Raw genomic sequence first — 42,444 nt, 5'->3', positions numbered from 1 at the left:
CTCCCCCTACCCCCTCCGAAGGGGGACGTTCAATGCTGTGAAATATGCTTGCTTAAATTATTGAGTTAAATTAGAACAGCGGTAACTAAGAGGTAATTACAGCAGTCGGTGGAGTGAAGACCTTCTGGAAGATTCTCTTCTTGGATTCCGGTGCTTTAGCATTCCGACGAAGGAGAAAAGAGAGATTAGACCGTCTGAACCCACCGACGGGACCAAGCTGCCGGGAGCAAACTTAGGTTTGTCAAATTAGTTAGCACCAACTCATTGAAAGATGGAATCTTTCAAAAGATAAACACCTATTTATTAAACAAACTTAACCCCAAAAGCTAACTTAACCCGAGCTATTTTCGATATTGCATTTACATCTGTTTACCCAAAACCGCACTTTACAAAACTGATTACCGCGTGTATGAGAGCAAAATCAATTTTATGCTGGTGTTTTTTCCTGAATATTCTTTTTCTTACCTCCCAACTGCAGGCCCAGGGTCCGTTAAATTGGCTTAAAGCCGGCAATGCTTTTGTGCAAGCAGAAGACGGTAATCTGGTAAAAATTACCCTGCCCAGCCGCGAGAAAAAAATAATCTTGCCCAAGGCCAAACTAACCCCGCCCGGTAAACCCCAACCTTTAACTATCCGCAGTTTTGCTTTTTCGCCCAACGAACAACAGGTACTTATTTATACCAACACAAAGAAAGTTTGGCGCGCTGATACCCGTGGCGATTACTGGGTATACAATATGGCAACGCAAACCTTGCAGCAAATAGGCACTAACCGACCGGCCTCCTCCCTCATGTTTGCCCAATTTTCGCCGGACGGTAATAAAGTAGCTTACGTAAGCCAGAACAATATTTACGTAGAAGATTTGGCCGGCAAAACCCAGAAACAACTCACCACCGACGGCACCCGTTCGCGCATTAATGGCACTTTTGATTGGGCTTACGAAGAAGAGTTTTTCTGCCGCAATGGTTTCCGGTGGAGCCCCGACAGCAAGAAAATAGCTTACTGGCAAATAGATGCGACTGGCGTAAAAGAATATTTACTCATCAACCATACCGATTCTATTTACCCCATAGTGCAGCCTCTGGAGTACCCGGTGGCCGGTGAAGCGCCATCACCGTACAAAATTGGCGTGGTCGATGTTACTTCTGCTCAAACCCAATGGATGAATTTACCCGGCGACCCGCGCCAACATTACGTGCCCCGTTTGGAATGGGCAGCTAACGCGAACGAAATAATTTTGCAGCAGCTTAACCGCAAGCAAAACGAAAGCCGCTTATTTATTTGCCAGGTCGCTACCGGTAAGGCCGAACAAATTTACCAGGAAAAAGATGCCGCCTGGATTGATATTCAACCCAGTTGGGACCAGAAGTACACCAATGGCGGTTGGGATTGGCTGCAAAACGGAAAAGAATTTTTGTGGGCCAGCGAAAAAGATGGCTGGCGGCATTTATACCGGGTAAGCCGGAATGGCAAAAAAGAAACCTTGGTTACGCGCGGCAATTACGATGTAATGGAAATAATTAAAATACATGAACCAAGCGGTTTTGTTTATTTTATGGCCTCGCCCGAAAATGCTACCCAAAAATATTTGTACCGCACCCGTCTCGACGGGAAAGGCCAGCCCGAACGTATTTCGCCGGTAACCCAACCCGGAACACACCATTACGAGTTCTCGCCGGATGCCAAATTTGCGTTTCATAGGTTCTCTAACTACTACACCCGCCCAACTTCCGAGTGGCTTTCGGTGCCCGAACACAAAGCTTTAGACGGAAAAAGTGCCGTGGAACAAGCCTTGGCTGGTAATGATAAAGCTAAATCGCCGGCGGTAGAATTTATTAAGATTAAAACCAGCGAAGGGGTAGAAATGGATGCCTGGATGGTAAAACCCACCAACTTTGACCCCGCCAAAAAATACCCGGTAGTTTTTTATGTGTATACCGAGCCCTGGGGGCAAACAGTAGCTGATTCGTACGGCACGGCCAATAATCATTTGTACCAGGGAAGTATGGCCAACGATGGGTATATTTATGTGTCGGTAGATAACCGGGGTACGCCGGTACCCAAAGGACGTGCCTGGCGCAAAAGTGTATACCGCCAGATTGGCCGCGTTAACATAAAAGACCAGGCGCTGGCAGCCCGCGAAATATTAAAACGACCTTATGTAGACCCCAGCCGGGTGGCCGTATGGGGCTGGAGTGGCGGCGGCTCGGCAACGCTAAACCTGTTGTTCCAGTACCCCGATATTTATAAGACGGGTATTGCCATTGCGGCGGTAGGTAACCAGCTTACTTACGATAATATTTACCAGGAACGCTACATGGGGCTGCCGCAGGAAAACCGCGAAGATTTTGTGCAGGGTTCTCCAATTACCCATGCCAAAAAACTGCAGGGTAACCTGCTTTACATCCACGGCACCGGCGACGACAACGTGCACTACAACAACGCTGAGCAACTGATAAATGAACTGGTAAAGCACCATAAACAATTTCAGGTAATGCCGTACCCTAACCGTAGTCACAGCATTTCTGAAGGTGAAGGCACCGGTCAGCATCTGCGTACCCTGTACACCAATTACCTGAAACAATATTGTCCGCCGGGCGGAAGGTAAAAGTGGGATTTCCTTGGCGTAAAGTAAAGCTACTCCGGAATGGAGCTTTCAGTAGCGTATTGCTGGTAAAGTTTTCTTCCGGCTGCTGGCCAAAATAGGAAGCCAGGAGATACTAATTAGGGCCTGTTTTTTTCTCACTTTCCCAAAAAAGCCGTTTAAAAGTTGATTATTCGGGTAGTTTAACTTAGTTTGGTTAAGGTATAAGTTCGTTGCTTATAAGCAAACAGATAGCAGGTGGTAATATCTTCTTGAGCCCTGAAAGGGCGTAATCTCCTATCCCAGGCTGTAGGCCTCGGTTTAGTACAAGACAGCGTGTCAAGAATTATTTTAGTCCTGAAAGGGCGAAATATATCAAACACATGCGTGGCAACTTCCCGGGTAAATATTACGTCCTTTCAGGCCGCTCCCCACGGGGAGGCTTAACGATGGGCTGCGGATAGATTACGCCCCTTCGGGACTGCTGTGAAAGCAATATCGCTAAGTAGTTTATGGTGTCTGAGATAGGGATAAACCAAGCCGTATATTACTTATTGCCTTGTAATTTTACCAACCCATTCCCTAAAACAGGAGAAGAGCTTTTTAACGGTTTTCATAAAGCTAATGGAAGATTTATGATGGTCCAGTTACTTAAATCAGTGTGCCGTAAGCTTAACTTTCTTGTTTGGCATCAGCGGGTGGGGGCACCAAAGCCCGATGCGCATCATTCGTTGTTGTAGTAGATTCGGTGCGTTCTTCTTTCATTTCCAGGCTTAAAAAGTAGTTAAGCGCCGTCCGGATTACAGCAATGGCGCCTAGTTTACCAATCTGGTCCCAGGAAGGGGCAATGGCCGTCGATAAAATATCGGCACCCAACTGAAATTCTAAAGCCAAAGCCAAATAACGGGCTAAAACCAGCCGGATTTTATTATAACTTTCTACGCGGGGCGGAATAAGTGCTTTAACAAAATAGACCAAGGCAATGAGTACGCCAATGCCAATAATAAGCGCTCCAATGGTTTCGATGGTTAGTTTCAGAAACTGAACCCCGGTATTTATCGCTTCTTCCAAACGGCCAAAAGTTGGCTCCCGGTTTAGTTTGCCGGTATGCTCCTGAATTAAGTAAAGTACATGCATGCAAATTCTTTTGCCCTTTTAAACGGCTTGGACCAGAAAAAGTGCGGCCTTAATTTGCGACAGGATAATTTTTACTATTGGTGTGCAGTATGTCCGGCGTGTATGTCGGTGCCATTTTTAAGTACGTACTCGCTGTAAAGTAAGTAGGCACCGCTTACAACTACGGTATCGGTAGGAGATAAGCCGCTGGTTATAGCCGTATTTTCGGCACCAGCCTCACCTGTTTCTACTGGTCGGGCACTAAAGGTACTGTTACCGGTTTTTACCCATACGTGCGCGCCTTGGGCTTCGCGAATAATAGCCTCGTTGGGTAAAGTAATGCCAGATGGTGAAGTACCAGGTAACGTAATAGTTGCCGGCATACCCGGCAACAACTGGCCGCCGACATTCGAGACTTCTGCCCGAACAATAATTACCTGGCTTTGTTGCCGGAACTCCGGATTGATAAAGGCTATTTTACTCGCCATGGAGGGCAGGCCGGGAATATTTACCTGAATCGCTTGACCGGTTTTTACCCCTGGGGCTTCGGCGGGGTAAAGTTCTGCTTCTACCCAAATTTTACCTAGTCGGCTTACCCGGTACAGCAGCCCGCCTTCCGGTACGTAAGTACCCTCAGCTGCCACAACTTCGGTTATAACACCGGTAGCCGGCGACAAAAAAGTAAGCCGGCCGGCGGGGCGCTGTGTGCGGCCTAATTTTTGAATTTGGCCGGCGGTTAAACCCGATAATAATAATTTTTTCCGGGCAGCTTCTACCAGGTTGGCCAAGCGGGTATCCTGCGCACCGTAGCTTTGTTGCTGCTCCAGCGAAAGTAAATATTCACGCTCCAGCGTAAGCAGCTCTTCGCTATAAATAGCATACAAAGGTTGCCCTTTTCGGATAGTGACGCCGGCTTCTTTTACGTATAATTGTTCGAGGCGCCCGGCCGCCCGGCTGCTCACCAGGTCGGTTTGAGTTTCGTTGGTTACCAGGCGCCCGGTTAGTAAGGTGTTGTTATTAATGGTACCGGTTTGTACCGCCTGCGTGGTAATATTGCCTAACTTAATCTGGCTATCGCTAAGCATAACACTAGCCTGGGTAGTCTGGTTCTGGGTTTTGGTAACCGGTACTAAGGCCATGCCGCACACCGGGCAATCGCCGGGTTTACTCTGAATAATTTGCGGGTGCATGGGACAGGTGTAAGTAGTACCGGGTTCGCCGGTATCGTGGGCGTGGCGGTCGCCGCAGGCTGCCGCGCCCACCGCCAGCAAAAGCCAGAAGTATATTTTTATTACTTGTTTCATTTTATAAATATTTTTCGGCCGGATTTTATCTTTCTGAAGAATTAAGTTAAAACAGATGCCTTTTTTGTTGATAGGATAATTGGCTGAGTAGAAATAAACAATTATAAGCCGCGCGTAGGTACCCGCACAAAGCTTTCGCTATCAACTAAAAACTGGGCATTGGTGGCAATCTGGCTTTGGGCATCCAATCCTTGTTTTATTTGTACCAACTCGCCGGCTCTGTCGCCTACCATAACGGGTACCGGTCTAAAAACGCCCTCTCTTTTTACAAAAGTTACGGCCGTGGTGCCTAAATCCAGTACGGCGGCCTGGGGTACCCACAGCGCTATACCCGTTGCATAAGTTGTTTTGCCGCTAACCAGTTGCCCAACCCGAACTGGGGCTGCGTGTGCCGGTAACTGCGCCCTGACTTTGGCAAAGCTGGCTTCGGCTTCATAATACGGTTGGATTAAATCTATCTGGGTCTGAATATTTTGGCCGGGCAATTGGTTAAAAGAAATGGTCAGGGGCGTACCTTTTTTTAGTTGCAGCGCATCCTGGTTGGTTACGTTAAATTCGGCCCAAACCTGTTCGGCGTTAATAACTTTAAAAAGCGTTTGGCCCGGCGTTACGTACATGCCTTCGCGCACCGAAAAACCTTGGCTTGGGGTTGCAACGGTAGAGCTGCCGCCCGGATTGTTATTGCTGCTGTTGCCCATGCCGCCGCTGCCCATACCCATATTACCACTGGTGGCCGAAGTAGTATTACCGGAACTGTAGGTAGGAGCAGTGGTTATTTCCGGATCTACTACATACCCGTTGTAAGGACTGTAAACCGGAAAAGTATAGGTTTCGCGGCGGGTGCGGGCCAGTTGATGTAGTTGACTTTCGGTTGCGCCTAAATACCGTAGCCGCTGTTTGGCTCCTTGTATTAATTCGGTGTTGGCGGCATCGTTTTGCAGCAGGTAAATAAATTCTTTCTGAGCCGTTACCAGTTCGGGGCTGTAAATGTCAAAAAGCCGTTGCCCTTTTTGGATGGGCTGGAAATTAAACTGCACGTACAATTTTTCGATGCGGCCACCTATGCGGGCGGGTATGGTAAACTGCCGGCGGGTATCGTAGGTAACTACCCCGTTCATTTGTATTTCTTTCTCCAGGGCTTTTTCAACTGGCTGGGTAGTGGCTATAGTGGCTACTACGGCCTGGTCGGTGGGTTGCAGCAGGTAATTTAAATCGCTGGTTGTTGTTTGGTTATTAGAATCCGGAACGGTAGCCGGGGTTTGTTTGGGTACTAAAAACATGCCGCATACCGGGCAGTCGCCGGGCGTATCCCGTACAATTTGGGGGTGCATGGGGCACGTATATTCTACTCCCGCGACATGCGCCACATGTTTTTCCTGGCAAGCCGTAAAACCCAGGGGTAAGAGTAACGCCAGCAGTAAGATTAATTTATTTCTCCAGTTCTTTTTCATAATTCGCGCCTAATAAATATAGCTGCTCCAGGTTGTTCAGGTATTCCATCCGGGCCATGTTCTGCGCTTCCCATGCATCCATTACCTGGGGTAAATCGGCGGTGTTTTGCTCGTAGCTTAACAGGGTTGTTTCGTAGTTTTTGCGCAGGGCCGGCAATATTTTATTTTCGTAGTTTTTAACCTGGGCTTGTTTGGTGCGGAGTTCCAGTTCCATACTGCTAATCATGCTTTGGGCTTCGTTTAGCAGGTTGGTCCGGCCGCGTTGCATGGCTTGTATTTCCAGGTGCATGGCTTTGGCATTGGCGCGGTACATTTTGGCCGACCAGGGTGCAATGGGAATTGAAACCATACCCATCGCCGAAAACTGCTGAGGCATCATGCCGGCACGCGGAGCCATGTGGTCGAAACGAAAACTAAAATCGGGCTTGCGCGACAGGTTTTCGAGTTCTACATTTAATTGCATCGATTCTATGGTGCGGTCTATTTGCCGGACGTCGCTGCGTAAGGAGCTGAGGGCGGCTGTATCGGGTAGGGGTGTGGGCACCGGTACCTGCACCAGGGTATCAATGGCAAAGCGTGTATCGGGCGGCAAACTCATCAGCATGTTTAACTGAATATTTTTCATCTGGATATCGCTGTTGGTCATGAGCAACATGTTATCTACTTCGGCCAGCCGTGCTTCGGCTTTGTAAATATTGCCCAAGGAGCCTTGCCCCAGCGGGTAACGTACTTTGGCCAGTTTCAGCATAAACTGCATCAGGCGGTTACTTTCCTGGAGTACGGCTTTCTTTTTTTCCAGTACCACCCAACTGTAATAAAGCGCTTTAGCCTGAGCCCGGTACTGGTTGTACATTACTTCGTGCGATTCGTCTTCGATGGCTACTTTCGATTGTAAATATTTTTCTTTGGTGCGCAGTTTGGCCGGGTTGAGGATATCTTGCTGCGCCGATACCATAAAAGAACCTTTGTCGCGGCCATCCATTACAGCCTGGCCGGGGTAAGGATACATAAAAACGCCGCCGCCTACCATGGGGGCCATTTGGCTTTTGGCACCGGTGGCATACGTTTTAGTAGCCAGGGTTTGCAAATCGTGCTCCTGCAGCATTAAGTTGTAATGATGGATGTATAACAACACGCTGTCGAGGGGCAAAACGCGTTGCTGGGCCTGGGAGCCTAAACCCCAGAAAAGCAGCCCGGCCAAGAGTAAATACCTGATATTTTTAGTGCTTAACATTATAAATTTCCAGTTTGCCGTATTTTTTCAGTTCGTATTCTTTTGTCATTTCAAAAACCACCGGCGTTACGAGTAAAATATGGATAGAAGAAGAAAATACACCGCCAATCATAGGCAGTACAATGGGCAGCATTACATCGGTGCCCACGCCGGTAGCCCACAACACCGGAATCAGGCCAAACAACGACACCGATACGGTCATGATCTTGGGCCGCAGTCGTTTTACCGCTCCCTGAAATACATATTCCCGGATATCTTTTTTGGTGATGGTCTGGCTGGAGTTTCCTTTGGCCGCGACTAAGTTATTCATGGCTTCATTTAGGTAAACCACCATAACCATAGCCGTTTCTACGGCCAGTCCAAACAGGGCAATAAACCCTACGGCCACCGCCACCGATAAATTAATGCCGTAGAAGTACACAATAAATACGCCGCCCACCAGGGCAAACGGAATAGTAATTAGGTTCAGGAGCGCTTCTTTAAAAGATTTAAAGGAAAAGTACAGGATTAGGAAAATAATAATGATTACCAGCGGAATCACCAGTTTTAACGTTTGGCTGGCCCGCACCTGGTTTTCCCATTGGCCGCTCCACTCCAGGCGGTAGCCATTGGGCAAATTGCCCATTTCGTGGTTTAGCCGCTGAATGGCTTCCTGCACAGTACTGCCCAAGTCGCGGTCGCGCACATTAAATAAAACTGCTCCCCGTAATTGCGCATTTTCGGAAGTAATCATGGGCGGGCCGTCTACAAACCGGATTTCGGCTACCGCCGAAAGCGGAATGGTACTGCCCCCAACCGTAGAAATGGGGATGCGACGGATACGCTCCAAACTGTTGCGGTATTCCTGGGCCAAACGCACGTTGATGGAAAAACGCTGACGGCCTTCAATAGTATTGCCAATGGGCATGCCGCCCAACGCCGATTCTACCACAGCATTTACATCGTTTACCGTAAGCCCGTAGCGGCCCAGTTCATCGCGTTGGGTATTAATTTCTAAATATTTGCCACCCGATACGGGCTCGATGTACAAATCTTTAACGCCCGGAATGGCTTGCAACGCGTTCCGGACCCGTTGCGATACCGCCGCAATGGTATCGAGCTGTTGCCCGTACACCTTTACCCCCACGTCGGTCCGGATGCCGGTAGCCAGCATATTAATGCGATTAATAATGGGTTGAGTCCAGCCGTTAATAACGCCGGGTATTTGCAGTTTGGCATCTAGTTCCTGAATAATCCGGGCTTTGGTCATGCCGTCGCGCCACTCGGCTTCCGGTTTTAACAAAATAATGGTCTCAATCATGCTAATAGGCGAGTTGTCGGTGGCAGTATTGGCCCGACCCGCTTTGCCTAATACCTGATCTACTTCCGGCACCGATTTAATAATTTTATCCTGCACCTGTAAAATGCGTTTGGCTTCGGCGTTGGATATATCGGGTAAGGTTACCGGCATAAACAAAATCGAGCTTTCGTCGAGGGGTGGCATAAATTCGGTGCCCAACCGCAGCAGCATCGGGATACAAACCAGCAAGGCCAGAATATTTAAGCCAATGGTGGTTTTGCGCCACTTTAAACAAGCCTGTAAAAGCGGGCCATATACCCGTTCTAAGCCCCGGTTAATTGGGTTGCTGTGTTCTGGTTTTAGTTTGCCTTTAATAAAAAAAGAAATAAGTACCGGCGTAACCGTAATCGCTACAAAGGCATCTACAATCAAAATAAAAGTTTTGGTCCAGGCCAACGGGCTAAACAAACGGCCTTCCTGGCCGGTAAGCAAAAATACCGGCAAGAAAGAAGTGATTACAATAATGGTACTCCAGAAAACACTAGGACCTACCTGTTGGGCCGCTTTTTCTATGATGGAGAGCCGGGTTTCTTTATTCATGAGTTTGGTTATTTTGCGCATCGGCCAAGTGGCGATAGGCGTTTTCGACCATAACAATGGCATCGTCTACAATTACCCCAATAGACAGGGCAATACCGGTGAGCGACATAATATTTGACGAAATATCAAAAGCATTGAGCAGAATAAACCCAATGGCTACTGAGAGTGGTAATTGGATCATAATAATAAGGGCGCTGCGCCAGTGAAACAGGAAAATAAATACCACTACCGAGGCCACTATCATTTCTTCCATAAGCGTCGTTCGGACGGAGTTTACCGAATCCTGGATAAGGCCGCTGCGGTCGTACACAATATTAAATTTAACCCCTTGCGGCAAGCCTACCGCTACTTCCTGCATTTTGGCTTTTACTTTCTGAATTACTTCGGCGGCATTTTCGCCGTAGCGCATCACCACAATGCCGCCTACGGCTTCGCCGGTACCATTTAAATCAAATATGCCCAGGCGGCTTTCGCCGGTCATTTGCACGGTGGCTACATCTTTTACCCGAATGGGAATGGCGTTTTGGGTAACTACCGGTATATTTTCTATTTCGGCGCGCGATTGTAAATAGCCGGTGGTTTTAATAATATAGCCAATATCGCTGAGTTCAAATTTGCGCCCCCCGCTCTCGTTGTTATTCGCCCGCACTGCGTTAATAATCTGGGGCACCGCCAGGTTGTAGTAAGTTAGTTTATTGGGGTCGAGGGTGATCTGGTATTGTTTCTGGAAACCGCCAAACGATGCTATTTCGCTCACGCCCGGTACATTCTGCAAAGAAAATTTAACGTACCAGTCCTGGATAGCGCGTTGTTCACCTAAGTCCATACCCGGTGCATCTAATGTATACCACAAGATATGGCCTACGCCGGTACCATCGGGCCCCAGGGTAGGTATTGCCCCTTCAGGCAACAGCCGGGTGGCGTAGTTCAGGCGTTCCAGCACGCGCTCACGGGCCCAGTAAATATCGGTGGCGTCCTCAAATATTACGTAAATAAAGCTCATGCCAAACATAGAGGAGCCGCGCACATATTTTACCTGCGGCATGCCCTGCAGGTTGGTTACCAGCGGGTAAGTTACCTGGTCCTCAATTAACTGCGGGCTCCGGCCCATCCACTCAGTAAACACGATTACCTGGTTTTCAGATAAATCCGGAATGGCATCTACTTTATTATTACTTACCGCAAAAACACCCCATCCAAACAAACCAGCCGCTATAAGCAATACAATTACCCGGTTCCGGAGCGAAATAGAAATTATTTTCCCAATCATATCTATGGATTTTTGCCCACCCAGTTATTATTAAACCAGGTGGGCGGGTAAGGATATTTTTGTTTAGTGGGCGTGACCATCTTCGTGGCCGTGGCCGTCTTCGGCAGCGTGCTCCTGGCTCTTAGCTTTTTCCAGGTTCATGCCGCATTCTGGACATTTACCGGGTTCGGCACTGGTTACTTTCGGGTGCATGGGGCACGTGTACAAGGCTGCTACTTCGCTGTTGGTGCCGGTTTGTTCGGTGGTTTGTTTTGGTTCGCCGCCACAAGCAGCAAAAAAGGTTGTACTCAGGGCAAGTAGGGCAATATTTAAAAAGGAGGTTTTCATCTAAATAAATTTTTAGGTTTATGATAAATTAATAAATAATAAATCAGGCTGTAGATATGCCGCTTACACACAAATGATTAACCGCAATAAATCTGGCGGCTACCGGTAAATACATACCAGCATCACCCGCTTATTGCTGTAGGGTTGAGCGTAAAATTGAATTAGGTTTTATTTCCGGCTAATAACAGAACACACCAAAGCCCAATAGACTTTAAGAAGCGCGATAACAGCCAATAAAATAAAAAGGTGTGCTGGTAATACAAGAAAGCATTGCGGAAACAGGTTGCACCTGGTTAGCCCAATACCAGCAAGAAAAGAAAGGAAATAATTTAAATAATAAACGTTTGATGGAGAATACCGATGAACCTACCCGAAGCAGGCGGGGGCAAGGTAAAATGAGGAATCTTGGCTAATAGTGCCGGCCGGATAAATTGGGTAAAAGCAAAAACAGCCGGGTTGGCTTTTAGGGCTTGGGTTTGTTGTTGCGCTAAGTGTTTAGCATTAAAAACAACCGGTACTGGCGCCTGGGTAACGCAAGTAATATCGTTGCAGGCAGGTTTGGGAGTATTGGGTTTTTCGCAGCAACAATTGTTGGTATCGGCAAAACCAATGCTTATGGGTTGTACCCCGTGGCAATCATCCAGTTTTAACCGCATACCCGTAGTGGCTAGTGTAACCACCAGAATTAAGGTAAACTGAATAAATCTCTGAATTGCCTGCATGTGTTTGTTAAACGAAAAATTACGTAAACCCGTCTGCCGAATAAATATTTTTTAATTAACGGATAAAGTCCATCTTTCTGGAAAGCAAAATTACAGCATTCCGGCATAGGTAGGTTATAAAATTTAAACTTTAACTTATAAAATTTAACCTGGTTACGCAGTTGGCACAATTTGCATTAAACCAAAATAATAATTGCAGCCATAAATAGTATAGGCAAAATAGGATGAGTTAATATTGGTAATTGATTTATTTAAAGCCGCTTAAATTTTGTATACTTGTAAATCTCCTCTTATTCTAACCTATTAAATGTGGCCTATGGCGTTAGATATGACGCAAAACCGAAGAAATTTTGTCCGTAAGCTGGGCGGATTGGCTGGTCTGGTAACTTTAGCGCCCAGCCTCGAAGCCTTTGCAGACGAAAAGAAATTGCTGGCTCCTGTTATTTCCCCCGACGAAGATGTGACCACCCAGGAAGATTACTGGGGATTTATTCAGCAAGCTTATTCGGTATCGCCAAATGTTATTAACCTAAACAACGGTGGCGTAAGCCCGCAGCCCATTGTGGTACAAGATGCCCTGGACCGCTACAACCGGTTAAGCAACGAAGCCCCAACGTATTACATGTGGCGCAGCCTCGACGAAGGCCGCGAATCGGTCCGGATTAAATTAGCAGATTTGGCGGGTTGCTCGCCCGAAGAAATTGCCATTAACCGCAACGCCAGCGAAGCCCTGGAAACCATTATTTTTGGCTTAAATCTACAGAAAGGCGATGAGGTGGTGCTTACCAAACAAGACTATCCTAACGTAATAAATGCCTGGAAACAGCGCGAGAAACGCGACGGCCTGGTGCTTAAATTTATTAACCTCGATTTGCCCATTGAAGACAACCAATTAATTGTCCGGAAATTTAAAGAAGCCTTTACCGCCGCTACCAAAGTAGTAATGGTTACGCACCTGGTAAACTGGTCGGGGCAAATAATGCCGGCGGCTTTAATTAGCCGGGCGGCTAAAAAACACAATCCGGCCATTCAGGTGGTTATAGACGGGGCGCATTCGTTTGCCCACTTAACCTATAAAATTCCGGATTTAGAAGGCGATTATTACGGCACCAGCTTGCACAAATGGTTGTGTTCGCCGTTTGGTACCGGCATGCTTTACATAAAGCAAAACCGTATCAAAGACATTTGGCCCCTGCTGGCCCCCGAAGATCCGCAGAGTACCGATATCCGGAAGTTTGAAAGGTTGGGCACGCGTTCTTTTCCTACCGAAATGGCCATTGGCCACGCCATTAATTTTCATAACACCATTGGCAACCAGCGCAAGCAAAAGCGCCTGCACTACCTTAAAAATTATTGGGTTGAGAAATGCCTGAATATTCCGGGCTTTTCTACCCAAACCTCGCTTAAACCCGAATTTTCGGGTGCTATTGCTACTTTTGCTCTGAAAGGTTTAACGCCTGCCCAGGTAGCCAACGAGTTATTTAAAAAAGCGCGTATTCATACCTCGGCCACAGTTTGGGAAAATATTAGCGGCGTACGCATTACGCCGCACGTATATACCCCACTCAAAGACCTGGACCGGCTGGTAGATACCATTTATGCCATTGCCAAAGAAAACGCATCGGCTGCTACCGGCAGTAGCCTTAAATAATCTGGCGTGGTGTATAAAATTATTGGGGGGCTGAGTTGCCTCTGGGCTGTAGTAGCCAGCTGGCCTAGTTATGCGCAAGCACCGGCCGACGCGGCTTTGCGGGCAAAAGCGCAACATATTCACGAGCAAGCCTTAACCCTCGATACCCACGGCGATGTACCCACGTATATGGCTGCACACCCCAAATTTGATATTGCACAGGAACACGACGCCCGTAAAACTAACTCCCGCATTGATTTTCCCAGGATGAAAAAAGGCGGGCTCGATGCCATGTTTTTTGCGGTGTACCTGAAACAAGGCGCGAGCACCGCCCAGGGTAATGCCCAGGCCAAAGTCAAAGCCCTGCAATTATTCCGGCTTATTCACCAGGCGGTAAATAATAATCAGGCCCTGGCCGAACTGGCAACCACCCCCGAAGATGCTTACCGGATTGTAAAAAGGGATAAGCGGGCTATATTTATTGGCATTGAAAACGGCTGGGCCATTGGCAAAGATATTTCGCTGCTAAAAACATATTACGACCTGGGTGCCCGCTACATGACTTTGGCGCACGCCACCAACAACGATATTGCTGATTCGGCCACGGACCCGCAAGGGCCGGAGCATAATGGTATCAGTAAGTTTGGGGAAAAAGTAGTGGCTGAAATGAACCGCTTGGGCATGATTATCGATATTTCGCACGGGTCGGATGCTACTTTTTACGATGCCATTCGGCTTTCCAAGGCGCCTATCATTGCTTCGCATTCTTCGGCCCGTGCCCTGGGCAACCACCCCCGTAACCTAACCGACGACATGATAAAACTACTTGCCCAAAAAGGCGGCGTGGTGCAAATGAATATGCTAAGCAATTATTTAATAAAGCCTAAACCCAATCCGGCCCGCGTAGCCGCCCTGAAAGCCTTGGGGCAGAAATACGGCAGCCGCGCCAACTTATCTAAAGCAAAACAAAACGAGCGGCAGGCCGAGTTACGCCAGATTAATTTAAAATACCCACCGGAAATGGCGTCATTGGCCTTGGTAGCAGACCACATCGACCATATTGTAAAACTGGTGGGCGTAGATTACGTGGGCATTGGTGCTGATTTAGATGGTGGTGGCGGGGTTAAGGGTTATTACGATGTAAGCGAGGCCGGCAATATTACGCTGGAGTTGGTAAAACGGGGGTACTCGGCCACTGACATTGAGAAAATCTGGAGCGGCAATTTATTTCGGGTAATGAAAGAAGTAGAAAAAGTAGCCGGCCAAATAAACAAATCGGTTTCCGGGACAAAAACCAGCAATGCCGGCCAGAATTAAAAAATAATTAAATTAACGCTGGTCAATTGGTTGTCTCCCGAAATAAAATAATCAACCCCCAGCCATTATTTATTAAAAGAGTCCGGTTGCAAGACCAGCCCTATTAAGTTTATTTGTTTCGTATTTGGGAATGGCATGAACGTTTGCCTTGGCCGCATGTATTCACTGGCAAGTAGTCGGGCAAAAGCTAACAGATGGGCAGTGATAACACCACCAATGGCAATGGTTCCCTACTATGTTATAAAACACGAAACAAGTTCTATTCTACCACTGCAATAACCGAAATCTCGACGTTGGCATTCCCTGGCAAATTGACTACCTGCACCGTTTCGCGGGCCGGTGGTTCGGCGGTAAAATATTTGCCGTAAATAGCATTAACAGCGGCAAACTGGTTTATATCTTTTAAAAAAATGGTGGTTTTTACAACGTGTTTAAAATCCAGATTAGCGGCCTTTAAAATTGCCCGTAAATTTTCCATTACCTGGATCGTTTCGGCATCAAAACTTTCGGTAACCAGTTGGCGGGTTTGGGGGTTAGCGCCAATTTGCCCGGCCACAAAAAAAAAGCCGTTGGCCAGCACCCCCTGGCTGTAAGGCCCAATCGGCAACGGTGCCTGCTCGGTTTTAACAATTGTTTTTAGAGGCTTTTTAGCCGTACCAGATTTTTGGCCCCAAGCTGGGTTTAAAATAAAAAAGCTCAAGAGAAAAAGTAAAGCAATAAGGCGCATACGTTAACATTTAGGTTTTGAAAGTATCTCAGATTTATTCTGATGAGCCCAATATAGAGAGTTCTGGCCTTTGTACCCTAAAAATATTGGTAAACAGCGGGGCAAATAGAATAATGTAATGAGAATCGGGGCTTAATCTTTTTTGCCGGAATGGCTTTGGATTAAAGTAAAAAGGGCGCATAATTGTTGCCGGCGATTTCACCTATGCCAACTTGCGGCACGATGTTCAGGTTTAAAACGCAGTACTGGTAAACGTATCTCCTGCGGCGCCTTTATTTAAAAGCGTAATATTCCCACTCTAAGGCTTATTTTCAAATTTCCCAGGTTATCCTGAATAATGGCACCGACTACGCTTTGAGGGGGAGCTTCCTTGTAAATGTATGCTGAATACAGAAAAATAAAGATTATTTAATGTAATATTATTTATGTTGAATGTTTTTATGGTTCTTTGATTTATTTTTAATAATGAATTAATATAATGAGCAATAAAAGCTAAATAGGTATATAAAATTTATAATTTGCTAAAAATTTAGAGCCTTAATAAAATATATTGTATGTAATAATGGGTTTTTGGGGTGAAATTTATATCTTTAACCAGGTCGGATTAAATATAATTTAATTTGTAACTGCGTGAAACAGCTATCCCGAAGATCTTTTCTCGAAAAAAGTGCTCTCCTTGCGGGTAGTGCTTATCCGGCTTTTTTGGCCTTAGGTTTATTACCGGCGGCCCCGGCCCACGCCTTTCATTTAACCGGCGATGGCAAAGGAAAACACATTATAATATTAGGCGGAGGACTTGCCGGTATGACGGCTGCTTACGAGCTAAATAAATTAGGTTACCGCACCACCATTCTGGAAGCCCGGAACCGAACCGGCGGCCGTTGCTGGAGTGTGCGCAAAGGGGCCACCAACCGGGAAGATAATGGTTCGGCTACAACGGCTAACTTCGATCCTGGTTTATATTTTAATGCCGGCCCGTCCCGTATTCCGCACCACCATAAACTCACTATGCATTACTGCAAAGAACTGGGAGTGCCGCTGGAAGTATACAATAACGTAAACGAAAGCACTTATTATTACAGCGAAGGCAAAGGTGCTTTATCGAACAAAAAAGTGCGGGCCCGTGAAATTCATAACGATATGCGGGGTTACACGAGCGAATTATTGGCCAAAGCCCTGGACCAGGATAAGCTCGACTTGGCCCTGAACAAAGAAGATGCAGCCAAAGTAATTGAATATTTACGCGCCGAAGGTGGCCTGGATATCGATAAATTATACCGGGCTTCGGCTCGCCGCGGTTACCTGGAGCCACCGGGCGCCGGCGAAAAAGTAGGCAAAATAGCCGACCCGCACAAACTCACCGATATTATTCAGTCCGGGCTACTAGATCCGGACTTTTACAACGTAGCCGAGTATACGTATGAGTTGCAAATGACTATGTTCCAGGCCGTGGGGGGTATGGATAATATCTCTAAAGCCCTGGAAAAAAAAGTAGCCGGTTCATTAAAAATGGGTGCCGAAGTTAAAGCGATTACCAACCTGCCCAATGGCGTAAAAGTAGCGTATAAAGATAAGCAAGGCGAACAGGAAATTACCGGCGATTATTGTATTTGTACTTTGCCGCTGCCCATCCTGAGCAACATAAACCATAATTTCTCTTCTGATATTAGCCGGGCCATCGATTTTGTGCCTTACATCCAAACCGGTAAAATTGGCCTGCAGTTTAAACGCCGTTTCTGGGAAGAAGACGAGCATATCTTTGGCGGCATTACCCATACCAATAACGAACTTACCCAAATATTTTACCCGTCTAACGATTACCTGGGCAAAAAAGGTGTGCTCATTGGCTACTACAATTTCAACGAAAAAGCTAAGATGGTCGGCGACTTATCGATGGCCGAGCGGGAAAAGTTAGCATTAGCCAAGGGCAGTCTTATCCATCCGCAGTACCCCCAGGAATTTGAAAATTCGTTTTCGGTGAGCTGGCACAGAACCCAATACAGCATGGGCGGCTGGGCAGTTTACAGTAGCGATGCCCGCAAAAATTTGTACCCGGCTCTGTTAAAACCCGAAAAGAACGTTTACTTCGCCGGCGAACACACCTCTTACCTAACCGCCTGGATGGCAGGCGCTTTTGAATCGGCGCGCAGTGTGGTAACGGACTTGCATGCCCGCGTTACCGAACAACGGGTGCAATACCCCACCAGTAGTTCCAAAGGTTAAACCCAAAACTCAAAATAAAATAGCAAACCATTACTAAAAAGTAAAAACTATGGCAGCTCCCATGAACAGACGTAATTGGTTAAAGGCTAGTGCCCTTTTAGCCGGCGGACTCACTTTCTTTACGAACTCCCTACCCAAACTAATGGCAGCACCCGCCAATTTAGTCCGGAAAAAAATAACCGATGAAAGCGTAATTCTGGCTGGTCCGCCCGAACTGAAAGCTCGATTAAGCGCCAACGAAAATCCTTTTGGCCCTTCCGAAAAAGCTAAAAAAGCTATTCAGGAAGCCATCCAGAGCAGTTATCAGTACCCGTTTATGTACGTGCGCGAACTGGCCCAGAAAATTGCCGACTACGAAGGGCTCAAGCTGGATAATATTATGATGGGTGCCGGTTCCTCGCCGTTATTGCTGGCGGCCGCTATGCACTTTGCCAAAAACGGCAATGGCAGCATTATTTCCGGCGACCCTACTTACGCCGATTTGCCCGACAGTGCCGAAGAATTTAATGCCAAATGGATAAAAGTACCACTTACCGCCGATTACAAGCTGGACCTGGATGCCATGGAGAAAAAAATTGATAGCAATACCTCGCTGGTGTATATCTGCAACCCGAATAACCCTACCGGTACGGCTTTAGATACTGCTAAACTAAAAGCCTTTTGCGAGCGGGTTTCTAAACAAGTACCCATTTTTATCGACGAGGCTTACATTGATTATATGCCCGATCCGCAGGCCGCCAGCCTGATAGATGGCGTGAAGAAAGGCCAGAATATCATGATTGCCCGTACTTTTTCTAAATTATACGGCTTTGCCGGTTTGCGGGTAGGCTACCTGGTGGCTCAGCCCGATATGGTTAAAACCCTGAATAAATATACCAACGGTGCCGGTGGCATTTCGGCTACTTCTGTTAAAGCCGCTTTGGCCAGCTACCAGGATAAAGCGTTTCTGCAGGATGCACTAAAGAAAACCCTGGCTTCTAAAGAATTTTTATACAGTACTTTAAAGAAAGAAGGTTACGAATATATTCCGTCTGCGGCCAATTTTGTAATGTTCCCGATAAAAATGGAGGGCAAACGTTTTTCTGAAGAAATGATGAAGCGGGGCGTAAGCGTACGTTTTTGGAAATTCAATAACCAGGATTGGTGCCGGGTAAGCATTGGCCGCATGGACGAAATGCAGGCTTTTGCCGCCGCTTTTAGCCAGGTGTCCTAAGTCTTTTTGTAAGATTTTAAATACCTTTGCCGCCGCTTTGGTGCGGGCACTTCTCTATTCTTTTTTAATTAATCTGCTTTACCCTAAACGAACAAAGTAATGCGTAAATTTATTTTAGCTTTATTATTATCTGGTTGTTCTTATGTTGCCCAGGCGCAGCAAGCTGCTAACACCCGGGCCTTAACCATGGCCGAATACCAAAAAGCCAAGACTTTCTCGGTTAAGGATTTAGATAACGACACTTATGTTAAAATAGAGAATACTTATGTTTTAGACCGCTACGAAGCCCGTAAACCTTATTTTATAACCGGCGACGATGGCCTGAAAAAACGCATAGATCTGTACAAACTTATCGCGAAAGACGGCATGCAGGAAATAGGCTTGCTGGTATTTTACACCAACGAGAAAGGCAAACAATACAAAGCTTTGTTGCCGGGCTTTACTACAGATGGCAAAATCTGGGAGCAGTATTTCGAAGATATTCATGCCATTGATAAAGAAGAAAAGAATTTTGTGCTGAAACTTTCTTATGTGCTATCGAAGGAATTGGCTTTTCAGCAATACAAAGGCTTAAACCAGGGCAAAGATCTGAAACTGGAATCGGCTACTTACGGTAACGATATTTGTTTCCCCGGCGATCAGGTAGTAGCCATGGCCAACGGCCGCAAAAAATTACTCAAAGAAGTAAAACCCGGCGACGAAGTTTTAACCATCGATCCGGAAACGAAGAAAACCACTACCGTACAGGTAAAAGAGTTGGTAGCCCACGATGCCAAAAATTACGCGATAACCCGTTTGCTGGTGGCAACCACTTCCGAAAAAAATACCAAACGCGGCACCGAAGTTAAGTTTAGCACCAAAGTACTCGAAGCAACACCCAATCACCCCATGATGACCCAAAACGGTTACCGGAAAATGGGCGAAATAGCCGAAGGCGAAGAAGTGTTGTGTTTCGACAGCAAGTCGGGTGCTTTTGAAGCGTATAAAGTTTTACAGAAAAAAGAATATGCCGGCGGTGTACAAAAGGTTTACAACATAGAAGCCAGCGGTGGTACTACTTTTATGATGAACGATGTAATGGTACTGCAGAAGTAATTAAATTTTAGCCATAGCCTTTTAAAGATCCAGTTTATCCGGGCTGGATTTTTTTGTATCCAGAAAAAGTAATTGTAAGTTGTAGATGGGTGCCTTTCCCGGTTATTAGATTTCATCTTGTCTTTTGCCAGATTACATCTTTCAATGCGGTGGTGCTCTTGCTTTTTAAATTAAACTGCTAATAGCGAGCTAAACCATTTTTAAATATTCTTTGCGGTACTCAAAAGGCGTTTTGTGCATGTGGTCTTTAAACTGCTTGTTAAAATTAGAAATGGTATTAAAACCACATTCTAAGCCAATTTGGGCAATATTATTTTTATCCTCCATTAATAATTTACAAGCATAGCCAATCCGGAGTTCACTAATAAAAGCCGAAAAAGATTTATTCGTGCGGGCTTTAAAATACCGGCTAAACGAAGTCGGCGACATGCTGGCTATTTCGGCTACTTCTTCCAGCATAATATTTTTTTTATAATTAAGCATTATATAATTATACACCCCGCTCATGCGGTCTTTATCAGCAGCCTTGGAGTTGTTGTTATACCCCACACTCGATATATATTCGTACTCCACCGATATGGCCAGCGTGTGCAGAATAGATAAAAGTTGCACAATACTTTCTACGCCTTTAAGTGGCATTAAATCGTGCATCATTTGGGTAACCTGGGTGCTGGTGGTGCCCAAAATCCGGATGCCGCGGCTGGCCCGCTCAAATAATTGCTTTATTTCCAGCATCTCTTCTTTTTGCAGAAAGTGATCGCCCAGGAAGTTCTCCGGGAAATAAATAACAATGCCCTGCACCCGTAAAGTATGCGCTTTATCAAAATAAATATCGTCGTTGCGCCAAAGATGCGGCATGTTGGGGCCCATTAATACCATATCGCCTTCCTGAAAATGCACAATGCTGTCGCCCACAAAGCGGGTGCCTTTGCCTTCGAGCACCACAAATAATTGGTATTCCGAATGAAAGTGCCAGTTAGTGTCGAAGAAGGGGTCGTTGAGGTACTTAATTACAAATGCCTTGGAGTCCGGAATTACAGATTTATGAACCGCCGATTTCATATTAATACTTATTTGCTTATATTAAAGCATGTAAAATACAAAAAAAGATATAAAACAGTTAGTTTTAGGTAAAATATAGAAAGATTTTAAAAATATAACTGTCTATACTTGTAAATACATCTACCACACATAATTATTTTATAATGAGAAAGCTACAGGTAGTAGGATTTTTGATCTTACTTATGCTGGTACATAGTTGCTCAAACTCGTCGCAATCCACGAGTTCCAAAGCCAGCGCCCAGTCTAAGAATGCCGCCCGCCGGATTGAAATATTATTTTTAGGGCACAAGAGTGAGCACCACAATTCGGCTAAATACGCGCCGATTTTAATGACAGCTTTGTTTGATAAAGGCATTAATATTAGTTATACCGATAACCCCGACGATTTAAATAAAGCTAACCTTGATAAATACGATGGCTTGGTTGTATATGCTAACCACGATAAAATTACCCCGGAGCAGGAACAGGCCCTAATGGAGTTTGTAGATGGCGGCAAAGGATTTATTCCCATTCATTCGGCGTCTTACTGTTTCCGGAACTCCGACCAAGTAGTAAAGATGATTGGGGGCCAGTTTAAATCGCATAAAACCGGCACATTTACCACCCAGATTGTAGAGGCTAAGCACCCCACCATGGCCGGCGTAACGCCTTTTGAAACCTGGGACGAAACATACGTGCACGAAAAGTTACAACCTGATAACCAGGTGCTGATGGTGCGCGACGAAGAAGGCCGCAAAGAACCCTGGACCTGGGCGCGCACCCAGGGCAAAGGCCGCGTATTTTACACGGCTTACGGCCACGATGAACGCACCTGGAATAACCCCGGCTTTCATAAAATAATAGAGAATGGCATTTTGTGGGCAGTAGGCGATCCGCTGAAAAAACAACTGGCTAAATTAAATTTACCTACCCTGACCTACGTAGACGCCAACGTACCCAATTACGAAAAAAGGGATCCGGCTCCTAAATTCCAGAATCCGCTTACCGCGCAGGAATCTATGAAACTGATACAGGTGCCAGCTGGTTTTGAATTACAATTATTTGCCCAAGAGCCCGATGTGGTAAACCCGATTGCTATGGCCTGGGATGAGCGCGGCCGCCTGTGGGTTGTAGAAACCATTGACTACCCCAACGAAGTACGCGAAGAAGATGGCATTGGCGACGACCGCATTAAAATTTGCGAAGATACCAATGGCGATGGCCGGGCCGATAAGTTTACCATTTTTGCCGAAAAGCTGAATATCCCGACCAGTATTGTTTTTGCCAACGGCGGTATTATTGTGTCGCAGGCGCCCCAGTTTATTTTCTTTAAAGATACTAACGGCGACGACAAAGCCGATGTAAGACAAGTAATAATGGAAGGTTGGGGTAAATCTGATACCCACGCCGGGCCTTCTAATTTAAAATATGGCCTGGATAATCGTATCTGGGGTACGGTTGGGTACTCGGCGTTCCGGGGCAAAGAAGGCGACCGTGATATTCAGTTTAGCTCGGGTTTGTATAATTTCCGGCCCGATGGCAAAGATTTGCAGTATATGGGCCGCACCACTAACAATACCTGGGGGCTGGGCTTTAACGAAAATTTTGAAGTATTTAATTCTACTGCTAACGGCAACCACAGCGACTATTTTTACATGCCCGAGCGCTATTTAAAACGGGTACTCGTAGGTGGCACAGCGCAGGCTATCCGTAAAAACGATGGGCATGCTAATATGCTTACAGTTACAAATAAAATCCGACAGGTAGATTTTCACGGGGGGTATACTGCAGCGGCTGGTCATAATTTGTATACCGCCCGTAGTTTCCCGAAAGAATACTGGAACCGCATTGCCTTTGTATGCGAACCTACCGGCCGGGTAGTACATCAGGCTATTCAGGAACCAGATGGAGCCGGTTATAAAGAAGTAAACGGTTATAATTTAATAGCTAGTTCTGATGATTGGATGGGGCCGGTACACGCCGAAGTTGGTCCGGATGGGGCCGTTTGGGTAGCCGATTGGTACGATTTTATTATTCAGCACAATCCAACGCCTTCGCCGGAACGGGGCGGTTACCAGGCCGAAAATGGTAAAGGAAATGCTTACATTAACCCTTTGCGCGACCACCAACGCGGCCGTATTTACCGGGTAGTTTACAAAAATGCCAAACCTTATACCCCGGTTAAGCTAGACCGGAACAATGCTACTACCTTAGTAAAGGCTCTGGAAAATGACAATATGTTCTGGCGCACCACCGCCCAGCGCTTGCTCGTAGAAGCTAAAAGCACTGCCGTGTTACCGGATTTGTATAAGTTGGTAAACAACAAAAACGTAGATGAAATAGGGTTAAACGCACCGGCGGTGCATGCCCTCTGGACCATGCACGGTTTAGGAGCTTTAAATGGCAGCAACAACGAAGCCCTGCAGGTAGCCATTGGTGCCCTAGCGCATCCGGCCGCTGGGGTAAGAAGAGCCGCTGCTCAGGTTTTGCCTAAAAATCAGCAGGTGCTCGATGGTATGCTTAAATCTACTCTGGTAAATGATCCTAACCTGAATGCCCGTTTAGCGGCTTTACTAGCTATATCAGAAATGCCGGCTTCCGTAGAGGTAGGGCGGGCGCTCTTTACCGCCAGCTTAAACCCCGATAACGAAAAAGATCCGGCCCTGGCACAAGCGTTGTTTGTGGCAGCCGCTACGCACCAGGAGGGCTTCCGGGCCGGTGCCAAAGCCCAGGCCGATGCCAGTACCGAAGGGCTATCCCAACGGATTCTGCAAAGTTTGGATAAAGATATTCGGGTACTGGAGCGGTTTGTAAACTTATCTGAGACCAATGCCCCCAATGTAGCCGGTAAAGAAATTACGTTCCGGGGCAATGTAACCCGCCGCGGACGGATGGGTGGTAATCCTAATCCAAACTTTACGCCCCCGCCTTTTGAAGGAACCCTGGTAGCCCACGGAAATAAAACCAACGGATACACGGTGTATATTCAGGATGCAAAACTTAATATGTTGGTTAACCAGAATGGTAAAGCCACTACCATAGCGGCGCCGTTGCCCGAATCGCAGCGGTTTAACGTGGTAGCTCAATTAAAACAAAATGGTGCCATGGTGTTAGAAGTAGATGGCAAACCGGTTGCCCAGGGCAAAGCCCCCGGCTTGTTTAAACAACCCTTGCCTAATGGCGTGCGGGTTGGTATCGACGGTAAAAATGAAGTAAAAGTAGGCACCTACAAAGAAGATTTCTTCCTGACCAGTGCCGAAATAGGAAATGCTTTCCTGGAAATAGGTTCTAGTGCTACTGCGCAAGTAGCCAAAGTTGCCGGGGCGGCCGATGTAACCATCAACATCCGGGTAGTTAAAAACGAGATGAAATTCGATAAAACTACCTTTACGGTAAAAGCTGGCCAAACTGTAGAGTTAGTATTAGACAATCCGGATTTTATGCAGCACAACTGGGTTTTAATACAAGCCGGAGCCGTAGATAAAGTTGGAGCGGCCGCCGATAAAATGGCCAGCGATCCTAAAGGGGCCGAGAAGAATTATGTACCGGCCATGAAAGAAGTTTTAGCGGCAACTGAACTGATAGATACCGATGGTCGCTCGGTAATCCGGTTTAAAGCACCCGATAAAGTAGGCAATTACCCATACGTTTGTACTTTCCCGGGCCATTGGCGCATCATGAACGGTACCATGAAAGTAGTGGCGGCCAGCGCCAGCAGTTCGGCCATGAACAAATAAAATTTAATAAAGGCAATTTGGCCAAATCTGAAAATTAGTAGTTCCGGAAAATTTAATAATTGCGGTGAGGTAAAGTAGGTAACCAGTTGCTTTTAGTGACTGGTTACTAAAATCTTTCTTATACACTGGTAAGCAAAATTAATACTGCCGGAATAAAAATAATATAAACAAAACGATATGAGTTTGCAAGTAACGTTTGGGGTAAGTACCTGGCTTTGGACTTCTCCTTTTAGTACCGAATCAGTTTCGCTTTTCTCTAAAATAAAGGCTATGGGCTACGATAAGGTTGAGATTGCGGTAGAAGAACCCGCTCTGATTGATGCAAAAGCGGTAAAAACAGCCCTACAACAGCATAACCTGGAAGCCATTATTTGTGGTGCTTTTGGCCCAACCCGCGATCTAACCCATGAAGATGAAGCCGTGCATGAGAATTGCTTCCGGTATATCCAAAGCTGTCTCGATATTTGCGTTGAAGTAGGAGCGTCGTTTCTGGCCGGTCCCATGTATTCGGCGGTAGGTAAAGCCCGGTTGGTATCGCCGGAACAAAAGCAAATAGAGTGGAACAGAGCGGTGCGTAATTTGCGTAAAGTTTGCGACATGGCGCAGCAGCGGGGTTTGTTTATTGCCCTGGAACCACTTAACCGCTTCGAATCAGATTTAATTAACACGGCCGAGGATGTAAACCGGTTAGTAAAGGATGTAAACCACCCGGCCGCCAAAATTATGCTCGATGGTTTCCACATGAATATTGAAGAGCCCGACGTAGAGCAGGCCATTATTACTGCTGGTGAAAACCTGATTCACGTGCAGGTATCCGAAAATTACCGGGGTACGCCCGGTACCGGCCAAACGCGCTGGGATGCTTTCCGCCGCGGTTTAGAAGCAATCGGGTATACCGGAACAGTCGCAATCGAAAGTTTTACGCCCCAAATAAAAGAGTTAGCCGGCGCCGTTTGCATCTGGAAACCCTTAGCCGAAAGTCAGGATAAATTTGCCGCCGAAGGATTGCAGTTCTTGCAAAAATGGGCAGCCGACGCCAATAGTAAACCGAAACCGGCTAAAAATGCCCAGAAGGCAACCTCTGCCTTCTAAAGTTATCTTAAGTAACAGGACAAAGATAATCCTGTGCCATTTAACAGTGTAAAAAAGCCAGTATTTTATAAACCTATCACTTATAACTTAAAACTGACTACTTACTTATATGAAAAAAGACAAAATAAATGTAGCTATTATTGGTTTGGGATTTGGGGCCGAATTTATTCCGATTTACCAGAAACACCCCCATGCCAACATGTATGCCATTTGCCAGCGTAACGAAGAAAAATTAAAAGAAATTGGCGATGCTTTTAACATTGAGCACCGGTACACCGATTACGATGAGCTACTCAAAGATCCCAATATTGATGCCGTACATATAAATACCCCTATACAGGCTCACGCCGAGCAATCTTTAAAAGCTTTGCGCGCCGGCAAGCACGTAGCTTGTACGGTACCCATGGCTACCACCGTAGAAGAGTGCCGCCAGATTGTAGAGGCAGTAAAAGAAACCGGCCTGACTTACATGATGATGGAAACGGTTATTTATAGTCGGGAATTCTTGTTTGTGAAGGATATGTACGAAAAAGGTGAACTCGGTAGGATTCAGTTTTTACGGGCTTCGCACCAGCAGGAAATGGCGGGTTGGCCCGGCTACTGGGAAGGTTTGCCGCCCATGCACTATGCCACCCATTGCGTAGGGCCGGTGCTGGCGTTACCTCGGGCCGAGGCAGAATATGTATCCTGCTTAGGTTCCGGCCGCATCGATGAAGAACTGATTCCAAAATACGGTTCGCCGTTTGCCATTGAAACCTGCCACATTAAATTTCGCAATTCAGATTTAGCTGCCGAAGTTACCCGCTCGTTGTTTAATACTGCCCGGCAGTACCGCGAAAGCTTTGATGTGTACGGTTCTAAAAAGTCCTTTGAATGGACTTTGGTAGAGCATGAAGACAACGTAATTCATACCGGTGAAGAACCTGGCCGCGTTAAAACCCCGGATTTTGCGCATCTGCTGCCCGAAGAAATTCGATCTTTTACGACGGCCGGGGTTTACGACAGCGAAGGTAACCAGCATTTATCTTTTATTCAGGGTTCTGGCCACGGCGGTTCACACCCGCACCTGGTACACGAATTTGTAAGTGCTTTGGTCGAAGGACGTGAACCTTTCCCCAATGCCGTGCAATCGGCCAATATTACTTGTGTGGGTATTTTAGCCCACGAATCGGCTATGCAGGGCGGTAAAATTATGCAGTTACCTGCGTTTACTCTTTCAGAAGTAAACGAAATGGCTACTACCTAACCCCAAGTTATATTCCTGGTTTACAGAACATCAGCATAATTTTAATCAATATAATATACTTGGTTAAAATTATGCTGATGACTAGCCAGGACTTTAGTAAACATTAGGCTATAACTTACATTCAAGAATGAAGCATCAATAAAATGAGAAATTGATTTATTGGTGAACCCAAAAATATTACAGGCTGAACTTACGAGCTTAAGTAAATTTAAAGCTACTATTCTAGTGTAAAGGCACTAATCTTAAGAGAAAACAATATCCAAAATAAGCCCATAAAATCCTTTCTTAAAGCTTAATTTAAGAAAGTACGAAAGGAATTATTTAAGAATAATTTTTTTCGAATTTAATAAATATCAAAAAAACATTTATAACACTATAAATTTTGCTGTTCTGCTTTTTATTAGTAATAAATATTTAACCAGAATAACTAGCCCATTACTTAAATTGTAAATATACTGCTCTTTACAAGGTTTTTTCTCATTTTGAAATATGAAGAAATTTATGTAAATCTGTATTTAAATTTATAATGTAAAATTGACAATTAATAGACTCTCCGCCTGAATAACTCTATGCAGATGTTATCAAATCTATTCCACCAACTTATCACCTAAAACTAATTTTGTATGAAAAATTTATTACCCAAAAATTTGCCGCCTTCTGCCAAATTGCCTGCCAGGTGGTTGCTGCAGAAAGCTTCCATTCCTTACTTGCTGGCGGTAATTCTACTTTGTTTAAACAGCCACGTTTTAGTGGCACAGCAAAGATCTTTATCCGGTAAGGTTTCCGGCGAGAATGGCGAAGGCTTACCCGGTGTAACTGTTTTAATCAAAGGAACAACTAACGGAACAGCTACTGATTCAGAAGGAAAATTTTCTTTAAATGTGCCAGAAGGAGCGGGTACCGTAGTGGTATCTTTCATTGGCTATGTTACCCAGGAAGTGCCTATAAATAACCGTACTACTATTAACGTTACTTTGTCGCCGGATGCCAAAGCATTAGAAGAAGTAGTAGTAGTGGGTTATGGTACCCAAACCCGCGGTACCGTAACGGGGGCAGTAAGTCAGATTCAGGCTACAGATATTGCCCGAACCACCGCTACCACTGCTACTGGGGCTTTGGTTGGTAAAGTACAGGGTATTACTGCCCGCCAGGCCGATGCACGCCCGGGAGCCGGAACCAGTATTCAGATTCGGAATATGGGTACGCCGCTTTATGTAATTGACGGAGTTACCTCCGATGCGGGCCAGTTCAACAACCTAGGTATCGACGATATTGAAAGTGTTTCGATCCTGAAAGATGCTTCGGCGGCTATATATGGCTTAAGAGCGGCAAACGGGGTTATTCTGGTAACTACCAAAAAAGGTAAAGCCGGCATGAAACCGCAGATTAATGTTGGCGCTTATTATGGTATACAGAATTTTACCCGTTATCCGCGCCCGGCCAATGCTTACCAGCACATGCGCGCTTTAGCCGAATCGGAACAAAACCAGGGCAGAGATCCAAGAAACGTAATATCGCCAGAAAATCTAGAAAAGTGGCGAATTGGAACCGAAAAAGGCTTTATTAGTACTGATTACTACTCAGAGGTAATGGATAAAACTGCTCCGCAATACAATTTAAATGCGAGTGCTTCGGGCGGTAGCGAAACCATGAATTATTATTTCTCGGTGAGCCACGTAAACCAGGATGCCATTATTAAAGATTATAACTTTAACCGAACTAATATTCAGGCAAATATAGATGCCGGTATAGCCAAAGGCTTGCGGGTGGGTACCCAGATTTACGGCCGCTTAGAAGATCGTTCTCAAGCTGGTGTACCCGGTCTGGATGATTATTTTAACCCCTTCCTGAGTATCTTTAGCATGTGGCCAACGGAACGCCCTTATGCCAACGACAACCCTGATTATATTGCGCAAAACCATAACGTAAACGTAAACCCGGCTACTTATAAAAAGAGTGTAACGGGCTATGTAGACGAAATCTGGCGGGCAGCCAAAGGTAACTTTTATGCCCAATATGATTTTAATTTTGGTCTAAGTGCCCGGGGTACCTATTCTTATAATTTTACCAATTTCGATTTTGATGGTTTCGAGTATACTTACAACGCCTACTCTTATGATGCGGCTACTGATACGTATAAGCTTGAATCAGGAAACCAGAACCCCTGGCGGGAGCGCCGTAAGCGCAATATTGTGGATCGGTTCGCCCAATTTCAGTTAACGTATAATAAACAATTCGGCGACCACGGTTTGTCGGCAGTAGCGGCATACGAGAGGAATGATACCCGGAATAATTACTTAGTGGTACATACCGTACCGCCCAATAATTATATTCCTCTCATGTACTTTGCCAATCAGGATGTTCTTATTGATGAATTTAACCAGGAAGCGCGGGCCGGTTATATTGCCCGTATCAATTACAACTACAAGCAAAAATATCTGCTCGAAGTTCTGGGCCGTTACGATGGTTCCTTCCTTTTCCGTGATGATAGTCGTTGGGGTTTATTCCCGGGAATCTCGATAGGATACCGTATTTCCGAAGAAGCTTTCATGAAAGACCGTTTTGGCTCCTTCCTGAACGATTTGAAAATACGCGCCTCTTACGGTTTAACTGGTTCTGACCGCTTGAATAACGATGATTATGTTGTGGCTCCGTATAGCTACGACCCAGGATATAACTGGGCTCAAGGCAGTGCCATCTTTGACGGTAACTATTATACAGGTGTACGTCCAAGAGGACTTCCTATCACTACGCTTTCCTGGATAAAGAATCACACGCGTAACGTAGGTATTGATTTTACCATTTTTAACCGTTTAACTGGTCAATTCGACCTTTTCGAACGGAGACGAACTGGTTTGCCTGAATTCCAGACCGATGTTTTACTGCCGAGAGAGGCGGGTTATGATTTACCAAGGGCAAACCTACTGAAAGAATCAAACCGGGGGGTAGAAGGGGCTTTAACTTACAGCGGCAAAGTAAGAGATGTGTCGTTCTCGGTTGGTGCCAATGCCACCTTGGCCAGAAGATGGGATATTTATCAGCGTTATAACCCACAATGGGGTAATTCCTGGCAAGAATACCGCGATGCCTGGGAAGATCGTTGGGGTAGCGTAAACTGGGGCTATGAGGTGGTTGGCCAGTTTCAATCGCAAGATCAAATTGATACCTATGATGTAGATAACGACGGACAAGGCAATCGCACCCATCTTCCCGGCGATTTGATCTACAAAGATGTAAATGGCGATAAAATTATAAATAATTTAGACGAACGGCCTATTGGCTATCAGGAAGGTGCCAACCCCTATATGAGCTTTGGTATTAACACCAGCGTGGGTTGGAAAGGCTTTAACCTGGCCTTCGACTTTGCCGGAGCTACTTTACAAACTTTCCGCCGCGAAGTAGAAATGAAAATTCCGTTCCAGAACAACGGTACTTCGCCTAATTATATGTTCGAAGACCGGTGGCACCGTGAGGACCCCTATAACAACGATAGTCCCTGGGTTCCGGGCAAATATCCGGCCGTACGGAAAGACCAGAATAGCCATGTTAATTTCTCCCGCCGAAGCAACTACTGGAACACCAACGTAAGCTATATCCGCTTACGGAACCTGGAGTTAGGCTATACCATTCCGCAAGCCATTATTAACCGGATGGGCATAAACAGGCTGCGGGTGTATGTAACCGGTACCAATTTATTCTCAATTGATAATACAAAAGAATTTGGGTTAGATCCGGAAGTGTCGTCGAATGGTGGTTTGGTGTATCCGCAGCAGAAAGTATTTACCGCTGGTTTTAACTTAAGCTTATAATGTTTAAAGCAATTTATGAAAAGTATATATAAATATTTAATTCTGGGGGCATCTTTACTGCCATTTACTGCCTGCGAAGACGACTTTTTAGAGCGGCAATCGCCTACCCTTATTAAGGAAGAACAAGTTTGGAATGACTCCAAAATGATTACCAGCTTACTGGCTAACTACTATGACCGTCTTGCCTGGCATACAGACTTACATCATGGAGCATCTAATACGGCTACCGTAACAGAAGGCTGGCAGGATTTTGCGTCTTACGACGAAGCCATGTGGTCGGGGAATAACGATGACAGGAATAATTTGGTAACTTATTCTCCTAACCGATGGGCAATTTGGGATTACGGTTTAATCCGGGATATTAACCTGGCGCTGGAAAACATGGAGAAATTTGGCACTACCTTAACAGCTGCTCAGAAAACCCAGTTTCAAGCTGAGCTCCGTTTTTTGCGAGCTTATACTTATTTTGAGCACGTTAAAAGAATGGGTGGGGTGCCAATTATTACCAACCAGCTTATTTATGATTTTAGCGGTGATGTAACTCCTCTGCAATATCCCCGCAACACAGAAGCAGAAGTTTATGATTTTATTGCCACTGAACTGGATGCTATAAAAGATAATATTGGCAATGGTGTAAGCCAAACCCGGGCAAATAAATTTACTGTGCTAGCGCTAAAAAGTCGGGCTATGTTATATGCTGGTTCAATTGCCAAATACAACAACCTGATGGGTGCCCCTATATCTACCCCCGGTGGTGAAGTAGGTATTCCGGCGAACAAAGCCACCGAATATTATACCAAATCTTTGGAAGCATCTAAAGAAATTATTAACAGCAAAACTTACTCGCTATATCAACGCAATCCTGACTTGGGAGAGAATTTCTTCGACGCAATTACCAAGAAATCAAACAACCCGGAAGTAATATTTGCGCAGGAATTTTCGGTTACCAAAGACAAACGTCATGGCTTTACTTATGATAATATTGCCCGGAATGTGCGGGAAGATAACCTTTCTTCGTCCAACATTACGCCTATATTAAACCTGGTAGAAGATTTTGAGTACCTGGATGGTACACCAGGTGTTCTGAAAAACCGGACAGCAGATAACAGCGATTATATTTATTACGACAAGCTACAAGATATATTTGCGAATAAAGATGCCCGTTTATATGGTACCGTAATCTATCCAGGTACCTTTTTCCGGGGGCTGCCTGTAGAAATGCAGGCAGGGGTAAAAGTTTGGACCGGCTCTGGTTATAATACCATAGAAGGTGACCAACTAGGTTCTAATTGGGGCGGCCAAAAATATCCTAACGGAGATGGTAAATTACTTACCGGTTCTTCTGGTCCGCACCGCAGTATTACCGAGGTTTCCAACTCCGGATTCTACATGCGGAAATACATCGACCCTACGCCTATGGCAAGTACCCGCGGTATACGCAGCGAAATGTGGTGGATTAGGTTCCGGTACGCCGAAATTTTATTAAATGCCGCCGAAGCTGCTTTGGAACTGGGCAGAATGCCGGAGGCTTTAGGTTATGTAAACCAAGTACGGGAAAGAGCTGGCTTTGTGCCTAATAGCCTAAGTACGTTAACCATAGCCAGAATCCGGAACGAACGACGGGTAGAATTGGCTTTTGAAGACCACCGCGTTTGGGATTTAAAGCGCTGGCGTATTGCCCACGAGATCTGGAATGGTAGTTCAACTAACCCCAATGCTATCCCATTGGCGCTGTACCCTTACCGGGTTGTTCGTCCAGGGCATCCTACCCACGATAAATATGTTTACGATAAGTTAACCGCACCACGTTTCCGGGCTCCCCGCAATTTTCAGTTAAACAATTATTATTCGGCTATTCCGCAAAACGTGTTAAATAATAATATCAAAATAACCAGAAATCCTTTCCAATAATTTAGAGATATGAAACTTAGAATATATTCTTACTTAACCATCATGTTAGCTGTTTTTCTGGCCAGTTGTGAGTACGATAATTACGAACCACCCCAATCTACCTTAACCGGTAAAATAGTGTATAATGGCCAGCAAATAGGGGTAAGGTCTAATGCTGTAAGGCTGGAGTTGCGGCAGCGTGGTCCGGAATATCCCTTGTGGCGTACTACTCCCATAAACGTAAACATTGCGCAGGATGGTACCTTTTCGGCGGTGCTGTTTGATGGCAACTACAAACTTACCCGCGTAAGGGGTAACGGCCCCTGGGTCGACCAGACTGATACCATTGAAGTGGAGGTAAGAGGCTCTTCGGTAGTTGAGGTGCCGGTTAATCCGTTCTTTTTAATAAAGAATGAGCAAATTACAAAAGGTAATACGGCTATTAATGCTACTTTTAATATTCAGCAAGTAAATACTACCCGGCAGCTAGAGCGGGTAACTCTTTATATTAGTAGTACAAATATTGTAGATGCTACTAATCAGATTGTTCCTCCTGTTAGTAAAACGGCTTCAGTTATTACCAACTTAAATGAACCGGTAACTTTAAGTGTGAATACATCTGCTTTGCCGGCCGCCTTGACAGGTAAAGGTTACGCCTTTGCTCGGATTGGGGTAAAAACAGTTGGTATTCAGGAGCTAGCCTACAGTGCCCCGATTAAAATTCAGTTGCGGTAAATATTTCTTAAAACTAAAAGCATTATGTCTTAAGGGTTTACTTAAGGCATAATGCTTTTTTTCTGTAGAACAGCATCCGGCATAAAATAAACATTGTTATTATTGTACTGGTTAAGTTCCGGGCATTAGGGTATTTAAACTATTTCTCTTTTAAAAAAGTACCTTGCCTTAGTTAAATGCCAGCGTAAATCATGAAAAAATTACTTTTACTTTTAAGTTTGTTCTCGGTGGTAGAACTTAATACCGTAATGGCCCAGGTAGCGCCAAAAGCCAAAGCCGGTAATAAAAATAAGCCAGCGGCTAAAACCGCTATGTCCGGGAATCCTATTTTCCCGGGTTGGTATGCCGATCCGGAAGGAGCTATCTTTGGTAAACAATACTGGGTATTCCCGACTTACTCAGCGCCCTACAAAGACCAGATTTTTCTGGATGCGTTTTCTTCGCCGGATTTGGTAAACTGGCAAAAACACGCCCGCATTATAGATACTACCGCCGTTAAATGGGCAAAGAAGGCCATGTGGGCACCCGCGGTAATTGAGAAACAAGGCAAATATTATTTGTTTTTTGGTGCCAATGATATCCAAAACGATAAAACCGAAGTAGGCGGAATTGGAGTAGCGGTGGCCGATAACCCGGCCGGGCCTTATAAAGATTATTTAGGTAAACCTTTAATCGGGCAGATTGTGAACGGTGCCCAACCCATCGACCAGTTTGTATTTAAAGATAAGGATGGCCAGTATTATATGATTTACGGCGGCTGGCGGCACTGCAATATTGCCAAACTAAAACCCGATTTTACCGGCTTTATACCATTTGAGGATGGTACTACTTTTAAAGAAATTACGCCCGAAGGCTATGTAGAAGGGCCAACTATGTTTATCCGGAACGGTAAATATTATTTTATGTGGTCAGAAGGTGGTTGGGGTGGCCCGCATTATTCGGTTGCTTACGCCATTGCCGATTCGCCGTTTGGCCCTTTTAAGCGCATAAATAAAATATTGCAGCAAGACCCCGCCGTGGCAACCGGTGCGGGTCACCATTCGGTGCTGCAGGTGCCCAAAACCGATAGCTGGTATATTGTATACCACCGCCGGCCTTTAGGCGAAACCAATGCCAACCACCGTGTAACCTGCCTCGACGAAATGACCTTTGACGAAAAAGGCTACATTAATCCGGTGAAAATTACAAATACCGGGGTGGCACGCCGGCCATTAAAGTAGTAAATAAACCCTGAATTTATTTACTACTTAAGTGCCAGGCGTGTACTAAAATCCGGAATAACAACTCGGTTCAGGTTAAAATAGCTCAACAGCCAAATATTTTTGCTTGCTGCGCAAAGTTATTAAGCCTGCGGATGGCTATCTAACGAAATGCCATAATTGGAGAGGCTGGCGCGGAGTTGGGCTGGGTTTAGAAAATGGATGGCCTGGATGCCTATTTGCTCCGCAGCCTTTACGTTCCGAAGATTGTCATCAATAAACAAAGCTTCGGCGGGGTTTACCTGGTATCTGGTGAGCAGGGTTTGGTAAAAAGAGGCAAAAGGTTTACGGTCTTTCTCGGTACCCGATACCACAATGCCCTCGAACCAGTTTAAAAATTCAAAACGCTCCAAGGCAATCGGGAAAGTCTCGGCCGACCAGTTGGTAAGCGCTAATAATTTGTATTGATTACTGGCCCTTAATGCCGTCAGAATTTCAACGGTACCAGAAATTTCGCCGCCCAGCATTTCGGGCCAACGGGTATAAAAAGCCCGGATGTTAGCTTCGTGTTCGGGATACTGCGTTATTAATAATTCGGTAGCTTCCTGTAAAGATCTGCCGCCGTCCTGTTCTTCGTTCCAGGCTGGCGTGCAAATATTCTCCAGAAAGTGCTGCCTTTCGGTTTCATTGGTAAATATTTTCTGGTACAGGTAATTTGGGTCCCAGTCAATTAAAACCGCGCCCAAATCAAATATTATGGTATTAATCATTAAGTTCTATTTGGTTAAAAAAACAAAATTGCAGCTTTATTTATTAAATTGATAGTTGTAGCGCTTAAATTAAGCCTATTTTTTTAGTCATCTGGTATAATATTCGGTGGTACAGGTTAATCGTTGTTTACAATTAGCAGTAAAAGCTATTAGTAATGGCATTTGTTATAATATATAAACAGGCCATTTATTCTGATAGAAATATTGGTACCGATGTATGTGCGCCCGCCTTTTAGATATTGTAAGTAATATGCCGGTTGGTAATTGAGATATTCCACCTGAAAACATAAGCGGCTGTTTTAGGCCAGGTTATATTCAGAAAACATTTGATCCGATATAATCTGAATGAGGGAATATAGGTAAATTTTAATATTTTTACGTTAGCTAATTTACATTTTATTTTAACTTTTATACGATGGCAGAAAAGGAGAGGCCGTACAAAGAAACTACCATTGTAGACATTGCCCGGGAATTAAATGTTTCTAAATCTACTGTTTCACGGGCGCTCAAGAATCATCATTCTATCGGAGAAGTTACCAAAAAGGCGGTCCAGGATCTCGCCAAAAAGTATAATTACCACCCCAACGACATTGCTTCCAGCCTTTCTAAACGGTCGACCAAAACCATTGGTGTAATTGTGCCATTGCTTTCGCATTATTATTTCTCTACGGTAATTTCGGGTATTGAGGAGCTGGCTTACAAAGCGGGCTATAAAGTTATTATTTGTCAATCGGCCGAGTCTTACGAACGCGAAGTAATTGTTTCGCAAACGCTATTATCCAGTAAAGTAGATGGGTTGCTGGTGTCTGTATCGCGCGAAACAAAAAACGGTGATCATTTTAAAGCCTTTTTGCAGCGCAATATTCCGGTAATTTTCTTCGATCGGGTTTGCCCCGGCATAGAGGCCAGCAGTGTTATTATTGATGATTATCTGGGTGCTTTCACGGCCGTAGAACATTTAATAAAGCAAGGTTGCCGCAAAATAGCGCACCTGGCCGGGCCACCTCTGTTAATGATTAGCCAAAACCGGATAAATGGCTATAAAGATGCCCTTTTAAAATACGGTTTACCTGTTGATGAAGCGTTGATTGTAGATTGCGGAGCCGGGTTGGAGCAGGAGAATGGCCGGGAAGCTATCCAAAAAATGCTCGATACCGGTATTAAACCCGATGCTGTTTTTACGTTTTGCGACCCCTTGGCCATTGGGGCCATGGTAGCCTTAAAGGAAAATAATATTAGAATACCGGAGCAAACGGCGGTGGTTGGTTTTTGCGATGAGCCCATGGATACCGTAGTAGAACCGCAATTATCATCTTTGGTGCAACCGGCCTTTCAAATCGGCGAAACTGCAGCCGAAATATTCTTTCAACAAATTAAGAATAAGACCACTACCATTCAAAAAAAGGTGCTTACGACCGAGCTGATTGTAAGGGCCTCCAGCCAGTTTAATAAAAAAAATATTTGATTTTAAGGCGATAATTTTGAATAAATAAAAAAACTCTCTATAATTACGCAACCGGTTGCGTGTCTTGTTTACTATTTCTCAAGGTACTGGCTTTTATCGGAATTACATAGCCAGGTGTGGCTTAGCGGTTGCAATTTAAGCAGCCGGACAGGCAATTTTTTTGAAAGAGCTAAGGACGTGTTTCTTAGCCCAGCAAATATTTACTTAAATGCCAGATTGCAGTTAATTATTTTGGTTGGCTTTCAAAGTTCTTTTTTATTAATAACCCTTAACCACCACAATTAATGAAACACATCTTACAAAAAAGTGTGCTTTGGCCTTTGCACACGTATGCTAAAACGATACAGCAGCTGCTTTTTTGCTGTTTCGGCATAATTATGTTGCTGCTAACAACCCCTAGCAGTATTTACGCCCAGCAAATTAATATTACCGGCAAAGTAACCGACGAAAAAAATGTTGGGTTACCGGGTGTAACCGTTTTGATAAAAGGTACAACCAATGGCACGGCTACTGATGCTAATGGTAATTATTCTTTAAGTTCGCCAGCTGGCGGCGGTACTTTAGTTGTTTCTTTTATAGGTTATCTTACCCAGGAAATAGCCATTAATAACCGTACGGTAGTAAATGTGGTGCTGGCTCCCGATGCCAAAGCCCTGCAAGAAGTGGTGGTAGTAGGCTACGGTACCCAAACCAGAGAATCTATTACCGGTTCAGTGGCCACCGTAACCAGCAAGGACCTGGAAGCGGTACATGCCTCTACTGTAAGTGCAACCCTGGCGGGTAAGTTGCCGGGTGTTTCGTTCCGGATGCCCGATGGCCGGCCAGGTTCTAGTGCCAATGTGCAGATTCGGAATATGGGTACGCCATTATTTGTAATTGATGGCATTCAGCAAGATGCCGGTCAGTTTAATAATATTGCTCCCAACGATATCGAAAGTATTACCATCTTAAAAGATGCTTCGGCGGCTATTTATGGTTCCAGAGGAGCCAATGGGGTAGTGGTAGTAACCACCAAACGCGGAAAAACCGGTAGTAATCGGTTAAATATAGATGCTTATACCGGTTGGCAAAACTGGGCTCGTTTTCCTGAAACCGTAAATGCGTATGAATGGATGGCTGGTCGGGCCGATGCCGAAATGAACTTAAGTGGCCGAACCAGTATTACTCCAGCCGAATTAGAAAAATGGAAAGCTGGTACCGAAAAAGGTTACCAGAGTTTTGATTGGTACGATTTTATTATAAAACCAAATGCGCCCCTTAACTCTATTAATGTTAATGCGACCGGCGGTTCCGATAAAATTAAATATTATCTATCAGCAACCCGGTTAAATCAGCAATCGGTACTGGGGCGGGAGTTTACCTTTGGCCGGACTAATATTCAGTCGAACGTAGATGCCAATATTACCGAAAAGCTTAAAGTGGGAGTACAAATAAACGGCCGGATTGAAACCCGCGAGAACCCGGGCGTACCGGGCGGCGATGATTATTGGGCGCCCCGGTTTGCGCTTTTCCGGAACCGGCCAACCGAACGGCCTTATGCCAACGATAATCCGGCTTATGTAAACGATATAGGGCATAACGACACCAATTGGGGTATTTTAAATAAAACCATCTCGGGCTATTTGCAAGATGACTGGCGGGTACTGCAAGCTAATTTTAACGGCGAATACCAACTGCCTATCAAAGGGCTTTCCATAAAAGGCTTGTACTCTTATTATTTGGCCGACCACGTATTGGATATCCACGAATATACCTATGATGCGTATACCTACCGGGAAGCAACCGGAATTTATGAAAGAACTGGTGGCAGTACCAACCCTTACCGCGAAAGACAGACCGGTAAAGTTTATACTACCACGGCCCAGGGACAATTGAATTACAACAACACCTTTGGTAAACACACCATTGGCGCCACCTTTGTAACCGAAAGACTAACCCGCCGCGAAACCAATATTCATGTTCATTCGGTACCTAAAACCAATGTGCTCCCGCTTATTCTGTTTACAGATATTGATACTTATAACGATTCAGATAACCAGCAAGCCCGGATGGGTTATGTGGCCCGGATTAATTATAATTTTGCCGATAAGTATTTCTTAGAATTAGGCGGCCGCAGAGATGCTTCCTGGAAATTTATTTCAAATAAAAGATGGGGTAATTTCCCGTATGCCTCGGCCGGCTGGCGTATTACCGAAGAAGGCTTCTTTAAAGGTTTAGGAATTAATGCCTTAACCGACCTTAAATTACGGGCTTCTTACGGCGTATCTGGTGATGATGATGTAAGCGGACTGGGGCCTTTTGATTATATTGTGGGTTATAGATATCCCGCTGGTACTACCATTCTGGACGGCAATGCCGTTACTGGTGCTGTTCTAGATCGGCCAGTACCCATTACTAACATTAGTTGGTTTACAAGAAAACTTACGAACGTAGGTTTAGATTATGCCTTGTTTAATGGTAGAATAGGGGGTTCTGTTGAATATTTTTACGGCAAACGTACTGGTTTAACACAACAAAGATATGATGTTTTAGTACCGAGCGAATTAGGCTATTCTTTGCCAAATGAAAACTTAAACTCTGATGCCCAAATGGGCGGCGAAGCCTCCCTGAATTATAATGCCACTGCCGGAAAGCTAAACTTTAGCATTGGAGGCAATATTTCTTACTCCCGGCACAGATTTTTAGAATCGTATAAACCCCGTTTCGCCAACTCCTGGAACCATTACCGGAATTCAGGCGAAGACAGATGGACTGGTTTATTCTGGGGGTACCAAATCGATGGACAGTTTCAGTCGCAGGAGCAAATCAATAACTATCCGGTAAACATTGATGGCCAGGGTAACAGAACCTTACTGCCCGGTGATTTAATCTATAAAGATTTAAATGAAGACGGTAAAATTGATGGTTTCGATGAAAGACCTATTGGATTCCCCAGAGACCGGAACCCTATGGTTAATTTCGGTTTAAATTTTACTGCTTCTTATAACAACTTCGATTTCAGAGCCGATTTCTCCGGCGGTGCCGGCTATTCTTATCTGCCTGAATGGGAATTAAGAATTCCGTATCAGAATACCGGTAATTTAACCAAAGTATTTTATGAAGACCGGTGGCACCGCGAAGATCCCTTTAACCTGGATAGCCCCTGGGTGCCCGGTAAATATCCGGCTTTGCGCTTTAACGAAGGCGGCCATAGCAATGTAAACCGGCAATCTGATTTTTGGTTAATAAATGCCAAGTACCTGCGGGCCCGCACCCTCGAAATAGGCTATACCTTACCGCAAGGGTTACTAAGCCGGATTAAAATACAAAGAGCCCGGTTCTACTTAAACGGTTATAACTTGTTTGCTATTGATAATGTGGGGCATCTGGGCGTAGATCCGGAGATTCTGGATACCAATGGTTTGCAGTATCCGCAGAATAAGTTTGTAAACCTGGGGGTAAATCTTTCTTTCTAAAAATCAGAATTAGCAAAATGAAAAAATATATTTATATACTGTTTGCCGGCCTGCTGGTAAGTAATTCGGCCTGCGATAACGATAAATTTTTAGATAAAGAACCAACCAATATTCTGCTAAATGACCAGATTTGGAAAGATAAAACGTTAGTCTTATCTGTATTAGGTAATCTTTACGGTCGTTTCCCGGATTTGCAAAGCACCGAAAACTGGTGGGATTATACCAATTTTGATGAAGCATTTGCCTCGGCTGCGGGTGATTATGGGCGCCATAGAAACACGGAGTATGGTTATGGCGATTGGGGTATGTGGGATTATGGTTATATCCGTGAAATAAATGTTTTTATTCAAAGGATTGAGGCCGCTACGGAGCTTACAGAGGCCGACAGGGCACAATTCTTGGCCGAAGCCCGTTTTATCCGGGCAGGGGTTTATTTTGAGCACGTAAAAAGAATGGGCGGAGTGCCTTTAATCTTAGAACCTTTATCTTATGATTTCAGCGGCGACCCCTCTTACCTGCGGCATCCTAGAGCTAAAGAACACGAAGTGTATGATTTTGTTATAAAAGAGTTAGAGGAAATAAAAGGTATATTACCTAATAGCGTTAATAACAAAGCCAGGGCTACCAAAGGAGCAGCTTTAGCCATGCAGGCGCGGGCAGCCTTATATGCCGGTTCTATAGCTAAATATGGTGCCTCTACGCCCCAGGTTACTTTACCCGGCAACGAAGTAGGTATTCCGGCCAATATGGCTACCGGCTATTACCAGAAAGCTTTAAGCGCAGCCCAGGAAATAATGCCTTTAGGTTATGCTTTGTACCAGAAAAAGCCCGATTTAGGCGAAAATTTTGCTAGCATCTTTTATGACAAAGCCAATAACCCCGAAGCTATCTGGGTAGAGGATTTTAAGTTAAGAACTGGTAAAACTGTAGGCTTTACCGTTGAAAACCAACCACGTTATCAATCAGAAGAGCAGCAAGGGGGGCGGTTAAATCCATCGTTAAATTTGGTGCAATCTTTTGAGAAACTAGATAATACTTTTGCGCCCCTGCCCATTACAGATGCCAGCGGTAATTTAATTCATTATAACAACCCGACTGATTTATTTGCCGGCCGCGATGCCCGGCTGTACGGTACGGTAATATTGCCAGGAACCCAGTTTAAAGGCAAAGAAGTAGATATTTGGGCCGGCTATATGCGCCCGAATGGTACTGTTATTACGTCTAACAACATAGGCGGCCAAGCTGATATAAATGGTGATAACGTGAATGAGCAGGTTGTTGGTTTTAGCGGGCCGATTGATGGTTTAGAGTTTACCGCCCAAACCGGATTTTACGTGCGCAAATACTTGGATCCAGCTGCTGGTTCCGGACAGATTGGAACCCGGAGCGAAGTTTGGTGGGTGCGCTACCGGTACGCCGAAGTATTATTAAACGCAGCAGAAGCTGCCTTTGAATTAGGACAACCCGAGCTAGCGGCCCAATACATGAACCAGGTGCGGGCACGGGCCGGCTTAACTACGCCACTCACGCCTGCCCAAATTACTTTCGACCGCATTGTGCACGAAAGAAAAGTAGAATTGGCTTTTGAAGGTCACCAACTGTTTGATATGAAGCGTTGGCGATTAGCCCACGTGGTTTGGAATGGTAATCGGATGACAGCTTCGGATTTAACCACCAACATTGGTAAGGCCGATAAAACCAGTACGATGCCTTTTGGTTTGTGGCCTTATAAATATTTGTCAAATCCAGCCAATCCAACCAACAACGATTGGGTATTCCGGATTGTATTGCCCAACCCAGTTACCAATCCAGATCGGTTCCGGTTAGGGAATTACTATTCTCAAATTGGTGATGGTATTATTAGTAACAACCCTTTAATTGTGCGGCAGCCTAATCAGTAAGCATTAACTCTA

General features: G+C 45.2%; 27 protein-coding genes. 16 read left to right on the top strand and 11 right to left on the bottom strand.

Annotation, left to right across the window (positions count from 1 at the left end; all coding sequences use genetic code 11):
• Window positions 1-409 precede the first annotated feature (409 nt).
• A complete protein-coding gene (locus ACO1R6_RS18040) occupies window positions 410-2,608 on the top strand; it encodes a S9 family peptidase (protein ID WP_486266433.1) in 2,199 nt (732 codons plus the stop codon).
• A 648-nt stretch (window positions 2,609-3,256) separates the two neighbouring features.
• Here the strand turns inward: ACO1R6_RS18040 and ACO1R6_RS18035 are convergent.
• The 8 genes from ACO1R6_RS18035 to ACO1R6_RS18000 all read right to left on the bottom strand — a co-directional run bounded on the left by ACO1R6_RS18035 (window position 3,257) and on the right by ACO1R6_RS18000 (window position 11,887).
• The gene (locus ACO1R6_RS18035; RefSeq protein WP_486266432.1) at window positions 3,257-3,721 is read right to left on the bottom strand and encodes a DUF1622 domain-containing protein; all 465 of its coding nucleotides are present in this window, start codon (window positions 3,719-3,721) and stop codon (window positions 3,257-3,259) included.
• Between the two features lie 74 nt (window positions 3,722-3,795).
• A complete protein-coding gene (locus ACO1R6_RS18030; RefSeq protein WP_486266430.1) occupies window positions 3,796-5,004 on the bottom strand; it encodes an efflux RND transporter periplasmic adaptor subunit in 1,209 nt (402 codons plus the stop codon).
• Between the two features lie 101 nt (window positions 5,005-5,105).
• A complete protein-coding gene (locus ACO1R6_RS18025) occupies window positions 5,106-6,455 on the bottom strand; it encodes a heavy metal-binding domain-containing protein (protein ID WP_486266429.1) in 1,350 nt (449 codons plus the stop codon).
• Entirely contained in the window at window positions 6,433-7,689 is a 1,257-nt protein-coding gene (locus ACO1R6_RS18020) for a TolC family protein (protein ID WP_486266428.1), read from the bottom strand. The genes ACO1R6_RS18025 and ACO1R6_RS18020 overlap by 23 nt, the downstream gene beginning before the upstream one ends.
• Window positions 7,676-9,568 carry an efflux RND transporter permease subunit gene (locus ACO1R6_RS18015; protein ID WP_486266427.1) on the bottom strand — a complete coding sequence of 631 codons (1,893 nt, stop codon included), beginning with the start codon at window positions 9,566-9,568 and terminating at the stop codon, window positions 7,676-7,678. Before ACO1R6_RS18015 ends, ACO1R6_RS18020 begins: the two co-directional genes overlap by 14 nt.
• Window positions 9,561-10,838, bottom strand: coding sequence for an efflux RND transporter permease subunit (locus ACO1R6_RS18010; RefSeq protein ID WP_486266426.1), 1,278 nt, complete (start codon window positions 10,836-10,838; stop codon window positions 9,561-9,563). Before ACO1R6_RS18010 ends, ACO1R6_RS18015 begins: the two co-directional genes overlap by 8 nt.
• A 63-nt stretch (window positions 10,839-10,901) precedes the next feature.
• Complete coding sequence (locus ACO1R6_RS18005; RefSeq protein WP_486266425.1) at window positions 10,902-11,165, bottom strand: heavy metal-binding domain-containing protein; 264 nt, start codon at window positions 11,163-11,165, stop codon at window positions 10,902-10,904.
• A 329-nt stretch (window positions 11,166-11,494) separates the two neighbouring features.
• Window positions 11,495-11,887 carry a hypothetical protein gene (locus ACO1R6_RS18000; protein ID WP_486266424.1) on the bottom strand — a complete coding sequence of 131 codons (393 nt, stop codon included), beginning with the start codon at window positions 11,885-11,887 and terminating at the stop codon, window positions 11,495-11,497.
• A 316-nt stretch (window positions 11,888-12,203) separates the two neighbouring features.
• Between ACO1R6_RS18000 and ACO1R6_RS17995 the strand changes: the two genes are divergently transcribed.
• Window positions 12,204-13,538: an aminotransferase class V-fold PLP-dependent enzyme gene (locus tag ACO1R6_RS17995; protein WP_486266423.1), complete on the top strand. Its 1,335-nt coding sequence runs from the start codon at window positions 12,204-12,206 to the stop codon at window positions 13,536-13,538.
• Between the two features lie 6 nt (window positions 13,539-13,544).
• A complete protein-coding gene (locus ACO1R6_RS17990; protein ID WP_486266422.1) occupies window positions 13,545-14,834 on the top strand; it encodes a dipeptidase in 1,290 nt (429 codons plus the stop codon).
• 259 nt (window positions 14,835-15,093) lie between these two features.
• Here the strand turns inward: ACO1R6_RS17990 and ACO1R6_RS17985 are convergent, their stop codons facing one another.
• The gene (locus tag ACO1R6_RS17985) at window positions 15,094-15,561 is read right to left on the bottom strand and encodes a RidA family protein (RefSeq protein WP_486266421.1); all 468 of its coding nucleotides are present in this window, start codon (window positions 15,559-15,561) and stop codon (window positions 15,094-15,096) included.
• Between the two features lie 630 nt (window positions 15,562-16,191).
• On the opposite strand from ACO1R6_RS17985, the gene ACO1R6_RS17980 reads away from it, so the two are divergent.
• The 3 genes from ACO1R6_RS17980 to ACO1R6_RS17970 all read left to right on the top strand — a co-directional run bounded on the left by ACO1R6_RS17980 (window position 16,192) and on the right by ACO1R6_RS17970 (window position 20,092).
• Entirely contained in the window at window positions 16,192-17,784 is a 1,593-nt protein-coding gene (locus ACO1R6_RS17980) for a flavin monoamine oxidase family protein (protein ID WP_486266420.1), read from the top strand.
• A 61-nt stretch (window positions 17,785-17,845) separates the two neighbouring features.
• Window positions 17,846-18,997, top strand: coding sequence for a pyridoxal phosphate-dependent aminotransferase (locus ACO1R6_RS17975; RefSeq protein ID WP_486266419.1), 1,152 nt, complete (start codon window positions 17,846-17,848; stop codon window positions 18,995-18,997).
• Between the two features lie 99 nt (window positions 18,998-19,096).
• Window positions 19,097-20,092 carry a Hint domain-containing protein gene (locus tag ACO1R6_RS17970; protein WP_486266418.1) on the top strand — a complete coding sequence of 332 codons (996 nt, stop codon included), beginning with the start codon at window positions 19,097-19,099 and terminating at the stop codon, window positions 20,090-20,092.
• 189 nt (window positions 20,093-20,281) lie between these two features.
• Here the strand turns inward: ACO1R6_RS17970 and ACO1R6_RS17965 are convergent, their stop codons facing one another.
• A complete protein-coding gene (locus ACO1R6_RS17965) occupies window positions 20,282-21,154 on the bottom strand; it encodes an AraC family transcriptional regulator (protein ID WP_486266417.1) in 873 nt (290 codons plus the stop codon).
• Window positions 21,155-21,297: 143 nt separating this feature from the next.
• Between ACO1R6_RS17965 and ACO1R6_RS17960 the strand changes: the two genes are divergently transcribed.
• The 7 genes from ACO1R6_RS17960 (at window position 21,298) to ACO1R6_RS17930 (ending at window position 34,862) form a co-directional block, all read left to right on the top strand.
• Entirely contained in the window at window positions 21,298-24,870 is a 3,573-nt protein-coding gene (locus ACO1R6_RS17960; protein ID WP_486266416.1) for a PVC-type heme-binding CxxCH protein, read from the top strand.
• 177 nt (window positions 24,871-25,047) lie between these two features.
• Window positions 25,048-25,962: a sugar phosphate isomerase/epimerase family protein gene (locus ACO1R6_RS17955; RefSeq protein ID WP_486266414.1), complete on the top strand. Its 915-nt coding sequence runs from the start codon at window positions 25,048-25,050 to the stop codon at window positions 25,960-25,962.
• A 109-nt stretch (window positions 25,963-26,071) separates the two neighbouring features.
• Complete coding sequence (locus ACO1R6_RS17950) at window positions 26,072-27,208, top strand: Gfo/Idh/MocA family protein (protein WP_486266412.1); 1,137 nt, start codon at window positions 26,072-26,074, stop codon at window positions 27,206-27,208.
• Window positions 27,209-27,831: 623 nt separating this feature from the next.
• Complete coding sequence (locus ACO1R6_RS17945; protein ID WP_486266411.1) at window positions 27,832-31,017, top strand: SusC/RagA family TonB-linked outer membrane protein; 3,186 nt, start codon at window positions 27,832-27,834, stop codon at window positions 31,015-31,017.
• Window positions 31,018-31,032: 15 nt separating this feature from the next.
• On the top strand, window positions 31,033-32,928 hold the full coding sequence (locus tag ACO1R6_RS17940) for a RagB/SusD family nutrient uptake outer membrane protein (protein WP_486266410.1): 1,896 nt from the start codon (window positions 31,033-31,035) through the stop codon (window positions 32,926-32,928).
• 9 nt (window positions 32,929-32,937) lie between these two features.
• Window positions 32,938-33,642: a DUF3823 domain-containing protein gene (locus ACO1R6_RS17935; protein WP_486266409.1), complete on the top strand. Its 705-nt coding sequence runs from the start codon at window positions 32,938-32,940 to the stop codon at window positions 33,640-33,642.
• Window positions 33,643-33,833: 191 nt separating this feature from the next.
• Window positions 33,834-34,862 carry a glycoside hydrolase family 43 protein gene (locus ACO1R6_RS17930; protein ID WP_486266407.1) on the top strand — a complete coding sequence of 343 codons (1,029 nt, stop codon included), beginning with the start codon at window positions 33,834-33,836 and terminating at the stop codon, window positions 34,860-34,862.
• Between the two features lie 122 nt (window positions 34,863-34,984).
• On the opposite strand, the gene ACO1R6_RS17925 is transcribed toward ACO1R6_RS17930, so the two are convergent.
• Complete coding sequence (locus ACO1R6_RS17925; protein ID WP_486266406.1) at window positions 34,985-35,611, bottom strand: HAD family hydrolase; 627 nt, start codon at window positions 35,609-35,611, stop codon at window positions 34,985-34,987.
• Between the two features lie 415 nt (window positions 35,612-36,026).
• Between ACO1R6_RS17925 and ACO1R6_RS17920 the strand changes: the two genes are divergently transcribed.
• The 3 genes from ACO1R6_RS17920 (at window position 36,027) to ACO1R6_RS17910 (ending at window position 42,432) form a co-directional block, all read left to right on the top strand.
• Window positions 36,027-37,076, top strand: coding sequence for a LacI family DNA-binding transcriptional regulator (locus ACO1R6_RS17920; protein ID WP_486266404.1), 1,050 nt, complete (start codon window positions 36,027-36,029; stop codon window positions 37,074-37,076).
• A 377-nt stretch (window positions 37,077-37,453) separates the two neighbouring features.
• Window positions 37,454-40,531, top strand: a complete 3,078-nt coding sequence (locus tag ACO1R6_RS17915) for a SusC/RagA family TonB-linked outer membrane protein (RefSeq protein ID WP_486266403.1) — start codon at window positions 37,454-37,456, stop codon at window positions 40,529-40,531.
• A 17-nt stretch (window positions 40,532-40,548) separates the two neighbouring features.
• On the top strand, window positions 40,549-42,432 hold the full coding sequence (locus tag ACO1R6_RS17910) for a RagB/SusD family nutrient uptake outer membrane protein (RefSeq protein ID WP_486266402.1): 1,884 nt from the start codon (window positions 40,549-40,551) through the stop codon (window positions 42,430-42,432).
• The last annotated feature ends 12 nt before the right edge of the window (window positions 42,433-42,444 follow it).

The sequence above is a fragment of the Adhaeribacter sp. genome, assembly GCF_057359045.1.
Note: the sequence above shows the minus strand (reverse complement) of the source record. Positions and strands in the feature narration are given on the sequence as shown.

What these genes read in the sequence shown, in the direction of transcription:
- ACO1R6_RS17950 (WP_486266412.1), top strand. Translation starts at nt 26,072, where the DNA reads ATGAAAAAAGACAAAATAAATGTAGCTATTATTGGTTTGGGATTTGGG.
- ACO1R6_RS17975 (WP_486266419.1), top strand. Translation starts at nt 17,846, where the DNA reads ATGAACAGACGTAATTGGTTAAAGGCTAGTGCCCTTTTAGCCGGCGGA.
- ACO1R6_RS18030 (WP_486266430.1), bottom strand. Translation starts at nt 5,004, where the DNA reads ATGAAACAAGTAATAAAAATATACTTCTGGCTTTTGCTGGCGGTGGGC.
- ACO1R6_RS18015 (WP_486266427.1), bottom strand. Translation starts at nt 9,568, where the DNA reads ATGAATAAAGAAACCCGGCTCTCCATCATAGAAAAAGCGGCCCAACAG.
- ACO1R6_RS17995 (WP_486266423.1), top strand. Translation starts at nt 12,204, where the DNA reads ATGGCGTTAGATATGACGCAAAACCGAAGAAATTTTGTCCGTAAGCTG.
- ACO1R6_RS17965 (WP_486266417.1), bottom strand. Translation starts at nt 21,154, where the DNA reads ATGAAATCGGCGGTTCATAAATCTGTAATTCCGGACTCCAAGGCATTT.
- ACO1R6_RS17955 (WP_486266414.1), top strand. Translation starts at nt 25,048, where the DNA reads ATGAGTTTGCAAGTAACGTTTGGGGTAAGTACCTGGCTTTGGACTTCT.
- ACO1R6_RS17920 (WP_486266404.1), top strand. Translation starts at nt 36,027, where the DNA reads ATGGCAGAAAAGGAGAGGCCGTACAAAGAAACTACCATTGTAGACATT.
- ACO1R6_RS18000 (WP_486266424.1), bottom strand. Translation starts at nt 11,887, where the DNA reads ATGCAGGCAATTCAGAGATTTATTCAGTTTACCTTAATTCTGGTGGTT.
- ACO1R6_RS18005 (WP_486266425.1), bottom strand. Translation starts at nt 11,165, where the DNA reads ATGAAAACCTCCTTTTTAAATATTGCCCTACTTGCCCTGAGTACAACC.
- ACO1R6_RS17925 (WP_486266406.1), bottom strand. Translation starts at nt 35,611, where the DNA reads ATGATTAATACCATAATATTTGATTTGGGCGCGGTTTTAATTGACTGG.
- ACO1R6_RS17935 (WP_486266409.1), top strand. Translation starts at nt 32,938, where the DNA reads ATGAAACTTAGAATATATTCTTACTTAACCATCATGTTAGCTGTTTTT.
- ACO1R6_RS17940 (WP_486266410.1), top strand. Translation starts at nt 31,033, where the DNA reads ATGAAAAGTATATATAAATATTTAATTCTGGGGGCATCTTTACTGCCA.
- ACO1R6_RS17930 (WP_486266407.1), top strand. Translation starts at nt 33,834, where the DNA reads ATGAAAAAATTACTTTTACTTTTAAGTTTGTTCTCGGTGGTAGAACTT.
- ACO1R6_RS18010 (WP_486266426.1), bottom strand. Translation starts at nt 10,838, where the DNA reads ATGATTGGGAAAATAATTTCTATTTCGCTCCGGAACCGGGTAATTGTA.
- ACO1R6_RS17985 (WP_486266421.1), bottom strand. Translation starts at nt 15,561, where the DNA reads ATGCGCCTTATTGCTTTACTTTTTCTCTTGAGCTTTTTTATTTTAAAC.
- ACO1R6_RS17960 (WP_486266416.1), top strand. Translation starts at nt 21,298, where the DNA reads ATGAGAAAGCTACAGGTAGTAGGATTTTTGATCTTACTTATGCTGGTA.
- ACO1R6_RS18020 (WP_486266428.1), bottom strand. Translation starts at nt 7,689, where the DNA reads ATGTTAAGCACTAAAAATATCAGGTATTTACTCTTGGCCGGGCTGCTT.
- ACO1R6_RS17915 (WP_486266403.1), top strand. Translation starts at nt 37,454, where the DNA reads ATGTTGCTGCTAACAACCCCTAGCAGTATTTACGCCCAGCAAATTAAT.
- ACO1R6_RS17910 (WP_486266402.1), top strand. Translation starts at nt 40,549, where the DNA reads ATGAAAAAATATATTTATATACTGTTTGCCGGCCTGCTGGTAAGTAAT.
- ACO1R6_RS18035 (WP_486266432.1), bottom strand. Translation starts at nt 3,721, where the DNA reads ATGCATGTACTTTACTTAATTCAGGAGCATACCGGCAAACTAAACCGG.
- ACO1R6_RS18025 (WP_486266429.1), bottom strand. Translation starts at nt 6,455, where the DNA reads ATGAAAAAGAACTGGAGAAATAAATTAATCTTACTGCTGGCGTTACTC.
- ACO1R6_RS17945 (WP_486266411.1), top strand. Translation starts at nt 27,832, where the DNA reads ATGAAAAATTTATTACCCAAAAATTTGCCGCCTTCTGCCAAATTGCCT.
- ACO1R6_RS17970 (WP_486266418.1), top strand. Translation starts at nt 19,097, where the DNA reads ATGCGTAAATTTATTTTAGCTTTATTATTATCTGGTTGTTCTTATGTT.
- ACO1R6_RS18040 (WP_486266433.1), top strand. Translation starts at nt 410, where the DNA reads ATGAGAGCAAAATCAATTTTATGCTGGTGTTTTTTCCTGAATATTCTT.